Origin of the sequence: Actinoplanes sp. TFC3 (assembly GCF_001553785.1) — a bacterium.
Classification (GTDB): domain Bacteria; phylum Actinomycetota; class Actinomycetes; order Mycobacteriales; family Micromonosporaceae; genus Actinoplanes.
The window spans coordinates 428998-486401 of sequence record NZ_LOJP01000001.1 but is presented as its reverse complement, the minus strand read 5'-3'; the positions used below and the strand labels follow the sequence as shown (position 1 = coordinate 486401).

The following is a 57404-nucleotide window of genomic DNA, read 5'->3' as shown; positions in this document are numbered from 1 at the left end:
ACTACGTCAAGGCGGGCAACGGCTTCCTCGGTATCGGTGACGCGGCCAAGGCCCAGCTCGACTCGGCCTGGTTCACCGGGCTGATCGGCACCCGCCCGGCGGGTGCGATCCCCAACGCCGAACCGGTGGCCAAGGTGAGCGCCAGCGGCGAGAACCCGCCGAACGAGGTCGCCACCAAGCTGACCGACGGCGACGCGAACACCAAGTGGCTCGCCCGCACCCCGACCGCCTGGGTCACCTTCGAGCTGGCCGCCGAGAAGGCCGTCACCGGGTACGCGCTGACCTCGGCCAACGACTCCGCCGGGCGCGACCCCAGGGACTGGACGCTGCAGGGCTCACCCGACGGGCAGAACTGGACCGATGTGGACCGGCGCACCGGTGAGGTGTTCGCCGAGCGCTTCCAGACGCGCCGCTTCACCCTGGCCGCCGCCGCGACGTACAAGTTCTTCCGGCTCACCATCACCGCCAACAGCGGGGAGCCGCTCACCCAGCTCGCCGACCTGCGGCTGTTCACCGGTGCGGTCACCACCCCGCCGCCGCCAGCGGTCAACCGGGCCGTCGTCGACGTGCTGGACCGTCAGCACCCCGCGACCCGGGACCTGCCGCTGACCGTCACGCGCAGCGACCGCTGGTACAACTGGGATCCCAACCCGATCGGCGCGGTGCACACCGTCGCGCAGGTCGAGGAACGCCACTACGACCCGGGTCCCGGCGCGAACGGCGCGTTCCACCCGGTGTCCTGGTGCCGCGACTACGAGGGCGGCCGGTCCTTCTACACCGGCATGGGCCACACCGCCGCGGGTTACGCCGAGGACGCCTTCCGCAAGCACCTGGCGGGCGCGCTGAACTGGACCGCCGGCCTGGTCCGCGGTGACTGCCAGGCCACCATTGCCGCCAACTACAAGACCGAGCGGCTGACCGCGGCCAACCAGAGCGGCCGGCTCGACCAGATCGGCGAGCCGCACGGGCTCACCGTCGCGCCGGGCGGCACAATCTTCTACGTCGGCAAGGCGGCCTGCCCGAGCGGTCCGATCGTCGGCTGGAGCAACCCTGACGTGGGCCTGGGCTGCGGCACGATCCACTCCTATGACCCGGCCACCAAGCAGGTGAAGCTGCTGACCACGTTGCCGGTGATGGGCAACCGGGGCAGTGGCGACGAACTGGTCAAGAACGAGGAGGGCCTGCTCGGCATCGTCGCGGACCCCAGGTTCACCGAGAACGGCTGGCTCTACATCTACTGGATGCCGCACGACTCGATCGACCGCGAGAAGCGCATCGGGCAGCGCACGATCAGCCGGTTCACGTACTCCGGTGGCGCGATCGATGTCGCCTCCCGCAAGGACCTGCTGAAGTTCCCGGTGCAGATCCACAGCTGCTGTCACGCCGGGGGCGGCATGGCCTTCGACGCCAAGGGCAACCTGTACGTCGGCTCGGGTGACAACAACTCCTCCGAGGGTTCGTCGGGTTACTCCGGCAACAACTGGACCAAGGAGTACGCGGGCACCTCGTTCCAGGACGCGCGGCGTACCTCGGGTAACACCAACGACCTCGCCGGGAAGATCATCCGCATCCACCCGGAGGCCGGCGGCACGTACACGATCCCGCAGGGCAACCTGTTCCCGGAGGGCACCGCGAAGACCCGCCCCGAGATCTACGTGATGGGGGTGCGCAACATCGCGCGCCTGCAGATCGACGAGGAGAAGCAGTGGCTGACCGCCGGCTGGGTCGGCCCCGACGCCTCCTCGCCCAGCCCGGCGCTGGGCCCGGCCAAGTACGAGACCGCCACGATCCTCACCTCGGCTGGCAACCAGGGCTGGCCGTACTGCATGGGCAACCGCCAGCCGTACCGCGACCGCAGCAGCACCGACGCCACGGTCCTGACCGGCTGGTACGACTGCAACAACCTCAAGAACGAGTCGCCGCGCAACACCGGGCTGGTCGACATCCCGCCCGCGCGCGACAACATGATCTGGTACTCGCCCGACGGTGGCGGCCCGGTGTTCCCACCGCGCGCCGATGGCAGTGGCGTCCCGACCTACAACGCCGCTGACGCCACATACACCCAGCCCTACCTGCGCGGTGGCGGTCAGGCCGTGATGTCGGGCCCGACGTACCACTACGACCGGGTGCCGGCCGGCACCGCCGGGGCGTGGCCGCGTTACTGGGACGACAAGTGGTTCATCGGTGACGAGTCCAACGCCAACAACCGGGTGGCGGTCACCGTCGACCCGGCCGGGGTGCCGGCGCAGTCGCCACCGCCGTTCGCCGAGTCGCTGCGCGCGATCCTGCCCGCCGGCGGCGGGGACACCAAGCTGCAGTCCTGGATGGACGCCAAGTTCGGGGCTGACGGTGCGCTCTACCTGCTGGACTACGGCAGCGGCTTCTTCAGCCTCAGCCCGTCGCAGAAGCTGCTCAAGGTCAGCTACACCGGCGGCCCGGCGACCCCGGTGCCGGCTGCGAACGCGGTTGCGGTGCAGAACAAGCCGCTGACGTACGCCTTCACCGGTTCGCGCTCCGGCGGGGTCAGCCACAGCTGGGACTTCGGTGACGGGTCGACCTCCACCGAGGCGGATCCGCGGCACACGTACGCCCGCACCGGCACCTTCACCGTCAAGCACACCGTCACCTACGCCGACGGCGAGAAGGCCACCGTCACGACCACCCTGACCGTGGGCTGCACCGTCTCCGACGACCACGCCACCGTCTTCATCGGCGACACCGACACCGGGGTGCCCAACCTGAACGCCGGGGGCGGCTGCACGATCAACGACCTGATCGACGACGAGAGCACCTGGCCCGACCACGACAGCTTCGTCCGGCACGTCACCACGGTGGTCAGCACGCTGCCGCTGACCGAGCGGCAGAAGGGCACGCTGACCCGCGCCGCGGCGTCCTCGCCGATCGGCCGGGACGGCTACCAGGGGTACGAGCCGTTGTTCGACGGCACCGCGGCCTCGCTGCTCGGCTGGGAACAGGCGCCTTCGGGTTCGTTCAGCCTCCAGAGCGACGGTTCTCTGCGTTCCGCCGGTGGGCTGGGCATGCTCTGGCACACCCGCGAGTTCGCCGACTTCTCGGTGAAGCTGCAGTTCAAGGACATCGCGCCGGGCGACGCGCGGGCCAACAGCGGGGTGTTCATCCGCTTCCCCGATCCGCGTACCCCGCTGGAACAGCGTCCGCCGGGTAGTTGCGCCACGGTGGGCTCGGCGCGTACCTCGCAGGCATGGGTGGCCATCTACTGCGGTCATGAGATCCAGATCTATGACGGCGAGACCGGTGAGGTGCAGAAGACCGGCTCGGTCTACAACTTCGACCCGCAGCCGATCTCCGCGGCCGGGGCGACGCCGAAGAACGTCTGGAACAACTACGAGATCCGCGCGGCCGGGCAGCACTACACGATCATCCGCAACGGCAAGGTGATCAACGAGTTCGACAACACCCCCGGCAAGCAGTCCTCGCGAGCCGGGGACCCGCCGACCGACCTGCGGCAGTTCCTGCGCGGCCACATCGGGTTGCAGAACCACAGCGACACCGACCTGATCGAGTTCCGCAACATCCGGGTGCGCAATCTTTAGGAAGAGGCTATGACGGTACGTTCAAAAACCGGTGCTGTGCTGCTGGGCTTGCTGCTGGCAGTCGCCCCGGTGCTCACCCCGCCGGTTCAGGCGGCCCCGGTGCAGACCTTGACCTGGACCGGTAACGACGACACCACCAAGTACCGGTCGGCGCCCACCGAGGCGGTCACCGGCGAAACCACCGTTGTTTTCGAGAACAGCGCGGCCACCGGCAACACGACGGGCATGCCGCACACGCTGACCTTCGACACCACCACGGAGGGCTACAACCATGACGTCGCGCTGAACATCCTGGCCAGCCCGTTCGACACCGAGAACGGCCGGCACACGACAACGGTGACCCTGACCGCGGGCAAGTACCGCTACTTCTGCACGATTCCCGGGCACAGCACCATGGTCGGCGAGCTCGTGGTCACCGGCGGCGGGCCGGTCGAGGACACCACCGCGCCGACGGTCAGCGCCTCGGTGACCGGGGGCGAGGGTTCGGCGACGGTCACGGTGACCGCCACCGACAGCGGTTCCGGGGTCGGCACCGTCGAGTACCAGATCGACGGCGGGGCCTGGACGCGCTACACCGCCCCGGTGGTGGTCAGCACGGTCGGCGAGCACCTCGCGCGCTACCGGGCCACCGACAAGGCGGGCAACACCTCCGAGCCCGGCTCGGCGACGTTCACCGTCACCGAGCCCAGCGACGAGGATGTGACCGCGCCGACCGTCACCGCCCAGGTCAGCGGTCAGCAGGACGCCGGCGGCAACTACGTGGGCCCGGCGAGCGTCACGCTCACGGCCACCGATGACGACTCCGGTGTGGCCCGCATCGAGTACCAGGTCGACGGCGGTGCGTGGACCGCGTACACGCAGCCCGTGGTGGTCAACACGGTGGGCATGCACATGGTCCACTACCGGGCCACCGACAACGCCGGGAACACCTCGGCCGAGCAGATGGCCCACATCGTGGTGGTGGCCCCGCCGGCCGAGGACACCACCCCGCCCACGGTCACCGCCGCAGCCACCGGCGGCGACGGCTCGGCCACGGTCACGGTGACCGCCACCGACGCCGGTTCGGGTGTGGCCACCATCGAGTACGCGCTCGACAACGGCGCCTGGACCCGGTACACCGCCCCGATCGTGGTCACCGCTCCCGGCTCGCACACGCTGCGCTACCGGGCGACGGATAACAAGGGCAACACCGCCGCCGAACAGTCGCTGGCCTTCACCGTCGAGCCCGGCGGCACCGACGGCTGTCCCGGCTCCGACACCCGGGCCACGGTGGTCATCGGCTCCGACGACACCGGCGTGGCCAACACCGACACCGGCAACGGCTGCACCATCAGCGACCTGATCGCCGAGCACGCCACCTATGCGACCCACGCCGCCTTCGTGCGCCACGTGCAGACGGTCACCGACCGGTTGAGCGCGGCCGGCACCCTGACCGCGCGCCAGGCCGGGACCATCGTGCGGGCGGCGGCCCGCTCGGGCATCGGCTCATGAGAACCACATCCACCCTCCGGACAGGAGCAGCAAGCATGAGACGAACAGTCGTCCTCGCCGTCACCACCACCGCCGCCGTTGCCGCCGGCGTGCTGGGGGCCGCCCCGAGCGCCAGCGCCGACCTGGTCACCTACTGTGTCGGCACCGGCGGTGCGGTGACCGTACCCAATGATCTGTTTGTGCCCGCAGGTGAGTCCTGCGCCCTCACCGGAACCATCATCACCGGCAACGTGAGCGTGGCGGCGGGCGCGAACCTGGTGGTCACCGGCGGCCGCGTCGACGGGCAGGTCAGCATCGCCGCGGACGGCTACCTGGACGCCAAGCAGAGCACCGTGCGGGGCGAGATCACGCTGGCCTCCGGCGGCTACGGCGTCTACCTGCAATCCGCGGAGAGCGGACCGATCACGGTACGGGCCAGGGGCTCGGCCACCGTCGACAGCTTCCTGTTCGCCGAGGACGCCAGCGTCACCGGTTCGGTCAACGCCTCGGCCGGCGAGATCCGCCTGGGCACCGGCAGCGAGGTGACGGGTTCGCTCAACACGACGGGCACGTACTACACCGACCTGCACGACTCGTTCGTCGACGGCGCGCTGTCGGTGCTCAACAGCAGCACCGGCAGCGTGGTCTGCGGCAGCGCGGTTCGCGGCCGGGGCACCTTCTCGGGCAACCGCGGCGGCGTGCAACTCGGCCCGGACGGCGCCCTGGACAGCTGCGCCTCGGGCGGCTACTTCGGCGCCGACGTCAGCATCACCAACACCACCGGCACGGCCACGGTCGCCGGCACCATCATCGACGGCAAGCTCACGGTCCAGCGCAACACCCCGGTCGCCCAGGTAGCCGCCAGCAACCGCATCCGCGGCGGCATCGTCGGTGACCCGGCCCCCGCCACGGCAGCGGCAAAGCGCCTGGGCGCGGCCGCCGCCTCCCGCGAGGACAAAACCGAGCAGCGCGCCGAGAAGCGCCACGACGCCGCGGTTGACGAGGCCGTAGCCGCAGGCGCTGCCAACCTCTGATGCGCTAACCGGCGGCAGGGCGGGATCCCCCATCCTGCCGCCGGCCCCTGACGATCCCCTTCGATCAATGAGACGGGGGACATCATCAGTGCCACCACCGCGGTCCTGGCCGCCGCCCTGACTCTCGCCACGCTGATTACCTGGCGGCACTTGAGCGGGTGTGATTCTGCGGTGAGGGGGGACTTGCCTGTCATGAGTGAAGTTGAGGTGCTGACTTGCGACCGGTACGAGCTCGGTGAAGGCTCCCGCTGGGTAGGTGACCGCCTGGTGCTGGTTGACATCCCGAACGGCCGGCTGCTCAGCGCGCCCGCCGATGCCCTCAAACCGGGCATGAACGCGCTGACCGAGCTGGTCCGCCTGGACGAGCCGCTCGCGGCGGTGGCCCCGATCGCCGACCGCCCCGGCGAGTGGCTGGCCGCCGCAGGAACCGGCTTCGTACGCCTAGGAGCTGTCTCGGGGATGGCCGTGAAACCAGTTGCCGAGCCCGAGCCGGTAACCAGCAAGCCGTGGCGGATGAACGACGCGGTGGCCGACCCGGCCGGGCGGTTCTGGGCCGGCAGCATGGCCTGCGACCAGTCCGCCAAGGCCGGAGCGCTGTACCGGCTGGATCCCGACGGCAGCGTGCACACCATGGTCCGGGACCTCACCGTCGCCAACGGACCCGCCTTCAGCCCGGACGGGCGGACCATGTACCTGTCCGACACCCCGCTCGGGCACATCGACCAATTCGACGTCGAGGCCGGCAGCGGACAGCTCAGCAACCGCCGTCCGTTCGCTCGCCTCGACCCCGGTCAGGGCTCCCCCGACGGCCTCACCGTCGACAGCGATGGTCATGTCTGGGCGGCTCTGTTCGGCGGCGGTGCTGTTCAGCGCTTCCGCCCCGACGGCGCACCCGATCGGCGCATCGCCGTACCCGCTCGACAGCCCACCAGTGTGTGCCTGGTCGGCGGCACCCTGATCGTCACCAGCGGCCGCGGCGGCCTCGACACCCCCGGCCCAGCCGACGGCGCAGTGCTGATCACCGAGGCCGGCGCCACCGGACGGACGGCCCTACCGGTCCGCGGTCACTGACCGCACCGCGGCGACCGCGTCGTCGACAAACCCGCTCAGCGACCGGTCGCCGTCCTGCTCCAACCACTGTTCGACTGCCACGTTGAGCACCGCCCCCTACAGCCCGCACCCCCAATTCCCCTGGAAGCCGTCCGCAACGTCGTAGTCCGCCAGAACGGCAAGATCATCGGCATGGGCTTCGCGAAGGGCTCCTATGGCCGCCGCCTGATCGAGGAGTTCGTCACCGCCGTCGACGCGAACCACGACAACTACGCCCGGTACGACCGCCACGGCACCACCGCCGTCTCGACCGCCACTCCCTGGGGCGGCCGCTCCGGCCTGAGCCCCACCCGGGTGTTCTGGCTCGACGCCGCCGCGACCAGCACCTCGTTCAAGCTGGAAGGCGCGACCTCCACCCGTACCCCCATAGTTGTCACCGGCACTCAGATGGCTGACCTGGTCCTGGCCTCCGGGGCCCTGCGGAACTCCCGCTCCGGCCTGGCGTCCGTCGTGGTGGTGCTCGGCTCGAACACCGCGAAGGACAAGACCGGTTCCGGGTACGACCTGCTGGTACGGCTGCGGCAGTTCGGCTTCACCGGGCAGGTGTACGGGGCTACCGGGTCGTTCCGGGCCAACCCCAGCGCCGGCAGCCTGTTTGTCGGCGAATACCGGCGTTTCGGGGTCGAAGACGGCAAGTACACCCGGATCAAGGAAAGTTGACCTGCCCGTTGGGGCACGCCTGTCAGCGGCCCCGACCGGCCGGTGCGAACACCGTGGTCGAATAGGTGCCACCTGATGGGCGACACGGACGAGGACGGCATGACGGAGCACGAAGCCGAGGTGGCCCGGCTGCATCGGGAGCTGCTGCGGCTGGCCGGCCGGCTGCCTGCCGACGTCCTGGCGCGGGCCCGGCTGGTGCTGGCCGAGGGATTCACCGAACCGGTGGCCAAGGCGCTCGACGCGGTCGCGCAGCTACGGGCCGAGCCGGCTTACAGTTTCACGCACGATCCTGATGCTGCTTTGGTCGTACCGGTGACAGATCTGACGTCTGGCCCGCTGACCGATCCTCTTGATCGCGCCGCGGTGCGGTCGCTGTCGCGGATCCCGCAGGCCATTGCCCTCTGGCGCTCCTGGCGGGTGCCGCCGCAGTGGGCCGCGCAAGCCGTTCATCCGGTACGCGTATACGTCGCCGAAATGGAGACCGACCCCCACCTTCTTCCGGGCGTGAGCGCGACTGTCATGCGTGACCTGGATCGGGCCGGCCTGGCTGACCCGCAGGTGGAGACGTACTCTTCGGCCGTGGAGCCGCCGCCTTACCAGGTGCAGGCCCGAGCGGCCTCAGCCCTGGTGTGGGCGGCCGGCGAGTTCCCCGCTGTGCGCATCGCTCGGGTCTTCGACAGGGGTGGCCCGGGTGGACCCCGGTTCGACGACGACCATGAGCGGGTCGACGGCCCGGAGCGTGACCGCGCCGTGTCCTACCTCGCCGCCGGCTCCCCGATCATGGCCACCACGCAGCGCACCACCGACATCATCGAGCCCTCGCGCGGCGCGGTCGTGCCGATGGGCTACCGCACCGATGGACGCTGGGTGTGGACCGACACGGTGGCGTACTACCTGAGCACCCACGGCCTGGCCCCGGACGCCGAGCTGTTCGCGGACATCCGGGCCGCCGGGTTCGTCGCACCGCAGCCCACGATCGTCGGCGAGCATCGCGCGCTGGCGGCATTGTTCGAGCCGCGGCCCGCGGTGGGCGCGCGGACGGCCTGACGCAGGAGGATCGGACGATGACCAGCCCCGCCGAGGCACCCGAAGAGGACAGCTTCTTCCTGCTCATGGATCCGGAATGGCTGCCCGAGCACGAGGGTGACACCCCGCCGTTCGAGTCCGTGGTCGGGTTGTGGCCGCTGGCCGGGGACGGCTCGGTGGGCCGGTTCCGCAGCAACCCGCAGTACCGGCCGGTGAACGAGAACTCGCCGTCCGACCCGGTTGACGCCCTGCTGCGCCTGACCGTACGCGGCGACGCCGGCATGGAACAACTGCAGCTCGTGCTCCGTGACAGCCTGGTCGACCAGGCGATGAACGGCGACGGGCGGCCGCTGATCGGCAAGTCCCCCGACGGCGTCCCGTGCGTCGTCATCGCGACCAGCACCCCGCACCGCGAGCGCATCGCGTCACCGGATTGGCGCCGCGCCGATCTCGACGAGGTGGTCGCCGCCCTACCGGACCAAGTGGATGTTCTGCTCAATCCGGGCGGACCGGCCACCGTGCGGCTCACCGGTGACTTCATCCGCGCCACCGCGGCGATGAAGGACGACGAGCTGACCGCGGCCCGGACGTCGTTCCGTTCGGAGGGCGACATCTCGGTAGAGCCGTGGCAGCCGGAGCAGACGGAAGGATCCAACTGATGCAGCCGGACCAGGAGAACTACTTCCTGCTGATGGACCCGGACTGGCGCCCGCAGCCCGGCGACGAGGTGCCCCCGCTGGAGGCGGTGATCGGATTGTGGCCGATCGACGCGGACGGCACGGTCGGCGCGTTCCGCGGCAACCCGGACTACGAGCCGCGCGACGACAACTCGGTGACCGACCCCCTCGACGCAATGCTGCGGCTGGCGATGCAGGGCCAGGTACGCGCCGAGCAGTTGCAGGTGATGATGCGCGACGCCCTGCTCGCCGCCGCACTCAACGGCGACGGCCGCCCGCTGATCCTCAAGTCCCCCGACGACGTGCGCTGCGTGGTGATCGCGACCAGCGCCGCCCAGCAGCGCCGGGTGAGCTCGCCGGACTGGCAGCAGGTGGACCTGATGGCCCTGGTGGCGCTGATCCCGGACGGGGTTGACGTGCTGTTCAACCCGGGCGGCCCGGTGCCGTTCCGGCTCACCGGTGACTTCGTGCGCGAGACGGCCATCATGAGCGACGAGGAGGTGGCCGACGCGTACGCCTCGTTCCGTGAGGAGCAGGCCGGCCAAGGCCTCCAGGTGATCCCGTGGGTGGTGGGCGACGACGAGGCCGAGGTGACCGTAGAGACGGCACCGGCGCGGTGACGGTGTTCGTCCCGGCGCTGCCGGATCAGCGCACCTTCGGGGGCCACGTGCCGCCGCTGCTGGACCTGGTCGGGCGCGAGCTGAGTAACGAGGTGGATGCCGCGGTCGTTCAGGCGGTAAGCCAGCGTCCCGGAGCGGTGGCGCTGTGGCGGGCCTGGCGGCTGACCCCGGGTCAGGAACCGGCCCGCACCTACGTCCTCGAGACGGCCGACCCGCTGATCATGAGCGGACTCGGTGACATTCCCATCGAGGTGTACGCCCAGGGCACCGAACCACAGCAGCCGACCCGATCCGCTCGTAACGCCGGCGCCCTGCTCTGGATGACTGCCGAGGCCCCGGCGCTGCACGTGGCGAGGGTTTTCGATGTCGTCGATGCCACCGGCGCCCGCTTCGACCCCGGCCACGAGCAGCTCAGCGATGATCTTGAAGAGGTGGCCTGCTATCTGGAGGCGGGCGCCCCGGTGCTCGCCACCGGAGCCCGGCTGACCGACGTGGTGGAGCCGGCCCGCGGCGAGGTCGTACCGATGAGCTACCGGACCGATGGTCACTGGCTCTGGACCGAATCGGTCGCCTACTATCTGCGGGCCTACCGGCTGGCTCCGGAGCCCGGCCTGCTCGCCCACATCCGAGCCGCGTCCGGCCTACCGGCGCCGGATCCGGCAGCCGAGCACCGGGCCCTGGCCCTACTGTTCCAATCAGCAGCCCTGATCCCGGCCGCCTCCCCAGGCTGACCGCGCCGGCGCCCTGGTCGCGGCCGCAGCGGGCCTACAGAAACGAACACCCCCATGTGCGAGCTTTGTCTACTGTGAGCGATCACATGTGCTGAATCGCGTCCTGAAAAAAGCCAGCACACCCTTGCGCGTCCCCCACGGCATCGTTTGAGCTGCCTTTACCCCTGTCTGCACCGATCCAGCCACGCGCCGTTGCGTTCGTTTTTGATTGATCACGTCGATGACCTTGACAAAAAAAGTTCGAGAGTGCGTGAATGTGTTTCCGGATCGTTAAGGGTTGATAGCAAGATCATCTTCTATGCACCGGGCCTGCCCGGCATCAATGAAGGAGCACCCGCCATGAGCGCCACATCGGGCCGCTGGAAGCCGGCGATCATCGCCATGAGTTCGACGTTGTTACTCCTCAGCGCGTGCGCCAAGTCCGAGGACAGCGACACGCCCGCCGCGACCAGCGGCGGCAACGCGTCTGCGGGTGCCCAGGTTGTCGAGTCGGCCGCCCCCGGTGCGAAGTCCTGCACGCTGGAGCAGTTCGGCGGCACCAAGATCGACCTCAAGACCGCCAAGGTCGGCTTCTCCCAGTCGGAGAAGGAGGCGAACCCGTTCCGCATCGCCGAGACGCAGTCCATCAAGGATGAGGCCGCGAAGGTCGGCATCCCGTCGGGCAACCTGCAGACCGCGAACGCGAACTCGCAGTTCAACAAGCAGATCGCCGACGTCGAGCAGATGATCGACTCGGGCGTCCAGCTACTGGTCATCGCGCCGCTGAACTCCGACGGCTGGGATTCGGTCTTCGCCAAGGCGTCGGCCAAGAAGATCCCGATCATCACGATCGACCGCAAGATCAACGCCACCTCCTGCACCGACTACCTGACCTTCATCGGTTCGGACTTCGAGAAGCAGGGCCAGCGCGCCGCCGACAAGATGGCCGCTGCGATGGGCAACAAGGGCTCGGTAGCGATCTTGCTCGGCGCCCCCGGTAACAACGTGACCACACTGCGCACCAAGGGCTTCAAGGACCAGATCGCCAAGGTCGCCCCGGAAATCAAGATCACGTTCGAGCAGACCGGTCAGTTCTCCCGCGAGGAGGGCCAGAAGGTCACCGAGCAGCTGCTGCAGTCCAACGGCGACATCAACGGCATCTACGCCGAGAACGACGAGATGGCGCTGGGTGCCGAGGTCGCGCTGAAGGGCGCCGGCAAGCAAAAGGGCGACGTCAAGATCGTCTCGATCGACGGTACGAAGGGAGCGGTGCAGGGCATCGCCGACGGCTGGATCAACGCCGTGATCGAGAGCAACCCGCGCTTCGGCCCGCTCGCCTTCCAGACGGCCACCAAGTTCTTCGACGGTGAGCCGATCCCCGAGGACATCATCATCAGCGACCGCGAGTACGACGAGACGAACGCCAAGGCCGACCTGAACAGCGCCTACTGAGTTTCTTGCCTCGCCTTCGCTGGGCGGGGCACCGCGCCCCCCGGAGCTCGCATCGAGGGCACCGAAACGGACCACGGCAAGAGGAGCCCAGTCCGTTTCGGCACCCTCGGCGCGAGCGGCGCAGTACAGGGGGTACTCGGCACCAGGGGGCACGGGCGACTGAGCCGATCAGGTGCACTGCACGGCAGAAGGGCGGGCGGGGCGTCAAGGCCCCGCCCGCAGCAAGACCTGGACCTCGCGCAAGACGTGCTTCCACCGTCGACAGACCCCTCGAAAACCCCTGGCCGGGGGCGAGGCGTCGGGTTGGTTGTGCGGTTGGGTTGATTCGGTGTTCATTGGTGTTCGTCTATTGCTTGTGATGTTCACGACCGTCACTATGTGTTTTCACACTGGTGACTCCCTCCCCCGATCCCGGGTCGCCGGCTCCCATCCCCGCAGCTCCTGGCGAAGGAGAAGCACCGTGACCGAACACCACCGCAGACCCTGGCGACGGCTGCTCGCCGTGATCACCGCGGCCCTGACGGCCACCATCGGCGCCCTCGTGGCGCCCGCCGGCCCCGCCTCGGCGTTCGCCCCCAAGACACCCCCGCTCAGCACCCCCTGGACGAACCAGGTGTCGACCACCAACCCGCTGCCGGAGTACCCCCGCCCGCAGCTGACCCGCCCCGACTGGCAGAGCCTCAACGGCATCTGGCAGTTCGCGGGCACCTCGAACCTCAACACTCCCCCGGTCAACCAGAACCTGGGCGAGGAGATCCTGGTCCCGTACCCCATCGAAAGCGCCCTCAGCGGGATCATGCGGCGTCAGGACTACTCGTACTACCGCCGCACCTTCACCGTCCCGACCGGCTGGTCCGGCAAGAACGTGCAGCTCAACTTTGGCGCAGTCGACTGGCAGTCGAAGGTGTGGGTGAACGGCACGCTGCTGGGCACGCACGAGGGCGGGTACGACAAGTTCTCGTACGACATCACCAGCGCTCTTCGCTCAGGCTCCAACGAGATCATCGTCGGCGTCTGGGATCCCACCGAGGGCCAGGACATCCCGGTCGGCAAGCAGCGCATCAACCGCGGCGGCATCATGTACACGCCGTACTCGGGCATCTGGCAGACCGTGTGGCTGGAACCGACGAACCCGGCGCGCATCACCCGCCTCGACACCACCCCGAACGTCTCCGCGGGCGGCCTCGACCTCATCGTGCAGGCGGCCAACGCCAGCGGCCAGTCCGTCACCGCGCAGGTCCTCTCCGGCGGCACTGTGGCCGGCACGGCCACCGGCACCGTTGGATCGTCATTCCGGATCTCGGTCCCGAACGCGCACCTCTGGACCCCCAGCGATCCCTTCCTGTACGACCTCAAGGTCACCCTCGCCAGCGGTGACGCGGTGGGCGGCTACTTCGGCATGCGCTCGCTCGGCATGGCGATGCTCGGCGGAGTCCTGCGCCCCACCCTCAACGGCAGGTTCGTCTACCAGCTCGGCACGCTGGACCAGGGTTACTGGCCCGACGGCATCTCCACCGCGCCCACCGACGCCGCGCTGCGCTTCGATCTGGAGCAGCAGAAGGCGCTCGGCTTCAACATGGTCCGCAAGCACATCAAGGTGGAGAGCGACCGCTGGTTCTACTGGGCCGACCGTCTCGGGCTGATGGTGTGGCAGGACATGCCGGCGCTGGGCAGCGGCAAGGAGCCCTCGGCGATCGGGCGCACCCGCTACGAGAAGGAGCTCAAGGAACTCGTCGACGAGCACAAGGGCATCACCTCGATCGTGCAGTGGGTGCCGTTCAACGAGGGCTGGGGCGAGTACGACGCCGGCCGCATCGCCGACCTGGTGAAGAGCTGGGACTCGACCCGGCTGGTCAACCACAACTCGGGTTCCAACTGCTGCGACTCCGACCCCGACCCGGGCAACGGCGACGTCATCGACGATCACATGTACGTCGGCCCCGGCATCACCCGCGCCCCCAGCGCCACCCGGATCGCAGTGAACGGCGAGTACGGCGGGCTCGGGCTGCGCGTGGCCGGTCACGAGTGGCCCACCGCGGGCAAGTTCGCCTACGAGTGGCTGCCCGACAGCAACGCCCTGACCAGCCGGTACGTCCAGATCACGGGCAAGCTGGTCGACCTGATCAACGGCAACGGGCTCTCCGGCAGCGTCTACACCGAGCCGACCGACGTGGAGGAGGAGCTCAACGGCTTCTTCACCTACGACCGGCAGGTGCAGAAGATGGACTTCGCCCGGGTGCGCGAGGTCAACCTGCGCGTGCTCGGGGCGGCCAACGGCACCACGCTGTCGACGAACAAGCTGGCCAGCCTGCGGGTGACCACGCCCGGCTACACCGGCAACTACCTGCGGCACCGCGAGGGCGCTGCCCGTACCGATGCCATCAGCGCCAGCAGCGCCGCCACCGACCGGCAGGACGCCACCTTCTACGTCCGCCCCGGCCTGGCCAGCAGCAGTTGCTACTCCTTCGAGTCGCGCAACTTCCCGGGCCAGTATCTGCGGCACCGCGCGTACCGGGTCTACAAGGAAGCCAACGACGGCGGCAGCACCTACAACGCCGATGCCACGTTCTGCGCGCGGCCAGGCTTGTCCGGAGGCGGCACCTCGCTGGAGGCCTACAACATGGCCGGCTACTACATGCGGCACCGCAACAGCGAAGTCTGGATGGACGCCAACACCGGCGGCTCGTTCAACGACGACGCCACCTGGGCCGTCTCGCCGGCGCTGTGGAAGAGCGGCGCCGACCTGACCGTCGGGCAGAACCGCTCGTTCCGCGTCACCACTCCCGGCTTCGACACCCGCTACCTGCGGCACAGGGAAGGGCTCGCCCGTACCGACGTGATCGGCACCGGCAGCGCGGCGACCGACCGTGCTGACGCCACCTTCACCGTACGGGCCGGGTTCGCCGATTCGAGCTGCTTCTCCTTCGAGTCGGTCAACTACCCGGGTCAGTACCTGCGGCACGCCAGCTACCGGCTGCAGAAGGCGTCGAACGACGGCACCACCACCTTCCAGCAAGACGCCACCTTCTGCGCGCAGCCCGCGCTGAACGGGGGTAGCGGCAACGTCTCGCTCGAGTCGTTCAACTACCCCGGCTACTTCTGGCGGCATTACGGCGAAGCGGTCTACGTCGCCACCAACGGCGGCGGCAACACCTGGGACAACCCGGGCAGCTTCGCGGCCGACGCCACCTGGAACAACGCCACCCCGCTGGGGTAGCGCGAACGACGGGCCGGGCGCACAGCGCCCGGCCCGCATCCGGACGAGGATTGATGAGGGCAGAAGGGTTGGTGAGGATCGTGGTCGACCAGCACAGGCGGTTCAGCCGGCTCGCTGCCCCCACGCCGTCGCGTCAGGCCGAACCGGATCGCCGAGTCGAGCGGCGTCCATCCCGGCACTGGCAGCTGTCTGCGGCCAAACCGCGGGCCGCCCATGACCTGGTTCCTAAGCGTCAACCCGGCTCCGCACCCGCGGGCAAGACCGGGACCGTCTCACCGCAAGGTAGGACTGCTAACCGTGGGCCCGCTAGGGCGCACTGAAAGGTAACGGAACATGCCGCTTCTTGAGGTCGCTGATGTCAGCAAGACCTTCCCGGGGGTGAGAGCCCTGGACGGGGTGTCTTTCACCCTCGAACCCGGGCAGGTCCATGCGCTGGTCGGCGAGAACGGCGCAGGCAAGTCCACATTGATCAAACTGTTGACCGGTGTCTACCAGCCGGACGGTGGGGAGCTGCGGTACCGCGACGAAGCGGCCAAGTTCGCCACGCCGATGGATGCGCAGAACGCCGGCATCTCCACCATTTATCAGGAAGTCAACCTCGTCCCGCTGATGAGCGTGGCGCACAACCTGTTCCTGGGCCGGGAGCCGCGTAACGCGTTCGGCCTGCTCGATGAGAAGCGGATGGTCCGCGAGGCGTCCGAGGTGCTGGTGCGCTACGGGGTCACCACCGACGTGCGGCGCCCGCTGGGCACGCTCGCGCTCGGGGCGCAGCAGATGGTGGCGCTGGCCCGAGCGGTGATGGTCGACGCCAAGGTCGTCATCATGGACGAGCCGACGTCGTCGCTGGAGCCGCGCGAGGTCGAGACGCTGTTCGGGGTCATCCACGACCTGCACTCGCGGGGCATCGGCATCGTCTACGTCAGCCACCGGATGGACGAGCTCTACCGGATCTGCGACACGGTGACGATCCTGCGCGACGGCAAGCTGGTGCACACCGGCAAGCTGGCCGACCTGGAGCGCATCAAGCTGGTCTCGATGATGCTGGGCCGCGACATGTCGGCGGTGCGCAAGGAGGGCTTCACCGGTTTCGGGGGCGGCAGCACCGGGGCCGAGGACGCCGCGCCGATCCTCAAGGTGTCCGGGCTGACCAGCCGGCACAAGCTGCATGACATCGGGTTCGCGGTGCGTCCCGGCGAGGTGGTCGGGCTGGGCGGGCTGCTCGGGGCCGGCCGCAGCGAGACGATCAAAGCGATCGGCGGTGCCTACCCGATCGATGAGGGCACGATCGAGGTCGATGGGCAGGAGCTGAAGAAGCCCACCACGGTACGAGCAATGCGCGCCGGCATCGCTGTGCAGCCCGAGGACCGCAAGGCCGAGGGCATCGTGCCCGGCCTGTCGATCCGCGAGAACATCGCACTGGCCGTGCTGCCCCGCAACTCCACGCTGGGCCTGGTCTCGGACCGCAAGATCGACAAAATTGTCGAGCAGTACATGACCCGGTTGCGGATCAAGGCCTCGGGCCCGGATCAGCGGGTCGGGGACCTGTCCGGCGGTAACCAGCAGAAGGTGCTGCTGGCCCGGCTGCTCGCCACGCAGCCCAAGGTGCTGCTGCTCGACGAGCCGACCCGCGGCATCGACGTGGGCGCCAAGGCGGAGGTGCAGGCGCTCATCGACGAACTGGCGGCCGACGGGCTCGGCGTCGTGCTGGTCTCCTCCGACGCCGAGGAGCTGGTCGAGGGGTCGGACCGGGTGGTCGTGCTGCGCGACGGCGCGGTCGTCGGCGAACTCGTCGGCGGCGATGTCACCACCGAGGCACTGCTCGAAACGATCGCGGCGGCCGCGGTCAAGGAGGAACGCAATGACAACAGCTGAGGCCGCTGCGGCACCCACCATCAGCATGGCCAAGATCAAATCCTGGCTGCCGGCGTACGGCGTGTACGTCGCCATCGCCTTTCTGGTGATCTACAACATCCTGTTCACCCCGAACTTCCTGGCCTGGAGCAACCTGCGCATCCAGCTGGTGCAGGTGGCCCCGGTCGTCATCGTCGCGCTCGGCATGGCGCTGGTGATCGCTACCGAGGGCATCGACCTGTCGGTGGGCTCGGTGATGGCCCTGGCCGCCGCGCTGATCCCGCTCTACCTCGGGTACGGCGTGTTCGCCGCGATCCTGATCTCGCTCGTCGCCGGCGTGGTGGTCGGCCTGATCAACGGCACGATGGTGGCCCGGGTCGGGCTGCAACCCATCGTGGCCACGCTGGCGTTGTTCGTCGGCGGCCGCGGCCTGGCCCTGGTGATCTCGGGCGGGCAGCTCAAGGACATCCGCAACGACGACTTCATCGCGCTGGGGTCGGGCAACCTGGCCAAACTGCCCACCCCGGTGTGGATCGCGCTGGCGCTGGTGCTGGTGGTCGCATTCATCGTGCGGTTCACCGTGTTCGGCCGGCGGCTGCTGGCCATCGGCGACAACCGGCCCGCCGCCGAGCTGGCCGGCGTCCCGGTCAAGCGGGTGCTGATCGTGGTGTACATCGCCTGCTCGGTGCTCGCCTCGATCGCCGGCCTGCTCGCGGTGGCCCGCATCCAGTCCAGCGACGCGTCGGCGGTGGGGCTGCTCATCGAGCTGTCCGCGATCACCGCCGTGGTGGTCGGCGGCACGCCGCTGACCGGCGGCAAGATCCGGGTGCTCGGCACGGTGGCCGGCGCGCTGCTCATGCAGCTCGTGGTGGCCACGATGATCAAGCACAACCTGCAGCCCTCGACGACCGAGATGGTGCAGGCCGTGATCATCCTCGTCGCCGTCTACGTCGCCCGAGAAAGGAAGTCCCGGTGAGCCAGGAAACCATTGTGGCCCCAGCGGCCGTCATCGCCGAGGACGAACGCAAGGCCGAGCGCACCGACCGGATTGTCGGACTGGTGCAGCGCCAGGGCGCGCTTGCGGTGCTCATCGTCGTCGTGATCATCGCGGCGGCCGCGTTCCCCAACTTCCGCAGCTTCGACAACACGGCGACCATCCTGGTCACCGCGGCCCCACCGGCGCTGATCGCGCTGGGTATGACCTTCGTGATCATCACCGGCGGCATCGACCTGTCCGTCGGGTCGCTCTACGTACTCGGCGGCGTCGTGTCGGCGTACGCCTCGCAATGGGGTCTGCTGCCCGCGTTTCTCGCACCTCTCGCCGTTTGCGGGCTCATCGGCGTGATGAACGGGCTGTTGATCGCGTACACCCGGATGGCGCCCTTCATCGTCACCCTGGCGGCCCTGCTCGGCGCTCGTGGCCTGATGCGCGCGCTGAGCTCCGAGGGTTCGAAGACCTACCTGGTCGAGAACGACGCGTTCCGCAGCTTCGGCACCGGCTCGTTCCTGGGCCTGGGCTACCCGGTCTGGCTGGTCGTGATCATGTTCGCGCTCGGCATGGTGCTGTTGTCGCGCACCCGCTTCGGCCACTCGGTGTACGCCGTCGGTGGCTCGGAAGATGCGGCCAGCCTGATGGGTGTGGCCGTGCGCCGCACCAAGGTGTGGGTCTATGTCATGTCCGGCCTGCTCGCGGGTCTGGCCGGAGCGATCAACGCGGCCAAGCTGGGCTCCGGCGTGACGGTGCTGGGCACCGGCATGGAACTCGATGCAATCGCCGCGGTGGTCATCGGTGGCACCTTGCTGACCGGTGGCGCGGGCACCATCGCCGGCACGATCGCCGGTGTGCTGCTGCTCGGGGTGATCCAGAACATGATCAACCAGGTCGGCAACGTGCCGAGCAGCTACCAGCAGGTGATCAGCGGCGCGTTCCTGGCCGTGGTGGTCGTGGCCCAGACCTACCTGGTCAAGCTGCGACGGCAGACCTGACAAGATAGAAGCATGCCAGGACCTACCTTCGTGTACGACGGTGACTGCTCGTTCTGTTCCTCCTGCGCGGAGTTCATCGAGCGCCGGATCCCGTCGCGGGCGACCTTGATCCCCTGGCAGTTCGCGGATCTGGACGCTCTCGGCCTGACCCTCGATCAGGTCGAGAGCGCCGTCCAGTGGGTGGCCGAGGACGGCTCGGTCGCCGCCGGGCCGGACGCGATCGCGCTGCTGCTGCGCGACGCGGGCCGGTTCTGGGGGGTTCCGGGCCGGGCCTTGCAGCTCAAGCCGGTCGGCTGGCTGGCCTGGCCGGCATACCACTGGGTCGCCGACCACCGGCACCTGCTGCCCGGCGGCACCGCCGCTTGCTCGCTGCCGCAAGCGCAGCGTGAGCAGCTCTACGGCAAGTAGCTAATTGAGATGGGCCGCGCCGAGCACGTGCCCATTTTTGTCCTTCACCAGCACCACGCTGACGTTGCCGAGCTGGATCGAGCTTGCGCCGGTCACCCGCGCATTGCCCGACGGCGTGGGCCCCCACATCGCCGCCTGCTCGATGCTGCCCTCGCCGCCCTCGACCTGGCAGACGAACGGGCCCTCGCCGGCGAGCTTCTGCACGGCCAGGTCCACCGAGACGCCCCAGGTCTTGCCGGTCAGCACGGCTTCGCCGGTGAGCCCGCTGCCCTCGGCCGCCTCGAAGCTGGCCACCACGATCCGTTGGGACGGACTCGCTGCGGCCCGCGGGTTCGGCGCCGGGGCGTCGTCGCGGCTGCGGATCAACCCACCGGAGATCGCCACGATCAGCAGCACCGCCGCGGCCACCGCCAGCCGCCGGGTCAGCGAACGCCGCCGCTCGCGCGCGGTGACCAGGCGCATCTGACCGAGCAGGCCCTCGATCCGGGCGGCGCTGGGCCGGGCCCCAGGAGCCACAGCGGCCGGGCTCTCCGCGCGTGGCAGCGAGCGCAGCAGTTCCGGCACCGCGGCCAGCCGGTCCAGCTCGGCGCGGCAGTCATCGCAGGTCAGCAGGTGGGCGTCGAGGCGGTCGGTGTCGCCGTCGTCGAGCCCGCCGAGCAGGTATCCACCGAGCAGGCGGCGCAGCTCGTCGTGATCGATCGTCACCGCAGCACCCCCATCTCCTCGAACACCTGCCGCAAGGCCCGCACGGCGTAGAACGCCCGCGACTTGACCGTGCCCTCGGGCACCGACAGCTGCTTGGCGGCGTCGGCAACGCTGCGGCCGTCGTAGTACATGGCTTGCACCACCGCGCGGTGGTCGTCGGAGAGCCGTTCGAGGGCCTCGGCGACCAGCCAGCCTTCGACCATCTGATCGACATTGTCGGCTACCGGGGCTGCCTCGACGGCCCCGTCATCGGCAACCAGGCGGGGGCGGCGCTGCTCGGCGCGCCAGGAGTTGGTGACCACGTTGCGGGCGATGGTGAGCAGGTAGGAGCGGGTGCGCCCGGGATCCCGGTCGAGGTGGTCGATGTGGCGCCACGCCCGTAACAGGGTTTCCTGCACGAGGTCCTCGGCACGGTGCCGGTCGTGGACGTACCGGGTGATGAAGTTGAGCAGGATCCCGTAGTGCTCGGTGTAGAGGGCGGTCATCAGCTTCTCGTCGGGTTTGACCCGTCGCCTCATCCGCCGCGCCTCCTCGCTCGCCGTTCCGCCTGGTTGTACACCGCGCGAAGCCGGCCGGTTCAACGAAAAATGCCCGGACCCCCAAGCGGAAGACCGGGCATTTGTCTCGCGGCTGAACCTAAGAACGGGCGCCCGTGGTGGGCGGCGTGCTGGGTGAGGTGCTGGGGGACGGGATCGGCTGGCAGCCGACGGCCAGGTCGGCGCCGGGGCCACCGAAGCGGAACGTCTTGTCGGTCACCAGCGCGACGTCGTACCAGGCGGGGTGCGGCGTGTCGCTCTGCAGGACGACCTTGGCGTCCGGCCCGTTGGTCATCGCGAGGCTGCCGGCGCGGGTGGCGCCGCCGCTGGAGGGCAGCAGGCCGTTGCCCATGTCGGTGCAGGGCGTGGTGGTCGACGACGCGACCTCGCCGAACCACTGGACGAAGTTGGCGCGGGTGTAGTCGCCGTCCCAGAGGCTGTCCGGGAAGTAGCCGATGTACTCGGAGTTGTAGGCGATCCACCAGTTGTTGCCGGAGTGCACGACACCGAAGCGCTTCGGCACGTCGGCCGGCAGCGTGTCACCGGGCTTCACAGTGGTGCTGTACTGCCGGTAGCCGCAGGCGTTGTAGCAGGTAGGAATGCCGTTCTTCCAGTAGAAGACGAACAGGTGCGGGTCGTCGTCGCCGTTCACCGAGCGGTCGACGGTCCAGCCCACCTCAACGACGTTGGGGTTGTCGCCGCCGGACTGCACCGAGATCTCGGCCAGCGAGTGGTAGTCGCCGGGGCCGACGGTGGGCTTGGCGATGCCGAGGTTGGCCCACGAGCCGTCGGTCTCGCCGGTCTGGCTGCCCTTGGCGTAGTTGTAGAAGACGTCGTTGCGGGGGGCCTTGACGTTCGGCGGGGCCGGCGGCACAACCGTCGTGGTGCTCTTCTTCACGGTGCTGGTGCGCGAGGTACGGCCCTTGGGGGCGTACTCGGGCACCGGCCGGGATCGGCCGCTCTGGTCCGCGGGCGCCGCATCCGCACCGGCCGCCGCGACCGCTGCACTGCTGGCCCCGGCCTTGCCGCGCTTCATCCGGGTGGGCTTGGCACCCCACGGCAAAAGCTTCGGGGGTACGGCCAGAGCCTCGCCGGCCGGCGGGGGCGTCTCGGCATCGGTGGCATCAACCGGCGCGGTCGTGTCGGTGCCGGGGTCGTCGGCCGATGCGCTCGCCTCGGGGGCATCGGCAGCCTCGGTGGTCGTGGTGACCACCGTGGGGCTGGATGCGGCGGGCGTCTCGTCGGCGTTCGCGTTGAGGGTCCACACGACCCCCATCGAACCGACCACGGCGGCGGCCAGACCGGCGGCGAGCAAGCCGCGGCGGGATTCAGACACGTGTCCGTCCTTGTTGATCAGGGGGCAGTCGTCAAGGCAGTCATCAGGATGGAAAGGCAGAGACAGGGGACCTTTTCCAACCTGCTCGCACAGGCGTCGCCGACCATATAACGCGTTGAATGCGATTGACCTGGCACAAGCGCCGTTTCAACTGAACGGTGGAGATGCAGGGCCGATTCGGTGAGCCAATGAGCGCGGAATTAAACGTTCAGTGACCACTCGATTGCTCTGAGGCACGGTTTGGTCGTGCGGTAGGAAAGAAGCAACAACACGAGAGCTTCTTTCGAGTTATTCACGAACGCCGAGTTCTGCAGCGCTTTCCCCTCCGCTTACGAAGCCGCGAGAGCGGCTATTCCGGCATTCGTCGCAATGGTTCCAATATTAGCGAAGGCCCTGCAACGAGCCGCCTCCAATGATCGTCGTCCGTTGTCGAATTCGCTGACCCCGGAACCCGGATGCGATCCGCGTCCACCACCTCCCACATGATGGAAGAGGTTTGACCAGTAATTAAGATCGAGAGCAATATGGGCGTCATGCAGCGGCAGGGCATTCCTCTTACCGCCCGCCTGGCGATCGACCTGGCGCGGTGCGCCAGCGCGCGCTGTCCGCGCTGATCTGCGCAAACAGCGCCCCTCCGCAGGACCCGGCAGATCTGCCGGATTTTTCAGGTTGCTTCCGCGAGTCGCCCGACCCTGGCCCCACTCCGGCGGTAAACCTATAGAGTTGATAGGCAATGTATGCATCCCGAGGAGCTGCCATGACCGTCGTCGACGTCCGCCTCGACCACCTCGCCATCGCCCAGCGCTTCGCCGCCGACCCGGATGCGTGGGCCGTCGCGCCTCGCTTCAACGCCGAGGAACGCTGGTACCACCGCCTGCACGAAGCAAGCGACCACGAAGTGTGGCTCCTCACCTGGCTGCCGGGTCAGGGCACCGACCTGCACGACCACGGCGGCTCGGCCGGCGCGTTCCACGTGTTCTCCGGCACGCTGACCGAGGACACCGTCGCAGTCACCCCGGGCGCACCGCCGCGAATCAGCGGCCGCGAGCTGGGGGAGGGCGCGGGCCGGCGCTTCGGCACCCGGCACATCCACCGCATCACCAACCGCTCCAACCGCCCGGCGATCAGCATCCATGCCTATGGACCGGCGCTGACCACCATGACCCGGTACCGTATCGGCGGCACCGGGCTTGACGTGGTCACGGTCGAGCGGGCAGGAGCGCAGTGGTGAGCACCTCGGCATTGCAGGCACCGGCCGGATCACAGGGCATCACGGAGATCCTCGAGGCGGCCCGGGCCCGGCTCACGCGGGTGGGACCGCAGCAGACCAAGCAGGCGCTGGAGCGCGGCGCCGTCCTGGTGGACATCCGCCCGGCCGCCCAGCGCGCCGAGCACGGCGAGATCCCGGGCGCGCTGATCATCGAGCGCAACGTGCTCGAGTGGCGGCTCGACCCGCGCAGCGATGCCCGGCTCTCGTTCACCCACTACGACCTCGAAGTGATCGTCACCTGCCAGGAGGGCTACACGAGCAGCCTGGCCGCAGCCGCACTGCAGGACCTCGGGCTGCACCGCGCCACCGACCTCGCGGGTGGCTTCGCCGCCTGGCAGGCCGCCGGGCTGCCCACCACCTGAGCCAGGCTCACCGGTTAATCGCCGCCCGGTTCCCGCTTCTCCAGGGACCGGGCGATGCCCTCCACGAGCAGGTCCAGCCCGAACTCGAAGCGATCGGCGCTGTTGCCGGCGGTGAGCACGTCGGCGTTGGCCCGGATGTTCGGGAAGTGGCTGGCCGGCAGGTCGCCGAAGTAGTCAGCGAGCTGACTGGACAGCTCGCCGATCTTCCCGCGTTCCAGCGACACCTCATAGGCGTCCGCCGTGATGTAGAGGAACATCCGATCCAGCGCCCACGCCGCCACCTGCCGCTTGACACCCGCGCTGAGCAGGATGGCCAGCATCGCCTCGGTGATCAGCAGCGCATTCGGGCCGCTCGGCACGCTGGCGATGGCCGTACGGGCGAAGTCGTTGTGACGCAGCAGCACCTCATGCCCCTGCCGCATGACATCCTTGAGCTGCTCCCGCCATCGCTGCGGCTGCGGCGGCGGCACCGTGATCTGCCCGCAGATGCGGTCGAACATCAGCAGCAGCAGCTCTTCCTTGTTCGCGACGTGCGCATACAGGCTGGACGCTCCGGTGTGCAGCCTCCCGGCCACCCGCCGCATGCTGACCGCGTCCACGCCCTCCTCGATCACCAGGCGCAGCCCGGCTTCGACTATCTGATCCCGGCTCAGCGGAGCCCGAGGGGTCCGCGGGCGCTTGGCGGCGGGCCGTTGCCAAGGAGGCGGGGGAAGTTCGAGGTCGCTCATCGCCGAACATCGTACTTGACCCGAACGGTGTTCAAGCGTAGAACGGTGTTCGTTGATCGAACGCCGTTCGGGGGTTGTCGTGCAAGCAGTCATCGAAGAAACCCGGGATCCCACCGCATACCGATGGCGTTGGGTCGCGCTCGCCGTGATCCTGGCCGTCGAGGTCATGGACCTGCTGGACTCGCTGGTCACCACGATCGCCGGCCCGTCGATCCAGCAGGAACTGGGCGGGTCGCTGAGCTTGATCCAGTGGCTCGGTGCCGCGTACACCCTGGCCATGGCGATCGGCCTGCTCACCGGGGGCCGGCTCGGCGACATCTTTGGGCGGCGCCGGATGTTCGTCATCGGAGCGGCCGGCTTTACCGTCGCCTCGCTGTGGTGTGCGCTGGCCTGGTCGCCGGGGGTGCTGATCGCCGCCCGCGGCGTGCAGGGGCTGTTCGGCGCGCTGATGCTGCCGCAGGGCCTTGGCATGATCAAGCAGATGTTCTCGCCCCGGGACCAGGTCAAGGCATTCGGCGCCTTCGGCCCGGTGATGGGTCTCGGCGCGGTCGGCGGCCCGGTGCTGGCCGGCTGGCTCGTCGATGCTGACTACTTCGGCACCGGCTGGCGGATGATCTTCCTGATCAACCTGCCGCTCGGCATCTTCGCTGTGGCCGGCGCGCTGCGCTTCCTGCCCGAGTTCCGCAACGAGCGCACGCCCCGGCTCGACCTGGCCGGCGTGGGGCTCGCCGCGCTCGGTGGCTTCCTGCTGCTCTACCCGCTGGTGCAGGGGCGCGAGCTGGGCTGGCCGGCCTGGATCTTCGTGCTGCTCGCGGCCGGCCTGGCGGTGTTCGGGCTGTTCGCCGCGTACGAGGCCCGCCGCGACCGGCGCGGGCTCGACCCGCTGGTGACCCCGAGCCTGTTCCGTAAGCGCGCGTTCACCAGCGGCATGCTGGTCGGCCTGGTCTTCTTCGGGGCGCTGATGGGGACCGGGCTGATCTCCTCGCTGTACTTGCAGCTCGGGCTCGGCTATTCCCCGCTCAAGGCGGGCCTGAGCACGCTGCCCCAGGCGGCCGGCACCATGATCGGCTTCATCGCCGCCAGCGCCGGGCTCACCGAACGGTACGGCCGCAAGTTACTCATCACCGGCACCGTCATCATGGCCGCCGCCACAGCCGCAGTCGCCTGGATCGTGCAGTCAACGGGCACCGCGCTCACGCCGTACCACTTGATTGCCGGTCTTCTGCCCTTGGGTATCGGCATGGGTCTGGCGATGGCGCCGTTCTTCAACATCGTGCTGGCCGGCGTCGACGACGAGGAAACCGGGTCGGCCTCCGGCGCGATGACCTCGATGCAACAACTCGGCGGCGCGTTCGGCATCGCCCTGCTCGGCACGATCTTCTTCAACAATGTGCCGGGCGCCGGCTTCAGCGACGCGGCGGTGCGCTCGCTGCTCATCGCGCTGGTCATGCTGCTGGTCGCCGGCGGGCTGTCCTTCCTGCTCCCGCGGCACCCCCGGCCCGAGGCCGAGTAGGGCGTGTCCCGGTCCGACCTATGGTTGGGGGCATGATGAACCTCCCCGGCGGGCTGCTTGACCTGCTGAACAAGCCGAGCCCGTGCTTCCTGGCCACCGTCGACCCGGATGGCTCGCCGCAGCTCACCGAGACCTGGGTGGGCACCGACGGCAAGCACATCCTGATCAACACGGTGGACGGGTTCCGCAAGGTCAAGAACGTCGAGCGCGACCCCCGGGTGTCGGTGATCGTCACCGATCCGGCGCAGGCCTCGGACTACTACTCGGTGAAGGGGCGGGTCGTGGACGTCACGGCCGAGGGGGGCGCCGAACACATCGAGAAGCTGGCGCAGCGGTATCTCGGCGGGCCGTACCCGTGGTTCGGCGGCCGCGACCAGCAGCGCCTGATCATGACCATCGAGGTCGACAAGATCATCCACGCGCCCTGGGCCTGAGCATGCTGAGGGCGGTCCCGCCACGGGACCGCCCTCAACCCCTCCCCCGGTTTGGACCTGATTACAGGCTCACGCTGGTGTACTGCTTGCCGCTCTCGCTGACCACGCGCACCGACTGGACCTGGTCGATCGGCACCAGCGCGCTGCCGTCCAACGTGGTGCCGTCGGCCGCTCCGGCTTCCGAGACCACCCAACTGCCGGCCAGCGTGACCCGGCCGCTGGCATCCATCACCTCCAGGCGGCACCGCTCGCCCTGCGGGATCCCGGCGACCGCGGCTTTCACCCGCACCCAGCCCGGCGCCGGGGTCACCGCCACCGTGAGGCGCGCACCCGTGCCCGCGTCGACCGAGGTGGCGGTTTTCGTGCCCGGGGCGGTCGTGGGCTGCGACTGGGTCAGCGTCGGCAGCGCGGCGGGCGGGTTGTCGGCGGGGGGGCGGCCGATCACCCCCCCGCCGACGACGGCCGCCGCCACGACCGCCGCGGCTGCTACTCCCACCAGGGTGGTACGTCTTCTCCGGCTCCCGGCGGACTCTGTGCGGATCTGGCGCAGCGTGCGCTGCAGCAACAGGTCAGCGTCGTCGGGGGGGCCGTCCAGCAGCATTGCCTCGGGGACGGCTTCGAGGGCCATGGTCCACTCCTGCAGGGATTCCACCTCGCCGCGGCAGTCGTCGCAGCCGGCGATGTGCTCCTCGACGGCGCGGTTCTGCTCCGCGTCCAGCGACTTCGTCAGGTAGCCGGCGACGTCCACGTGATTGGTCTCGTTCATGAGGCAGACCGTTCCGTTCCGGCGGGGCTCAGCGATTTCAGTTCTCGCAGAGCCCGGAGGGCGTAGAAGGAGCGCGACTTGACCGTCCCGGGCGGGATGCCCAGCGTCTTCGCCGCCTCCGTGACCGTGCTGCCCTGCAGGTAGAGCTGTTCCAGGACTTCACGGTGCTCGGTGGAGAGCCGGCTCAGCGCGTCCACCACCACCATCGCGGTGACCACCTGCTCGGCGTGGTCCTCGGCGGACGCCACGTCGACGGGTCCCTCGCGTACCTCGGTGGCTCGCGCGTTGCGGGCTCTGATCTGGTCGGTCACGATGTTGCGGACCACTGTCAGCAGCCAGCCGCGCACCGAGCCCTTGCCGTTCACCAAAGCATCCGGGTGCCGCCAGGCGCGGACCAGGGCTTCTTGCACGACATCCTCGGCGGCGGCCCGATCCCTGGTCAGCTGGGTCGCGTAAGCGAGCATGGCCCGTCCATGTTCCTGGAAGAGCGTTCTGACCAGCGCCTCATCGGCCACCTCCCGGCGACGTTGGAGCCTCAACCCCGGCATGTCTTCTCCCCGGTGTGCGGCGGTGCGGTGCTCTTACTTCGCCGAGGCTGGCCGGACGGAGCGCTTGCCGGCCACCCTCGACCCCCGTTGTGTCTGTCTGACTCCCCTGACACGTACCGGGTCCGGATCCGGTTCAGAGAAATTCGCGGTGAACCGGATTGCGGCGGCTCGCGTGTGGGTGGCGTCATCGATTCGCAGGGGGAAATCATGAAGCGCATCGCCATCGCACCGGCCGCCCTCGCGGTGGCGGGACTCCTGAGCCTCGCCGCCTGTGCCCATCCCGCGACCACCCGAGCAGCCGAGTTCGTAGCCGCCCCGGCCGCCACGCCCAGCCCCGTGACCAGCTTCGATGTTCCGCCCGAACCGCCCACCCAGGAGCTGGCGGCGCAGGCCGGGGAGACGCCCGACCCGCCGTCGAGCCCGGTGCCCGAGCCCACGGTGGCGAAGACCCAGAAGTGGGTGAAGATCTACAGCGGTGCTTCGGCCAAGGACGTGACCCCGCCGGAGAACATCCGCAGCGGCAGCAAGACGGTGGAGCTCAACACCCGCGAGAACGACGACATAGGGACGTACGTGACCGACGGCGCGGGCCGCACGCTCTACCGCTTCGACGAGGACGACAACACGCCCCCGAAGGCCACCTGCAACGGTGACTGCGCCAAGACCTGGCCCCCGCTGCTGATCAGGAGCCCGGGGAAGATCTTCCCGAACGGCATCAACCCCAAGATCCTCGGGTACGTCGAACGCGCCGACGGGCACTGCCAGGTCACCATCAACGGCTGGCCGGTGTACTACTTCGCCAAGGACAAGAAGGCGGGCGACATCCTCGGTCAGGGCGTCAAGGGCACCTGGTTCGCGGTCACCCCCGAGGGCGGCAAGACCAAGGCACTCCCGCCCGCAGCTCCCTCGCAGGACGGCACCGGCGGCGCGGACGTCCCGCCGGAAGGCAACTAGCAGCTCCGGGCCGCGTTGAGGCAATCCGCGATCCTCTCGCTCAGGGCCTCCGGCATGAGATTGACGAAGAAAGCATGATCGGTACGCGGGCTGTGCCGCTGGTCATCGAAGGTGTCGATCCGATACCGGGCCCCGCGCGCGATGTCATAGCCGACCACGATCTCGAGCCGGGGAACGGCAAACGTCGACATCGGACAGCCGCCTCCGGGCTCGGGAAACACGAGGTGCTGGCGATGGTTCTTGCTGTCCAACCGGCGGCCGTCCCAGCAGCTCGGATAGTCAAAGATGCGCAGCACCCGCTTACCGGCGGCACAGATCGGATATCGCAGCGTCCGCTTGGTTTCCGAGCCCTGACAACTCCACACCGCGGCCGCCTGGGCACCGCCGTTGGTCACCGCGTAGGCATCGCCGACCTCGCCACGCAGCAGCCGGGGCATCGGCAGCACCGGCCCGCGCGGGTTGGCATACTCCGACATCGTCACGAAGGCCGGCACTTGAACGGCGCCCCCGTGCTGGTCGTCGCCATCGCGCATGACCCGCAGCACCGGCCAGTAATAGGTGGACTCGTCGCCGTTGCTGCACGTCGTGCCACCACCGGCCAGAGTCTCCACGGTGGAGCCGACGGCAACGGAGAGATTGCCGACGTAATCGTGCACATGATGAACAGGACCGGCCTTGCGCGACGTCACGACGATGTTCGCGGTGTTGCGATGGCCGATCTCATTACGACCGCAATCCCAGCGGTACGAAGCCACGGCCGCCGGCGGGGGGCCGGCCGCCACGTCAGCGATGTTCACAAAGTCGGGGCCCGGCGGCGGCGACGATACGCGAGCGGCACCGAAAGCCGCCCCGGCGAGCACAAGCTCGATCGCCAGGGTCAGCGCGACCGCTCGGCGCCGGCCCCACGCGTCCGCCATGGCTTCACTTTACGCAGGAGTCGCACAACCCAGAGCGCTGCAAAGAGGACAGTATGGGCCCCGGGCACGGGTCATGACGTGCCGAGATAGACCGTGATAGTGGCCCCCTGGCAGGCGTTCGCCGCGCTGGTGGCCATGGTGAGCGAGCTGCTCAGGTGCAGACCGAGCGAGCCGGAAGCGGGGACATCCCAGCCGGTGCTGCCGTTGGTCTGCGCGGTAAACGACAAAGCGCCCAGACCGCACGCGCTGTGCCCGGTGTCGACGGCGAAGCCACCGGTGCCCTGGGTGGTGTCGAGCGAGATCCGACCGACCTGTACCACGAACGCGTTCGGGTTGGTGATGGTCAGCGCCACGTCCGAGATGCTGCCCGGGTAGAGCTGGCTTGCGGGCGTACCCGGGGAAAGCGTCAGCGCGACGGCCGTGCCCGACCTCGCCGCGCCGGACCCCGAGCCGGCCGTCGACCAGTAGCCGTAAGCGGAACCGGACACGAGCAGGGCGGCCAGAAAGCCCGCGATCACGGCCCGCTTCACAACCTGCTCCTTCCTGCGTCCGGCGGTGGTGGCGGGCTGTCAAGCGCACCGCCACCGGAAGCATCACGACGCGGTGAAGCTCAGGTTGACCGTCACGTCCTTGCAAGCGTCCTGGCTGACGTTGCGGTTGATCATGTGGATCAGCGCGCCGGACGGGTTGTAGTCGTGGTCGCCGGCGGTCAGGTCGCTGTTGATGGCGGTCGGCTGGGTGATGGCGAAGTCGGCCGAGGTGCAGCCGGGCACCGGGGCGCCGCCGCCGGTGGTCACCGAGGCCACGTCAACGCGTACGGCCGAGACGTACTGGCTGGTGGTCTGCGAGTTGTTGACGCGGAAGGCGAGGGGCTGGTCGGCGCCACCGGGCGTCAGGCCACTCGGCGGGGTGCCGATCTGGGTCACCGTCACGGCGGTGCTCGTACCCGTGGCGCTGGTACCAGTGCCGGCACCGGAGGTCGTCCAGTACGCGAACGCAGTACCGGCGATGAACACGCCTGCTACGGTCGGAATCAGCACCAGGGCCGCCCGACGACGGCTCCTGCGACGCTGCGCGACACTGCTCTTCGCTGCCATGAACCACTCCCCCGAGTACGATCAACGGCCGTCCCGCCGTCGTTCACCTGCACGTTCGGACAGAGGCGCGATGACCTTTAGGAATTCGCAGCACCTGTAAAAAGTCAGGTGTTTCGGTCACGGGATTTACTTGAGCCGTGAACGGCTGATACTGGGTGGATGGCGGACTGGATCTCACGCGACGATCGGCTACCCGTCCCGGTCAGCGCCTACGGTCCCCTCCATCTTCTGGCCCGTCAGGTGCACCGCTTGGCCGAGACCGGCCGCGCCCACGAGGCCCTCGAAGCGGCGGACGCCTACCTGGCCATCGCCCGTACAGTCCACGATGAGAAGACTGTCCGCTTTCTCATCCAGGGCAAGATGTACGCCGAGTTGGCCCTCGGCCGCGTCACCGAGGCCTATCCCCTGGCGCTGTCCCTGCTGCACGCCCAGCGCGCGGCCGGCTCGGTGCTCGGCGAGGCCAAGGCGCTCTGCGATCTGGCGCACGTACACATGCTGCGCGGTCACTACGTCGACTGCATGCGCAACCTCGCCCGCGCCGGGGTGTTGCTGGCCGAGACGACAACGGAAACCGACCGCCACCACTCCGCCCTGTGCTCCTTCGCCGAAGCGGCCACCGCAGCCGAGCTGTACGAAACGGCGGCCTCGGCGTACGAGCACCTGCGGCATCGCACGTCATCGTTCGACTTGGTGCACGCGGTCACCCTGCTCTACTGGGGTCTTCGCCTGGCTCACGTGGGCCGGGCCGACGAGGCTCGTACCCGTCTGCGCCGCAGCGCCGAGATCACCCACGCCTGGCTCGAAAACCACTCCGACCCCACCGTCACCGCTGTGCACGCCCTGGCCCTGGCGAAACTCGGCGAGACCACCATCGCGGAGAAGCTGGCCCGCCCCCTGATCATGGAACTGCGCAACGGCGGCAGCCACCAGTACGCCCGCATGGCCCACCTGGCCTTGGGGATCAGCCTGCGCGCCCACGGCTTCCCCCACCAGGCCCGCCGCGAGTTCATCGCCGCCCGCGACCTGAGCGAACACGGCTCGCGCCCCGACGAACGCCCGATCATCCGCTTCGAGCTGGCGCTGACCGCCCTCGACATGGACAACGGCCAGCCCAACAAAGATCTCTTCGAGGCAATCGAGGGACAGGTACGCGAGTTGTGGCGCCTCCGCCTCCAGCGCCTCGGCATGCTGCGCCAGGCCCGCCAGCGCGAGGAAGCCGAGGCAGCCCGGGCCCGAGCCGAACACCTGGTCCTGCGCGACCCGCTGACCGGCCTGGGCAACCGGCGCCGCTTCGACGTACTCATGGAAGCGGTGTCCCCGGTGAAGAATGAGCCGCTGACCCTGCTGCTGATCGACTTGGACCACTTCAAGGCGGTGAACGACGCCCACTCCCACAGCGCCGGCGACCGGGTGCTCCGGGAGGTGGCGGCGATCCTGCGGGCCCACTGCCGCCAGGGCGACGAGGCGGTGCGCTACGCCGGGGATGAGTTCGTCGTCTTCCTGAACGGGGACGCGGCGGCGGGCGCGGAGGTCGGCGAACGCATCCGGGCGGCGGTGGCCCAAGCCGACATCCTCACCGACGTACGCATGACCGTCAGCGTCGGCGTAGCAACCTGGACCCCGGGCCTGACCGGCGACGACCTCTTCCGAGCCGCCGACAACCGCCTCTACGCCGCCAAATGGTCCGGCCGAAACACCACAGCAGCTTGATGTCGCCACCCTGGCCGCAGGCCTGCGCGGCAGCAGGTCGCCGATCGCAGGGCGTCACGACGAGCCGAGCCTCGCAGATCGAGCAGGGTCAGCCTTACGGGCAGAACAGGCCTTGGCCGGACGGCTTGGTCAGATGGCGAGCCGCAGGCCCAGGTAGGTGGTGTTGTCCGGGCCGGGGCGGTGGGCGCCTTCACTGGTCCAGCCGAGGCGGGCATAGAAGGCCAAGGCCCGCGTGTGGCGCTGCCAAACTTCCAGGACTCCGGCCGTACGGGCGGTTTGGCGCAGGTAGCTCAGGAACATCTCGTGCAGCCGCGTCCCGACGCCCCGTCCGCAGCTTTCCGGCTCGACGTGGAGTTGGAAGAGCCGGGCGCTGTTGGCGGCGTCCAGACCCATGGCTGCCGCCCCGACCACCCGGCCCGCCACGATGGCGCAGTACACCGTCAGGCCGGGGGAGCCTACCGCGTGCTGCCAGCCATCGCGGCGCTGCTGGGTGCCGATCGGGTCGGCCATGCTGTCCGCCAGGACGCCGCCTGCCTGGTAGTAGCTGGCGCGGGCTCGGGTGTGCACGTCGGCGAGGTGGTCGACGTCGGCGGGGGTGGATTCTCGGATCAGCATGCGGTTCCTTCCTGATCATCGAACCGGTGCGTCCCGACGTGAAGAAACCCCCACCCCTCCGGCCGGCCGCGTGGTGCTGCGGCCGGGGAAGAGTGGGGGCCCGTGGGGCGCGGAGGTTCGGTTACAGCATGGAAACGTGTACGTGGTCCGTGTGGTTACTGGGGCCGTGGTAGGTCTTCCAGCCGGTCGCCGGGAACCAGATCATCCGGTTCCAGATCACGTAGAGGATGCCGAGGCGGTCGGCATTTCGTACGACGAAGGCCATGAGGTTGTTGCCGTATTCGCGGGTGTCCTGGTTGTGCCAGGGTGAGAAGCCGCTCTTCTGCAGCGACCAGTCACACGCGCGGCCCTTGGGATGCTCGAACGGGCCACCGTCTCGGTGACAGCCGACGAAACGGTTGAAGCCGGCCTTTTTCACTTCCTGGTACATGTGCAGCGTGCGCGCGGTGATGCACCCGTTGGTCGTCGGGTCGTTGACACTGCAGGACTCGGGGGTGAACCCGCCGTCCGAATTCTTCGGGGCGGGGCTCGCAAGCTTGCTCTTGGCATCGACGAAACCGCCGGTCACGACGTCGCCGCCGACCAGCCGGAGCGCCTTCTCGGCCGACTCCTTCTGCTTCTCCATCGTCGCCAGGTTCTGCTTCTGCGCCTTGACCTCGGCATCGAGCGCCGCCTTGGCCGTCGCCACCTCGGTGATCGCCGCGTCGAGTTCGTGCAGCTTGTGGTCGTGCAGCGCGTTGATCTCCTCCAGGGAGATCGCCTTGTGCAGGAACGACTCCGGGGAGTTGGCGTTGAGCAGGAAGCCCATCGTCGTCACGCCACCGGTGCGGTATTGCTGCGCGGCCACCGCGCCGACCTCGGGCAGCAGCGCGTCCCGCTTGTTCTCGGCGGATTTGACCTGAAGCTGATAGCCGAGCTGGGCCTTGGTGGACTTGGCGACCGCTGACTTGGCCTCCAGGTAGCGCCGGCCCGTGCTGTCGAGCAGGTCATTGAGCTGAGGGTTGTCGTCGCCGTCGTCGGCCGTGGAGCTGCCACTGCCGGGCGCCGCGGTGGCGGGCGCGCCGGGGGCAGCCACGAGCGTCGTGGCGACGAGTGAAGCCAGTGCCAGTACCAACCAGCGCCGGGGTCGTGCCGTCATCGGTTTCCTTCCACGTTGCCGCCGACCGGGTTAGCTGACGGGTTCGGGACGGAAGCGATCCCTACCGCCGATTCCTCGGCGGATTCACCCCATTACCTAGTGGTTCCCCGGTTCGCCTCGCGGCGATTGAGCGGTGGCCCGCCGGCGCCTTGGGGGTGGCACCTTCCTGGCATGACCGGCGGAAAGCTTACCTGAACTCGGGCGGGTCACCAGCAGTCGCGAGATCGAGAAAACTGTTACGAGGCAACGACTTTACGTGACTACCGGAAAGCGTGACGCAGGTCATTGGCCGTAACGTCGCAGCCGGGTGATTCGTTTGCCGCGCTCCACAATGCAATTACTAAATGTATCTACCTCGCTGCGCAGGGTGTGACCGCTGTCAATAGTGGAAATTGATGGGTAGTGTTCGTCACGGTTCCATCACGGAACCGCCGCCTAATCGCCAGCACGGCGAGCCGGGGACCCATCCGGTAATGGGGTGAATCCGCGAACTGCGGTAGGGATCACTTCCGTCCCGAACCCGTCAGCTAACCCGGTCGGCGGCCGAGGGAAGGAATGCACGTGAGGCTCGACCCTGTCCGCAGGCGATTAGCGGCCACACTCGCGCTGCTGATCGCCACCACCGGGCTGGCGCTGACCAGCCCCGTCGCGGCGAGTGCCGCGCCCCGGCCGCTGGCCGCGCCGGGTGACTCCGGCGATGACGGCGAGGGCGGCTCGAAGTCCCTGGTCGAGCAGCTTGAGGCCGCCTCGAAGGGCTTCGTGGAGGCCAAGGAGAAACTCGACGAGTCGAAGAAGCGCCAGACCGCGCTCGCGGCGAAGCTCAAGGAGCTCGACGCCGAGCTGGGACCCAAGCAGGAGGCGCTGGACAAGATCGTCCGGCAGTCGTACCAGTCGGGGCGGCTCGGGCCGATGGGCGCGTTGCTGACCGCGGACTCCACCGACGGCATGCTGGACCGGGCCGAGACGCTGCAGACGATCGCGGTGAAGCAGGACCGCGCGGTGCGTGATCTCAAGGACGCGAAGACCCAGCAGGAGCAGGCCAAGCTGGCCATCGACGGCGAGATCACCAAGCAGCAGGCGCAGGTCACGGTGATGGCCAAGCGCAAGGCGCAGGCCGAGAACGCGCTGAAGGCCGCAAACGCGCCAGCCGATGACGCCGCCGACAACGCGGACGACGAGAAGGCACCGAGTTCCGGCGGCGGCTCGAAGAAGGCCACCGCGGCGCCGCGTAACTCCGACGGCTCGCTGTCCTCGGAGTCCTGCAGCGTGAACGACCCGACGACCACCGGCTGCATCACGCCGCGCACGCTCAACGCCATGAAGTCGGCGCAAGCGGCCGGCTTCAATCACTTCGTGGCCTGCTTCCGCCATCAGAACAGCGGCGAGCACCCCAAGGGCCGGGCCTGCGACTTCGCCGCCGACAAGGGCGGCTTTGGCGGGGTGGCGACCGGCAGCAGCAAGACGTACGGCACCAACCTGGCCAACTACTTCATCGACAACTCCAGCAAGCTGGGTGTGCTGTACGTGATCTGGTTCCGGCGCATCTGGCTACCCAGTAGCGGCTGGAAGGCGTACACCAGAGGCAACGGTGATCCGTCCAGCGACCATACGAACCATGTGCATCTATCCATGAGATGACGCAAAAGGGGCGGCCACTTTCGCGAGTAGCCGCCCCTTTTCGTACCGGGATCACTTCTTGGTGAAGGCCTCGTACTCCTTCAGGACCTCATCGGTCGGGCCGTCCGCGCGGATCTTGCCCGACTCCAGCCAGATCGAGCGCTCACAGGTGTCGCGGATCGACTGCTCGCTGTGGCTGACCAGGAACACCGTGCCGGCCTCGGCGCGCAGGTCACGGACCCGCTGCTCGCTGCGCTTGCGGAACTTGGCGTCACCGGTGGCCAGCGCCTCATCGATCAGCAGCACATCGTGCTTCTTGGCCGCCGAGATGGCGAAGCGCAGCCGGGCCGCCATGCCGGAGGAGTAGGTCCGCATCGGCAGCGAGCTGAAGTCGCCGCGCTCGTTGATGCCGGAGAAGTCGATGATCTCCTTGACCTTCGGCTTGACCTCGGCCGGGGACATGCCCATGGCCAAGCAGCCGAGCACCACGTTGCGCTCGCCTGGCAGGTCGTTCATCAGCGCAGCGTTGACGCCGAGCAGCGAGGGCTGACCGGCCGCGTAGATGGCGCCGCGCTCCACGGGCAGCAACCCGGCCACCGCGCGCAGCAGCGTCGACTTGCCGGAGCCGTTCGTGCCGATGAGCCCGATCGCCTCGCCCTTGTAGGCCACGAAGCTGACGCCCTTTACCGCATGCACCTCGCGCAGCGTGGTGGGCTTGGCCCGGGTGACGATCCGCTTGAAGCCGGCCAGCGGGCTCGTTGCCCCGCCGGACTGCTGCACCCGGTAGACGATGTGGGCGTCGTCCACGATCACTGTGGGTTCGCGCTGGTCAGCCACGACCGTAGCCCTTCTCTCCGCGCCAGAAGTAGACGTATCCGCCGAAGCCCACGAGCACCGTCCAGGCCGCGGCCTCGGTCCAGAGCACCCACGGGGTCGCCACCAGCTCGACGTTCTCCAGCAACGCGTGGCGCATCAGGTCAATGAACACCAGCAGCGGGTTGGCCTCGACGATGTGCAGCAGCACCGGGTGGTGCACGGCGGACTTGAACCGGCTCACCGGGTAGAGCACCGCCGAGCCGTACATCCAGAACCGCATGATGAACGGCACCAACTGCTTGAAGTCGGCCACCTTCGAGCCCAGCCGCGCCGTCGCGAGGGCGAGGCCGGCGTTGAAGACCGACTGCAGCAGGAAGATCGGGATGACCAGCAGCCACTGCAGGGTGAGCGGCTCGCCGAAGCCGAGCGCGATGGCCATCAGCACGATGAGCGAGGCGACCATGTTGCGGATCTCGACGAACGTTATGGCCAGCGGCAGGGCGGCGCGGGGGAAGTGCAACGCCCGGATCAGCCCGAGGTTGCCGCTGATCGCCTGGATGCCGGCCTGCACCACGGACTGGGTGAACCCGAAGATGAACACGCCGGTGCACAGATAGGCGACGAAGTTCTCGACGCCGTTGGAGGTGCCGAGGATCTTGCCGAAGATCACGTAGTACACGGCCGCGTTGATCAGCGGCGTGAGCACCTGCCACACCATGCCCAGCCGGGTCTTGCCGAGCGACGATGTCACCTTGGCATTGGCGTAGTAGGCGATGAAGTGCCGGTACGCCCACAGCTTGCCGGTGTACTCGGGCAACGAGGGCAGCCGGCCCGCAACGCCCAGGCCGTGCCGCTGGGCCAGCTCTTTCAGGGGTAGGCCGGTGTCGGAATCGGCGACCGCCGTCTGAGGCATAGGGTGGCGCTCCGATCTGATCGGTCCGTCGGGGGTCTGGGACCTCGGTGTCTTGCGCGGGAACACACCAGACAGTGTGCCGCGATGAGACGCCATCGTATCGACGTCGCACCGAATTTAACCGACCTAACGTCGAAACGCAACCGTTGCGTCGTGGCGTATAGTGAGTGCCGTGGCAGCTACAAAACGTGCACCCGCGGGTGCCGCCGTGCTCCGCGGCGACATCACCGCCGCAATCCGAAACGCCGTGATGCACGAGCTGGCCGAGGTGGGCTACGGCCGGCTCTCCATCGAAGCGGTGGCCCGCCGGGCCGGGGTCGGCAAGACCGCGGTTTACCGCCGGTGGAGCAACAAGCTCGAAATGGTCCTCGAGATTGTTTCCGGCGTGGCGGAGCGTAGCGTGCCCATGCCCGACACGGGTAGCTTCGCGACGGATTTGCAACTGACCATGTTCATCGTCAGCAAGGCGCTGCAGCACCGCATCGCCTCGCAGATCATCCCCGACCTGATGGCCGAGGCGGCCCGCAACCCCAAGATCGCCGAGACGCTGAACAAGGCGTTGCGCACCCACCAGACGGCCCTCAGCGAGAAGATAGTCGGCCAGGCCATCGAGCGCGGCGAGCTGCCCAAGGGCACCGATCCCGAGCTCGCCGTCGACCTCATGCTGGGCCCGCTCTACTGGCGGCTGGCGGTGCTGCGCACGCCGGTCGACGACGACTACCTCGAGAAGGTGGCGGCCTCGGTCATGACCTCGCTGGGAGCGACTCCACCGGCATCATGAGCGCCGGCTCGGTGATGGCCACCGCTATCAACTCGGCGGTCATCGGCCGGGCGAAGTGGAAGCCCTGCGCCCTGACATAACCGAGATCGCCCAGCCTGGCGGCCTGCGCGGGAGTCTCCACACCCTCGGCGACGGCCTCCACGCCCATCGCGGTGGCCAGGTGCAGCACCGCGCCGGCAATGGCGTCCGGCCCGGCTCCGGGCGCAAACGACCGGTCCAGCTTGATCTGATCCACGGCACAGTTGGCCAGCAAGCTGAGGGTAGAAGCACCAGTACCAAAATCATCGAGGGACAGCCGTACGCCCAAAGCCCGCAAAGCCTGCAGTGCCTGATGCGTGCCCTCGCCACCGAGCGCGATGGACTCGGTGATCTCGATGATCAACCGGCTCGGCGCCAGGCCCACCGCGTGCAGCGTGCCGGCCACCTCGTCGGCGAAGCCCGGGGTCTGCAACTGCCGCGCTGACACGTTCACAGCCACCGTGCCCGGAGCCTGGTCACCCAGCTCGGCGATCCACGCCGCCGCCTGCCGGCACGCCTCGCGCAGCACCCAGGCGCCCAACGGGACGATCATGCCGGTCAGCTCCGCGCCGGGGATGAACTCCCCCGGGCCGAGCAGGCCGCGCTTGGGGTGCATCCAGCGCACCAGCGCCTCGACCCCGGTGAGCGTGCCGTCGGGCAGGCTGACCACCGGCTGGTAGTGCAGCAGAAACTCCTGGCGTTCCAGCCCGGCCGCCAGCGCCTCGGTGATGCGGTGCCGTTCGACGCCGCGCACCTGCGAGCCGGGCCGGTACCGCTGGTAGCCGCCGTCGCCGCGTTCCTTGGCCTCGTACATGGCGATGTCGGCCTGGCGCAGCAGGTTGCCCGGGTCGTCGCCGCCCCGGCCGTCGACCACGCCAAAGCTGGCCTGCGCGCTGAGCAGGTGCCCGCCGATGTCCGCCGGTACGGCCAGCGCGTCGGCGATGCGGTTCAGCACTCGGTCGACCGCGGTGCTGGCCAGGCCCTCGAACAGGATGGCGAACTCGTCGCCGCCCAGGCGGGCCACCGTGTCGGTCGGCCGGACGGTGGCCTGCATCCGCTCGGCCACGCTGACCAGCAGCGCGTCGCCGACCCCGTGCCCCAGGGTGTCGTTGACGATCTTGAAGTCGTCAAGGTCGACCAGCACGATGCTGATCGGGCGCTCGGGGCGGGCGTGGCGCACGGCTGCCTCGACGCGCTCGCTGAACAGGGCGCGGTTGACGAGACCGGTCAGGACGTCGTGGTTGGCCTCGTAGCTGAGCCGCTCGTGCGCCTCGACGGTCTCGGTCACGTCGCGGGTGTTGCTGACCAGGCCGCGTACCGACTCCTCGTGCAGCAGGTTGGCCAAGGTGATCTCGAACATCCGGTACGAGCCGTCGGCGTGCGCCAGGCGGACCTGGTATGTGATGGTCGCCCCGGGCAGCTCGGCGATGCGGCCGAGGTTCTCCTTGACGATCGGCAGGTCCTCGGGGTGCACCCGGTGGATGAAGTTGGTGCCGGTGAGCTCCTCGGGATCGGTGCCGAGCATCCGCCGTACCGCTGGACTCAGGTACTCGATCGTCCCGTCGCGCTGCGTGACCGTCACGATGTCGCTGGAATTCTGCACGAGCGAGCGAAAGCGCTCCTCCTTGAGGCGCAGGGCCAGCATGTTCTCGTCCAGTTGGGTGACCAGCCGCTCGTTCTCCCGCATCGAGGCCACCTGGCGGGCGATGACCAGCGTGGTGAGCGTGACTGCGGCGGCAGTAACCGGCAGCACGTCCGAGCTGTGCTGCGCGACGACGGCGATCAGCAGCCCGTTGGTTGCGGCGGCCACGGCGTAGGCAAACGGGCTCCAGTGCCGGATCCGGCGGTCCGGCGGCTGAGCCGTGACGCCGGCCGCCGCCTGGCGCTGGGCGGCGATCATGACCAGCACCGACCCGACCGGCATGATCAACAGGCTGGTGTCCAGGTACGGCTTGGCGACCAGCAACGGTGCCAGGGCGGCACCGGCCGGGCCGATCAGGAACGCGTAGCGCAGCGCTCGCAACGAGCCGCCGTCCAGCGTGGCGGACGCGGTCACGGCCAGCTTCGCGGTAGCGGTCAGGGCCAGCAGCCCCGAGCCGGTCAGCAGCACGCCGGTGGCGTACGAGGCCCCGGCCGCGTTCTCGAACAGCAACTGGGCGGCGAAGTGCCAGAAGAAGATGCCCGCCCCGCACACCAGGATCGCGATGTCGATGACCGAGGCGATCAGCTTGCCCCGCGACGGCGCACCCCAGGGCAGCCGCAGCATCGGCCACACGATCAGCACGGTAGCGGCGAAGTGCAGCACCCCGGTGAGCGGGCCGACCCGCATGGTCATGCTCAGGTCGGCGTTGAGGGCGTCGGCGATCTGGCTGACCAGCGACAGCGAGAGCACGCCGAGCGCGGCTGTCAACCACCGCCAGAACCGCCGGGCGGGCCTGGGCACCCCGAGGTCCGCGCTGGTCTGCCATGCGGTGATGGCGGCCACGGCGGTACACAGGGGCGCGACCAGCCAGCCGGCCACGGCCGGGCCGGCCGGGCCGATGAAGAACGTCAGCACGAACCACGTGGTTGCGACGGCCGCCGCCGATCCGCAGATCAGCAGCAACCGCCGGTCCCACGGCGTGGTGCGGGGCGCGTGCTCCATGGGAATCCTCTCGTGCCGGGTTCGAGGGCACGATCGGTCCCGGGGCGAGCGGGATGAGCTTTACCGCTACGGCGCCACGTTCAGCAGGTCGACTGCACTGTGTTGGCAACTGTGGTTGGTGCTGACATACGGGCCGGCCCAATGGCTGCCGTACGCGTCGAAGCTCGTCCGGTCGTTGGCGTACGCCGAATCGGCCTGGCGCCTGAGGTAGGCGTCGTACGGCCGTCCCACCGCCGCGTTGAGCACGCCCAGGCCGCGGACGAACGGGCCCTTGAACGAAACGCCGTCCCCGCTGCACTGATCGGGCTCGTTGGGCTCACGCAGGATGCCGCCGGGGTTCAAATATGAACTTGTCGTGGCCGCGTCCCCGATCCGGCGGGCCACGGTGAGCGCGTTGGCGTCGCCGGTCAGCTTGTTGAGTTGCACCAGCGCGTTGATCAGCACGCCCTGGTTGTAGGTCCAGGTGACGTTGCCGTTGTTCCGGCACGTACTCATGGTGATGCCGTCGTTCACCAGGTTCGAGCTGTTGAGCATGCCGGTGCTCTGGAACCAGTTCCAGCCCGCCTGCGCCCGCCCCCGGTACACGGTGTCCCCGGCGATACGCTGCGACAAAGCCGCGTTGAGCTGGATGTACAGGCTGTTCTCGATCGCGTTTTTGCTCGCGCGATCGGTCTTCCACCACACGCCCCCGCCGCAGGTGCCGTCCCAGTACGAGAACATGTAGTCGGCATCGGCTCGTGCGGTGTTGAGATACCGGCTGTCCCCGGTACGGTCGTACGCCGCGACCCAGGTCAGCCCCCACCACCCGGTGTCATCCAGGTACTCGTTGCGGAACTGCCCCTGCTTGGCGTTCACCTGGGCGTTGTACGTGTTCGCGATCGCGTAGTCGTAGCTGTGCATGCCACTGATGCGGCTGTTGTCGATGAGGCTGGTGAGCGCGTTCGCCGAGGTCCACCAAGCGTTCGCGGCGTCGAAGAGCCCGGACGCGCGGTCGTAGCGCATCATCAGGGCGGTGGCTGCGGCTGTGCGGCGGTCCCAGGCGTTCCAGTTGCTGCGGACCCAGGACGTACAGGCGATTTCGGCTCTGTCGCCGGCCTTCCCGCAGGCCCGCAGCACGCCGACGCCCTGGTTGTTCCAGTCGTCGACGTTGTACATGCCGGTTCGCCAGGTGCTGGAACCGGCCGGGATGGCGGTGACCCCGAGCCGGCTGTTGGCTCCCCAGCCGCGGCCACCGTCGAACGAGCGGTCGAGCCATACCTCGTCCCCGGCCTGGCCGTTCTCGACGGTGGCCCAGGCCATCGCGTCGGTGTCGTTGACATGGACCTTGAACGACCGGCCGTACAGGCTCGTAGTGACGGATACCCGGTCGCCGGGAGACAGGGCCGGGTCCCGGCCGTCGCAGTAGCGGTTGCAGATGGTGGCCGCAAGCGCCGGCACGGCCGTCTGCAACTGCAGTCCGGCGGTGGCGACGACGGTCAGGGCGGCGATCCACTTCAGCGGGCGCATAACTATTAATAATGTTCATAGATTGTTAACTGTCAATGGCAGGTTCCCTCAAGTGCAGCTCAAGGGCGCCGAAGGGTACTGACAACTTCCCCGCCGTAACCTGCTTGGAGCACCATGCGCCCCCGGATCGACACAACCATCTTCGGCACAGCGTCGCTGCTGACACTCGCTTTCGGCCGCGCCGGCGAAACCGTGCCCACCGTGACCCCCACGCCGGCCGGGCCGCCCGAGGGATACGCCGGCTTCTGGCAGAACGCGGACGGGTCGGTGCGGCTGTGCTTGGCCGGGGACTGGTCGTACGAGGGACGGGTCGAGGGTCGCCGGCGTGCTGCGAAGGGCACGTACCACCCGCAGGGCGAGGGGCTGATGCTGCGCGACCGGTCGGGGCTCCGTACCCCGATAGCGGTAGCCGAATTCGGTCTTGAGATGGCCGGCCACCAGCTCTTCCGAGCCTAAGCAATCAGGGGTCGCCGCCGAATCGACAAGCATGCGGATCCTCAAGTTCCTGTCGCCGCTGCTGGCCCTCCCCCTCGCGGTGGGTGGCTGCAGCGCGCTCGGACTTGGCTCCTCGGGCCAGCCCGGCGGATCGGCCAGCGCGACGCCCAACTCGGGACCGGGCTGGATCGTGTACGCCACCGGCAGCGCAACCCCATCACCGGTAGTGAGGTATTCAGGCTCCCGGCCCCCGGCCCTGCCCTCGGTCTCGTTCCTGCCGGCCGACCCCGGATGCTCCACGGCCTACGAGGTCGACCCGGTGCTGATCCCGGTGACGGTCACGCCCGGCAAGGGCCGCCTGACCGTGACCTGGCCCCGCCAGTACGACTCCGACTACCGGATCGCCGCGGTCAAGCAGCCCCTGATCTCCGGCGCCCAACCCAACTACAAGTGGCAGTACGTCCCCACCCCGCCCGGCTGCACGGCCACAGCCACGATCACGGGCCTGAAGTCGGGCACGCCGTACATCGTCTGGCTGGACGCCCCGAACACCGGCTACGAGCGCGACGGCACCCGGCACCCGTACAGCGGGCGCTCGGGCGTGGTGTATCCGCTCTGAGAAGCAAACGGGCGAAGGCCGGCATCTTGCCGGCCTTCGCCCGTCCGGGCCTTACGGTGATCAGCTCAGAGCGTGCTGGCCCGGCGCACCGGGGCGCGGCCGGCCGGTTGGGTCGGGGCCGGGCCAGTGGGCGCGGCCGCCGGGATCGGCAGGACGACCGGCTTCACCTGGGTGACGGTTACCTGCTTGCCGTGGTGCAGCAGGTCGAGGCGGGCCGAGCCGCCGCCGTTGCGCAGCGAGTAGGTGACCTCGTCGCGGGTGACCTCGACGCGCAGGCGCAGGCCGCGCCAGAGCAGCGAGAACTCCAGGCCGTCGATGCGGCTGGGCAGGCGCGGGGCGAACGACAGCTCGCCGTTGTAGTCGCGCATGCCGCCGAGCCCGGCCACCAGGGCGATCCAGGAACCGGCGAGCGAGGCTACGTGCACGCCGTCGCGGGCGTTCTGGTGCAGGTCGTGCAGGTCCATCAGGGCCGCTTCGCCGAGGTAGTCGTGCGACAGCTCGAGGAAGCCGACCTCGGCGGCCAGCACCGCCTGGATGCACGCCGACAGCGACGAGTCGCGGACCGTGCGGGCGTCGTAGTAGGCGAAGTTGCGGGCCTTCTCCTCCGGGGTGAACGCGTCGCCCCGCAGGTACATGGCCATGACCAGGTCGGCCTGCTTGACGACCTGCTTGCGGTACAGGTCGAAGTACGGGTAGTTCAGCAGCAGCGGGTACGCCTCGGGCGGGGTGTTGTCGAAGTCCCATTCCTGCAGCCGGGTGAAGCCCTCGGACTGCTGGTGCACCTGCAGCTCGCGGTCGTAGGGGATGTGCACCGCCGCGGCCGCGTCCCGCCAGGATGCGAGTTCCTCGTCGTCGACGCCGAACTTGCGGGCCAGGTCGGGGTGGCGCTTGGCCGCGTCCGCCGCCGCGAACAGGTTCTGCTGGGCCATGAGGTTGGTGTAGACGTTGTCGTCCACCACCGCCGTGTACTCGTCCGGGCCGGTCACGCCGTCGATGTGGAAGCGCCCGTGCCGGTCGTGGTGACCCAGCGAACGCCACAGCCGGGCGGTCTCGACCAGCAGCTCGAGGCCGAACTCGCGCTCGAAGTCGAGGTCGCCGGTGGCCGAGACGTAGCGGCGCACCGCGTCGGCGATGTCGGCGCCGATGTGGAAGCCCGCGGTGCCGGCCGGCCAGTAGGCCGAGCACTCCTGACCCCGGATGGTGCGCCACGGGAACGCCGCACCCTGCAGGCCGAGCGTCTGGGCGCGCTCCTTGGCCAGATCCAGCGTGGAATGCCGCCAGCGCAGCACGTCGGCCGCGGCCGAGGGCTGGGTGTAGGTCAGGGCGGGCAGCACGAAGGTCTCGGAGTCCCAGAACGTGTGGCCGTCGTAGCCGGGGCCGGACAGGCCCTTGGAGCCGATCGGGGGCTGCTCGGCGCGGGCACCGGCCTGCAGCGTGTGGAACAGCCCGAAGCGGACCGCCTGCTGCACCTCGGGGTCACCCTCGACCTTGACGTCGGAGTGGTCCCAGAACTCGTCGAGGTATTCGCGCTGGGCCTCGAGCAGGCCCTCCCAGCCGTCCAGCCGGGCGCTGGCCAGCGCCGCGCCGACCTGGTCGCGCACGGCAGGCAGCGAGCGGTTGCTGGACCAGCCGTACGCGGCCAGCTTGACCACCCGAAGCTTCTGGCCCGGTTCGAGCTTGCAGGCAACGGTGGTGCGCAGCCAGTCCGGGTGGCCCTCGGTGGTGACCGCGTGCTTGCCGGGCGCCTCGACCAAGTGCTCCATCGCCGCGGCCATGCGCAGGTCGCTGGCCTTGGTGCGGTGCACGAGCAGGCCGCCGGTGCGCTGCTCGAGCATCTCCTCGGCCTGCAGCGGGTGATCGAGCACGGCCGCGACGCGCGGGTCCTTGCTGGTCGGCGGGAGCTGCTCGTTGGCCACCAGCTCGGACTGCAGGATCAGCCGGGCGGTGTCGTTGAGCGGCTCGACCTCGTAGAGGAACGCGACGACGGCGCGCTGGGTGAACGAGACCAGGCGCACGGTGCGCACGCGGATGCCCTGACCCGACGGGGACACCCACTCGACGGTCCGCTCCAGCGTGCCGGCGCGCAGGTCGAGGGTGCGCTCGTGGGAGCGCAGGTCGCCGTAGCGGACGTCGAACGGCTCGTCGTCCACGAGCAGCCGCATCAGCTTGGCGTTGGTCACGTTGACCATGGTCTGGCCCGACTCGGGGAAGCCGTAGCCGGCCTCGGCGTAGGGCAGCGGCCGCAGCTCGAAGAACGAGTTGAGGTACGTGCCCGGCAGTCCGTGCGGCTCTCCCTCGTCGAGGTTGCCGCGGATGCCGATGTGGCCGTTGGACAGGGCGAAGACCGACTCGGACTGGGCCAGCAAATCCAGGTCCAGCCGGGTTTCCCGGATGTGCCAGGGGTCGACGGGGTAGGCCCGTTCACGGATCACGGTGGTGCCTCTCGCAGTGAGAAGAGAAAAAGTCTTTGTTATTTGCCGAGGAGCTCGGCGAGGTCCTGGACCACGATGTCGGCGCCGTGTTCGCGCAACGCATCGGCCTGGCCTGCGCGGTCAACGCCGATGACGATGCCGAACTTCCCGGCCCGGCCCGCTTCCACCCCCGCGAGGGCATCCTCGAAGACGGCGCAATTTTCCGGCTCGACGCCGAGCAGCTTCGCACCATAGAGGAAGGTATCGGGTGCGGGCTTGCCCGGCAGGTTCTCGGCCCGCGCCACCACACCGTCGACCCGCTGCTCCAGCAGGTCGGCGATCTTGGCCGCTTCCAGCACGTCCTTGCAGTTGGCGCTTGCCGACACCACTGCGCGGCGCAACCCCGCTTTGGTAACGGCGTGCAGGTAGTCGACCGATCCAGGATAGACCTGAACCGCTCCCTCCTGAATTTTCTGCAGCACCAACACGTTTTTGCGGTTGCCCACCCCGTTGACGGTCTCGGCGTCGGTCGGGTCCTCCGGGCTGCCTTCGGGCAGGGTGATGCCCCGTGAGGCGAGGAAGGTGCGCACACCGTCGGCGCGTTGACGCCCGTCGACGTACTTGTGGTAGTCGGCCCCGGAGTCGAACGGCACAAAGGGCTGTCCGTGCTGGCGGGACCACTCCTGGAGGAACGCGTCGAAGGTCTGCTTCCACGCCGCGTTGTGCACCAGGGCGGTCTGGGTGAGCACGCCGTCGAGATCGAAAAGGCATGCAGTTACGTGAGGAGGTAGTCCGAACACCGGCCTAATGTAGTCGCCCGTGGCGCGCTGCACCCGGGAAAGACCGGGACCGGCTTGGCCCGGCGTTTCACCAGGTGTTCAGCTGTGTTTCGGCAGGTCGCTGACTTACCGGGGCATGGTCATCGGCCGGGCAGGTCGATTTTGAGTCCGATAGTCGTCCCAATTGGGCCTGTCGCCATCGTCACTTCGTCGCACAACTGGTACGCCAGCCAGATGCCCCGGCCGCCGTCACCGAACGCCGCGGGCACCTCGGGCGGGCCCTGGTACTGCTCCGGGATGCCCGGTCCGGAATCGGTCACCGTGCAGCGCAGCGCGCTGCCGCTGGCGTCGAGCACCAGGCGCCCGGTCCCTCCGGCGTGCACGACCACATTGGTGATCACTTCGTTTACCGCGAGCACAAAGCCGTCGAAGCGCTCGCCCAGCGCGCCGCGGTCGAGCCGGTCGAGCAGCTCGTGGCGCAGCACGGTGATGTCGGCGGGCCCGAACACGCGGTCAAGGAGGGCCACGGAGCGTCGCGAAGAAGAGTGCGCGGAGCCGCCGTCCGGCAACTCCCTGCCCGGAGCCGGACGCAACGCTGACTGGTCGACCATGTCCTCCACCGCCGAGCAGCCTACGCTGTGTGCCGCCTCCGTGGCAGTCGTCGCAACCCTAAATATTGAAAGATGCAGTAAAACGGCTCAGAACAGGTGCGAGAGCGTCCGGAAGATCTCGGCGTAGAAATTGCCGTCGATCTGCCGGTACAGGCTGAACTTCATGCCCGGACTGCCGAAGAACGGGCGCAGCGTCCAGGCCAGCTGGGTGCCGACGAAGCCGAACAGCAGGATCCAGATGTAGAGCAACGTCATGCTCGGGGGCGCCGACGGCCGGGCCGGCTGAGCGAGAGGACGCGGGTTCAGCATGCCGGGCGGAAGGCTCTTGACCGGGACCGGCGCAGCACCATCGGCCCCGACCGCAACGAGTTCTTTCTTCTCAGCGTCCGGGACCGGGGCCGCGGCGGGGGTGGCCGGGGAGAGCAGGCCGTGGTCGTTGAGCACCCGCATGCCACCGGTCAGGAACCGCAGGCCGACCAGCGCCGACAGCGCCAGGATGAGCACATTGAGCAGCTTGAAGAACGAGTAGTCGGGCGCTGTGATGCGGAAGAACAGGGCGATCGGGGCGAACGCGAGGGCGAGCATGGCGGTCACGGTCAGGGCCACCATGACCAGTGACAACGATTGCCGTACGGACAACCGCGCCCCGAACACCAGGTTGAACAGGTACAGGGTCGGCAGGCAGATCGCCAGCGTGACCAGGAACAGCAGCGGCAACTTGACCGCCGAGGTCAGCGCCATCAGCACGCTGTGGAAGGAACCCAGCACCGCGCCGTAACAAGCGAGGGCCAGCACCGCGCTCGACAGCATCTGCACTGTCAGTTTCGGCAGGTCGCGGTCCTCGACCACCTGCTGCCAGATGCCTTGTCGATCCCGCAGGATCCGTTCGATCACCAGCAGTCCGGATGCGTTCGCCACTGTCGCCACCCTTCGGGGGTTTGACGCCGATACGCCGTCGCACCGACGTGGGGCGACCATACGACACCGTGTCAACGAAACGGCATCGTCTCGTCGGCTGAGTTCACGGGTTCAACGCCGGACCAGCCACAATGTCAGCGCCAGCCGACGTCGATGCGGTCCCCACGCTCGTCAAAAAAGTGAAGGGCATCCATGCGTACATTGATCGCCAGCGGCTGCCCGGCCGAGATCGCCGGGTAGGGCGCCAGCCGGACCGCGAGTTCGGCGGGCCGGCGATGGTGCCGGCCGGGATCGTTGAGCACCGAGGCCTTCTCGGTCTCGCGGTGCTCCAGGGGATCCTCGGCGCGCCCGGTGAGCCGCTGCAACGCGTCACCGAAGCGGCGCAGCGCCCCACCGCCGGTCGGCGCGCTGCCGGTCACGCCCTTACCGAGCTCGTCGACGGCGATCGCGGTAGCCCCGATGTCCAGGAACGCGAGCGACTCGTGGCCGTGGTGCTCGAGGTAGCGGATCCGGCCCTGCAGCACGTCGCCGGGACTGTCCGGGGCCACCGGGGTCAGCGCCTCGGCCCGCATGCCGACCACGATCCGCTCGCCGTGGTAGTGCGCCAGCGGCCGGGCACGGATGTCGTTCCAGGGCAGGTAGAGCGCCTGCTCACCGAGGTTGAGGGCGATGTAGCGGTCCAGGTGGACGTACACCGAGGCTTCGAGCAGGTTCATCCGCGGCGAGCCGAGGAACGCCGCGACGTACAGGGTCGCCGGACGGCCGTACACCTCGGTCGGGGTGCCGATGTCCTGCAGCACGCCCTTGCGCATGATCGCCACCCGGTCGGCCATGGTCAGCGCCTCGGCTTGGTCGTGCGTGACGTACATCGTGGTGACGCCCAGCTCCCGGGTGAGCCCGGTGATCTCGGCGCGCAGCTCAGCCCGCAGCCCGCTGTCGAGGTTGGAGAGCGGCTCGTCCATCAGGAACAGCCCCGGCCGGCGCACTATGGCCCGGCCCATCGCCACCCGTTGCCGCTGACCACCGGACAGCTGGCCGGGCTTGCGGCCGAGCACGTCGCCGATGCCCAGCGCGCTGGCCACATCGCTGATCCGTTCGTCGCGCGGGCCCGCCTCGACCCCGGAGAGCTTGAGCGGGAAGCCGATGTTGCCGCCGACGGTCATGTGCGGATAGAGCGCGAAGTCCTGGAAGACCATGGCGATCCGGCGGTCGCGCGGCGGCACGTCCATGACCGGTTCGCCGTTGAGCAGGATGGCCCCGGCGCTGGGATCCTCCAGCCCGGCGATCATCCGCAGCACTGTCGACTTCCCGCAACCGGACGGGCCGAGCAGCACGAGGAACTCCCCGTCCTGCACGTCGAGGCTGACCCGGTCGACCGCCACGGTGCCATCCGGCCAGACCTTTGTGACGTCCTTGAGCGCGACGGTGGACACCGTCAACCTCCCGCTATTGAGCTGCGACGATGGCCTAGCGTGACTACACGCATCAATAGAAGCCATCGGGCGAACGGCCAATAGCCGAAAATTTACGAAGCTGACTCTTTCAGCAGCACCCGGCGAACCACGCGCTCCGCAGCTTTTCCGTCATCGAGATAGCAGAACCGTTGCCGGAAGCGGTCCCGCTGAGCGGCCGCGATGTCGCTGGCATAGGAGCCGGAGTCGAAGACCTCGACCAGGTCCTCGAACGTCACGGCCAGCTCGCCCGGGGGCACCTCGGTGAGGTCGAAGTAGACGCCGCGCAATTCGCGATAAGCCTGCCAATCGGGCGCGAAAATCACCAAAGGCCGATCCAGCACCGCGAAATCAAACATGGCGGACGAATAGTCGGTCATCATGACGTCCGCCGCGAGATACAGATCCTCGACGATGGGGTACGCCGACACGTCGACAATCCGCCCCCGCCGGGCCTGCGCCTCATGGTCTGCTGTCACATAGAAGTAGTGCGCCCGGACCAGCAGCACGGTGTCGGGGCCGAGCCGGTCGGCGAACGCCTCGACATCGAGGACCTGCTTGCCCAGCGGCAACCACTCGCGGTGCGTCGGGGCGTAGAGCACGACGCGTTCGTGGGGCTGGATGCCGAGCTTTGTCCGTACCGCTGAAGTCTCTGCCGTTGTCGCAGTGGCCAGCCGGTCGTTGCGTGGATAGCCCAGCTCGAGGGTCTCGTGACGGCAGGGGTAGGCGCGCTCCCAGGCGATCGTGGTGTGCGCGTTGGCGGTGATGCTGAAGTCCCAGCGGTCGGCCCGGCGCATCTGGGCGTGGAAATTCTGGTCCATGGCGGCGGCCGGGTGGTCGGCCTGGTCCATGCCCATCATCTTCAGCGGCGTGCCGTGGTGGGTCATCACGTGCGTGGTGTGGGTGCGCTTGACCACCCAGTTCGGCCAGTTCACGTTGTTGACCAGGTAACGGGCGCGGGCGAGGGAGCGGTAGTACGGCAGCGAACCGGCGATCACGTAATCGGTGCCCGGCGGCACCGAGGCGGCCCGGGCCTTGCTCACGACCCAGACGTTGCGGACCTGCGGGGCCAGTTCCCCGGCCTTGGCGGCAATCGCGGCCGGGTTGCACGTGACACCGCGATACCAGTAGGCCGCATACAACGCGAGGTGCTCGTCGACCGGCCCGCGCAACTGCAGCTTGTAGTAGCCGCGGTACAGCGCTTGACGTACCCGTTTGGCGAAGCCCTTGGTGCGGCCGAGCGGCACCCGGCGTACCCGGTTAACGGCTTTTGCCGCCTGAATTGTCTGCTGCAGCAAGCGGAACTGCGTGAACGACCCCCGCTCGATCGCCTGGAACCGCAGGTTCTGCCCGTGGCTCGGCGCCCGCACAGCACCGGCCGGCTGGTAGCGGCGATAGTCCTCGTGCATCCGCTCGAAGAAGCGCCGGCGCGACGCCTTCTTCACCCGCTGGGCGTTGCGCAGGACCAGCAGGTAGTGCCACATCATCCGTTGGAACAGCACCGGGCGCAGCTTGTCGGCGCGCTCGGAATACTCCTCGACCAGGGCCATCGCATGCCCCCAGTGGTCGAAGATCTCGAAGTGCCGGTCGTCGAGGGTGCGGGTGATCGCTCCGGTACGGCGCTGGCGATAGTGCACGCAGACGCGCGGCAGGGCGGTGATCCGCTCGGCCGCGGCGAGGACGGGGAAGGTGAACGAGACGTCCTCGTACCAGCCTTGCTCGAAGCGGAAGCCCAGCTTGACCAGCAGGTCGCGGCGGATGACCTTGTTCCACGCGACGTGCAGGATGGTGAACACGCGGGGCCATTGCTCGGCGGTGAAGGTCTGCGGCGCGGCAGCCAGCACCTGGATCACGCCGGACAGGTTGACCTTGGAGTCCCAGTTGACCCGGTCGAAGCCGACGATCAGCACGTCCGGCGTGGTGGCGGTGATCCGGTCGGCCACCGCGGTCAGCGCGCCCTGGGCCAGCCAGTCGTCGCTGTCGACAAACCACACGTACTCGCCGGTCGCGTGGTCGAGCCCGGCGTTGCGAGCGCGGCCCAGGCCGACGTTCTCGGCCAGCGGGACAACCCGGACGCGGGAGTCACGGGCGGCGTACTCGGCGAGGATGGCGCCGCTGTTGTCCGGCGAGCAGTCGTCCACCGCCACGATCTCGAAGTCGGTGAACGCCTGGTCGAGCAGCGAGTCCAGGCATTGCCGCAGGTAGCCCTGCACCTTGTAGACGGGCAGCACGACGCTGAGCAGGGTCATCGGCTCTCTCCGGTTCGCCAGTCCTTGATGGCCCCCGTGAGAAAGTGCACGCCGATCCCGATGGCGAGCAGCAGCTCCCCACCGGTGGCGATCCCGGCCAGCGCGAAAAACACCAGCAGGACGACCCGGCCGTCCCAGCCCAGCAGAGCGCGCTTCGCCGGTTTGCCCGGTGCGCCCTTCTCCATCCGGGCGGTCAGGTCGTAGTGGTGCAGCGCGAGCACGAACAGCAGCGCGAACACCACGGGCGGCGGTACGTCGCAGATCATCGCGACCGCCACCGCCACCAGGTACTCCGCGGCCCGCAGCCCGGCCGGCACCAGCCAGTCGAGCGGCCCGCCATGATCCGAGCGCGCCGCGGCCCCGGCGAGCAGCACGATCAGGGCCGCCACCACGAGCCAGATCCCAGCACCGCCGGCCCGGACCCATTCCAGGTCACCGGCCCGCCAGGGTGTGCCCCGGTGCACCCAGCCGGCCGCAACGGCGCCGATCAACGCCAGTGGGGCCACCGCTGCCAGGACGGCCCAGATCAGCGGTTGCCGAAGTCCGGCCGCGCTGACCACGCCCCGGACCAGCCGGCCGTCGTCACGGTGCTGCGAGGTGTCGACGGTGGTGAGAACGCCAACGCGCATGGAGATCGAACGCAACGACCGCAGACCCAGGGTGTACGCGAACGCGAGCAAGCCCCAGACAACCACGGCAGCCAGCGCGATACGGCCGTTGGCGACCGCCGCGAGGACCGCGATCAGGGCCCAGCGTTCGCCGATCGGGAACACCACGATGCGCTTGAGCCAGTACGCCACCGAGCCGGTGTCGGCCTGCACCTTGTTGGAGGCGCGGCTGAGCCGGGCGCCCACCCCCCCACCGGCGTCGGAGTTGCCGGCCGTGCCGACGGCTTGGCGAGCTGCTGCTTCGTCGTGCAGGGCGCCGTACCAGGTGTCGGTCATGTGGCGCACGGTCTGCAGCACGATGGCGGTGATCGCCAGCGGCCAGGCGAACGACAACCCGAGGCGCTCGGCCCCGGCGGCGAGCCCGGCGTAGACCACGTACTCCTTCGCCCGGTCGGCCATGGTGTCGAGCCAGCCGCCGAACGCGCCGAACTTGCGGGTGTAGCGGGCGAGCTGGCCGTCCACGCAGTCGAGCACAAACCCGAGGTAGAGCAGCACCGCCCCGATGATCAAAGCCGGTCGGGAGGCCTGCCAGAAGGCGAGCGCGGCGGCCACCGCGAACAGTACCGACAGCGCGGTGACCTGACTGGGCGTGAGCTTGGCGCGAGCGCACAGCTTGGTGACCAGCGGTGACCAGCTACTGACGGCGTACGTGGTGAAGAAGTCGTCCTTCTCCTTGACCGCGAGCCGCAGCAGCGCCTTGTCCTCATCCACCGCCGCGACCTTCTGGCGGGCGGCGCTCAGTTGCGCGTGGGTGTGCACCCGTTCGGCGTGCAGCAGGCGCACCCGGGTGGCGATCGGGACCAGCCCGGCACCGAGCAGGCCGGGCAGCAGAACGTCGAGCGCGTTTGTCGCCGTGACCAGCACATCGGTGCCGCCCCGGGGCCGCCGGGCGTTTGCCACCGCAGCCGTGACGAGCCCCAGATCGGTCTGGGCGAGACAGAGCGCGCCGAGGAATCGGGTAGGGCCATCGGGGGCCGCCACGAGCCGCCCCCGATCCTCCCGGAGGTCGCCGCCGTCACCACTCTGCGTGGCGGCGACCAGCGCGGTGCTGCGACCGGCCGGCTCGGTGGCCAGCGTCCACAGCAGACTCGGGTGCGCCACAAGATCATCCGCGCAGAGCAGCAGCGGCTCGTCGGCCTCCTCGGCCAGCGCGGCCAGCCGGAGCAACTGGGCGGACATATCCGGACCGTTCACGCTGACCACCCGGGTTGCCCCGGCTGCCAGCAGCGCCGACCGCACCTCGCTGGCGGTTTCCGACGTGAGAACGTTTGCGGTACTCCCGCACAGCACGGCGAGCGTCACCGCGACATCCCTCCCCTTCACACCGCCTCCGGAGCAGCCAGGCTTTTAACTGCGGAGAGTAGGCGGTGGAATTTGCCCCGATGTTAACAGCGCGGCCGCATCGGGTACGGGGTCCCCTTACGGGAATGTGAACCGCCTTCTCCATCTCAGGACCGAGGGCGGCTCACAGAGATCCATCTAGCGTGGAAAGCGGCCGGAGCAACCGGGTTCCGGCCCCACCGAAGGAGTGAACGCAATGACGACCCGCCGCCTTGCCAGGCCCCGTGACGACCGTTGGATCGCGGGTGTGTGCGCCGGTCTGGGCCGCCGCTTCGGCATCTCATCGGGCATGGTCCGGCTGATCTTCGTCGTGTCCTGCCTGCTGCCCGGTCCCCAGTTCCTGATCTACCTCGTGCTCTGGGCGCTGCTGCCCAACGAGTGACCGCGCCCGGCGGCATACGATGCGGTGATGCTGGTCGCCGCGTTTGTCGTTGTGGTCTTCTGGCTCCCGCCTGCGCTTCGCTCCGACAGCCGGGCGGCCGGGCTGCTTCTGGCCGGTGTCGCCGCCGCAGCAATGGCGCTGCGGCGGCGTCATCCTTCTCAGGCCACGCTGGTCGCGGGGGCCGTCACCCTCCTTGGCACGGTTTTTCAGCTGACCGAGGACCCGATGCTGGCCACCGCTTGGTGCCTCTATCCGCTCGCGGTGCACCAGGCCAGCCGCGTGCGCCATCCGGCCGTCTGGCTGCCCATCCTGGTTGCCGGCGTGGCGGTGGTAAGCGCCGTACCGTCGCATGGGCTCGGGCAGCGTGCGCTGGTGTCAGTTATCGCACTGACCGCTGCGGGGCTGCTGGGCACGGTTGTGGGCCGGCAGATCGAGGCGGAACGCGCGCAGGTCCAGCTCGCGGTCGCCCGGGACGTGCACGACGTGGTCGGGCGGGCGCTCGGCACGATCACGGCCGAGGCCGGAGTCGTCGCCGCCCTGCCGGACGCCGAGGAGAAAGAGCTGCGGGAAACGCTGGCGGGGATCGAGACGCACGCCCGGGGAGCCTTGGGGCAGATTCAGACTTTGGTACGTACATTGCGCGCGCCCCGCCCGGCTACCCCGCTGTCGGCGCGCGTCGCGTTGCCGGCGGGCACCGGCACTACCGCTTATTGGATCGTGCAGGAGGCGTTGACCAACGTCGTACGGCACGCTCCCGGGGCGGCCTGCCAGGTCGACGTGCACGACGAAAATGGCAGCACCGTGATCGTGGTCCGCGATCATGGACCCGGTGCCACCAGGCTGGGCGACGGCGGGTTCGGGTTGCGGGGCATGCGGGAACGCGTCGAACTGGCCGGCGGCACTGTGTCGTGGGGCAACCATCCCGACGGCGGTTTCGAGGTACGGGCCCGGCTGCCATGATCACCGTCTTCCTCGCCGATGACGACGCGCGGTTCCGGGCTGCCTACCGCAAGCTGCTCGACCGCACCGAGGGCTTCCGTGTCGCCGGTGAGGCCGGCGATGGGCTGGCCGCAGTTCGGCTGGTCGGCGCCCTCAACCCCGCGGTGGCCCTGCTCGACGTCCAGATGCCCGGCGCCAGCGGCCTTGAGGCGGCCCGCGAGATCCTGGCCACGACGGCCACCCGCGTGATCATGCTGACGACCTTCGACCTGGACGAGTACGTGCAGGAGGCGCTCGGGCTGGGCGCTTCCGGATTCCTGCTCAAGAACGCGGCGCCGGTGGAGGTGCTGCACGCGGTCCGCACGGTGCACGCCGGGCACGCGATGCTGGCGCCGGAAGTGACCGCCCGGCTGCTGCACCAATTTGCGCCGCCTCGGCGCCCCACGGGCCGGCACGCTTTCGCTGATGCGGTGCTGTCCGCGCGGGAGGTCGAAGTCGCGCGGCTGGTCGCCCGGGGACGGTCCAATCAGCAGATCGCCGAGGAGCTGTTCCTCAGCATCGAGACGGTGCGAACGTACCTGCGGCGGATGTTCGCCAAACTCGATGTGCGCGACCGGACCCAGCTGGCCGTGCTGACCTACGAGGCCGGGCTGCTGTACAAGCCGCGCTAGGTGTCTACTTCCGGGGGACGCGAAAACCCTCGGAAGGCCGCATTCTGCTGACGTGCTGGCCCTGCAGAACATCGGGAAACGGTACGGACACGGGCGGTGGATCCTGTCCGGCGTCACGTTCTCCATCGAGCCCGGAGACCACGTATACGTCGCCGGCCCGAACGGTTCGGGAAAGTCCACGCTGCTGCGCCTGATCGCCGGGGTGTCCCGGCCGTCGCGGGGCCGCATCACCGGCCGCCCGGCGATCGTCGGCTACGTGCCGGACCGGTTCCCGGCCGACGGGGCGATGTCGTCGCTGGCTTACCTGACGCATGTGGGGCGGATACGAGGGCTTGCTACCGGGGTGGCTCGGCTGCGGGCTGGGCATTGGCTGGAGCGGCTGGAACTGGCGGGCGGTGTTCGTACCCCCATCAGGGCCTTGTCCAAAGGAAACGCCCAGAAAGTCGCGCTGTCGCAGGCCCTCATGGTACGACCGGAGTTGCTGGTGCTCGACGAACCGTGGTCGGGGCTCGACGCCGCAGCCCACCGCGTGTTCGAAGAAATCCTCGGCGAAGTCGACACGGTGATCTTCACCGACCACCGCGCCTCGACCGCCCGGCGCAACGCCACCCGCAGCCTCACGCTGGGCGACGGCCTCCCGGCACCCTCGGTAGCGCACATCGTGGTGACCAACCGCTACGGCACGGCGCGTCCGGTGCCGCCCCACGTCGGCCAGACGAAAACCGCGCATCTGAAAGTGCCGGGCGACGAGTGCGACGAGGTGCTGCACCGGCTGCTCAGCAACAACTGGTCAATCGAGGAAGTCCGGCGCTCATGACCGCCGCGCTTCGGTACTACCTGTCGCTCACCATTCACGGGCAGCGATACCTGGCCCCGCTGCTGCTGTACCTCACCGCATTGACGGTATTCACGGTCAATGACACCGGCCCGCTGATCGGCAGTTACGTGGTGTCAGCGGGCAGCCTGCTCCTGACCATGTGCTGGCTCACGGTAACGGTGATCAATGGAGAAGACCCCACCCGGCGGGCGGTAACGGTGGTCACCGCTGGCGGGCCGGGGCGGGTGCTGGCGGCGCTGATCGGGTTGGCGCTGCTGGCGGGGATTGCGCTGATCGCGGTTGGGACGGTGTTTCCCATCGTGTCCGGGAGCCATTCGGTCAGCTTCCGGGCTGTGGCGGTTGGGGCGCTGGCTCAGGGGGTTACGACGTTTGTGG

Annotated in this window: 49 protein-coding genes, 3 pseudogenes and 2 riboswitches (1 of these 54 running past the window's edge); of the genes and pseudogenes, 30 read left to right on the top strand and 22 right to left on the bottom strand. The window is 68.8% G+C overall.

Translation table 11 applies throughout. The annotated features are described in order from the left end of the window. The 15 genes and pseudogenes from TFC3_RS02220 to TFC3_RS02150 all read left to right on the top strand — a co-directional run. A protein-coding gene (locus TFC3_RS02220) for a ThuA domain-containing protein (RefSeq protein WP_067494874.1) crosses the window boundary here: on the top strand, window positions 1–3572 show its 3' portion. The gene continues 325 nt to the left of window position 1, outside the view; 3572 of the gene's 3897 nt are visible here — the last part of the coding sequence; its start codon lies beyond the left edge, outside the window; it ends in the stop codon at window positions 3570–3572. A gap of 9 nt (window positions 3573–3581) precedes the next feature. After that, window positions 3582–5063, top strand: coding sequence for a plastocyanin/azurin family copper-binding protein (locus TFC3_RS02215; RefSeq protein WP_067494871.1), 1482 nt, complete (start codon window positions 3582–3584; stop codon window positions 5061–5063). A gap of 35 nt (window positions 5064–5098) precedes the next feature. Next, a complete protein-coding gene (locus TFC3_RS02210; RefSeq protein WP_067494868.1) occupies window positions 5099–6076 on the top strand; it encodes a hypothetical protein in 978 nt (325 codons plus the stop codon). Between the two features lie 192 nt (window positions 6077–6268). Then, window positions 6269–7147 (top strand): SMP-30/gluconolactonase/LRE family protein, encoded by an 879-nt coding sequence (locus tag TFC3_RS02205; RefSeq protein ID WP_067494865.1) that lies wholly within the window; start codon window positions 6269–6271, stop codon window positions 7145–7147. A 171-nt stretch (window positions 7148–7318) separates the two neighbouring features. Beyond that, on the top strand, window positions 7319–7846 hold the full coding sequence (locus TFC3_RS02200) for a hypothetical protein (protein WP_067494861.1): 528 nt from the start codon (window positions 7319–7321) through the stop codon (window positions 7844–7846). Between the two features lie 75 nt (window positions 7847–7921). Then, window positions 7922–8893, top strand: coding sequence for a hypothetical protein (locus TFC3_RS02195; protein WP_082771818.1), 972 nt, complete (start codon window positions 7922–7924; stop codon window positions 8891–8893). Between the two features lie 17 nt (window positions 8894–8910). Continuing rightward, a pseudogene (locus tag TFC3_RS02190) lies at window positions 8911–9417 on the top strand (type VII secretion system-associated protein); the annotation flags it as partial. Window positions 9418–9530: 113 nt separating this feature from the next. Further along, window positions 9531–10025, top strand: a pseudogene (locus tag TFC3_RS02185) (type VII secretion system-associated protein); the annotation flags it as partial. Window positions 10026–10165: 140 nt separating this feature from the next. Next, a complete protein-coding gene (locus TFC3_RS02180) occupies window positions 10166–10900 on the top strand; it encodes a hypothetical protein (RefSeq protein WP_067494854.1) in 735 nt (244 codons plus the stop codon). Window positions 10901–11239: 339 nt separating this feature from the next. After that, window positions 11240–12331: an ABC transporter substrate-binding protein gene (locus TFC3_RS02175; RefSeq protein ID WP_067494849.1), complete on the top strand. Its 1092-nt coding sequence runs from the start codon at window positions 11240–11242 to the stop codon at window positions 12329–12331. Window positions 12332–12791: 460 nt separating this feature from the next. Then, complete coding sequence (locus TFC3_RS02170) at window positions 12792–15548, top strand: AbfB domain-containing protein (protein WP_201787111.1); 2757 nt, start codon at window positions 12792–12794, stop codon at window positions 15546–15548. A 333-nt stretch (window positions 15549–15881) separates the two neighbouring features. Then, on the top strand, window positions 15882–17420 hold the full coding sequence (locus TFC3_RS02165) for a sugar ABC transporter ATP-binding protein (RefSeq protein WP_067494844.1): 1539 nt from the start codon (window positions 15882–15884) through the stop codon (window positions 17418–17420). Continuing rightward, window positions 17407–18375 (top strand): ABC transporter permease, encoded by a 969-nt coding sequence (locus tag TFC3_RS02160; RefSeq protein WP_067494841.1) that lies wholly within the window; start codon window positions 17407–17409, stop codon window positions 18373–18375. The genes TFC3_RS02165 and TFC3_RS02160 overlap by 14 nt, the downstream gene beginning before the upstream one ends. Next, entirely contained in the window at window positions 18372–19385 is a 1014-nt protein-coding gene (locus tag TFC3_RS02155; RefSeq protein WP_236717946.1) for an ABC transporter permease, read from the top strand. The genes TFC3_RS02160 and TFC3_RS02155 overlap by 4 nt, the downstream gene beginning before the upstream one ends. Window positions 19386–19397: 12 nt before the next feature. After that, window positions 19398–19793, top strand: a complete 396-nt coding sequence (locus tag TFC3_RS02150) for a thiol-disulfide oxidoreductase DCC family protein (protein ID WP_067494838.1) — start codon at window positions 19398–19400, stop codon at window positions 19791–19793. Here the strand turns inward: TFC3_RS02150 and TFC3_RS02145 are convergent, their stop codons facing one another. The 3 genes from TFC3_RS02145 to TFC3_RS02135 all read right to left on the bottom strand — a co-directional run bounded on the left by TFC3_RS02145 (window position 19794) and on the right by TFC3_RS02135 (window position 22370). After that, complete coding sequence (locus TFC3_RS02145; protein ID WP_067494835.1) at window positions 19794–20498, bottom strand: zf-HC2 domain-containing protein; 705 nt, start codon at window positions 20496–20498, stop codon at window positions 19794–19796. Then, entirely contained in the window at window positions 20495–21016 is a 522-nt protein-coding gene (locus TFC3_RS02140) for a sigma-70 family RNA polymerase sigma factor (RefSeq protein ID WP_067494832.1), read from the bottom strand. The genes TFC3_RS02145 and TFC3_RS02140 overlap by 4 nt, the downstream gene beginning before the upstream one ends. 118 nt (window positions 21017–21134) lie before the next feature. Further along, window positions 21135–22370, bottom strand: coding sequence for a neprosin family prolyl endopeptidase (locus TFC3_RS02135; RefSeq protein ID WP_067494829.1), 1236 nt, complete (start codon window positions 22368–22370; stop codon window positions 21135–21137). Between the two features lie 757 nt (window positions 22371–23127). Between TFC3_RS02135 and TFC3_RS02130 the strand changes: the two genes are divergently transcribed. Together TFC3_RS02130 and TFC3_RS02125 are read left to right on the top strand one after the other, a co-directional pair. Continuing rightward, complete coding sequence (locus tag TFC3_RS02130; protein WP_067494827.1) at window positions 23128–23601, top strand: cysteine dioxygenase family protein; 474 nt, start codon at window positions 23128–23130, stop codon at window positions 23599–23601. Next, complete coding sequence (locus tag TFC3_RS02125; protein WP_067505772.1) at window positions 23598–24002, top strand: rhodanese-like domain-containing protein; 405 nt, start codon at window positions 23598–23600, stop codon at window positions 24000–24002. Before TFC3_RS02130 ends, TFC3_RS02125 begins: the two co-directional genes overlap by 4 nt. Window positions 24003–24016: 14 nt before the next feature. Here TFC3_RS02125 and TFC3_RS02120 read toward each other — a convergent pair whose 3' ends face one another. Next, a complete protein-coding gene (locus TFC3_RS02120; protein WP_067494824.1) occupies window positions 24017–24730 on the bottom strand; it encodes a TetR/AcrR family transcriptional regulator in 714 nt (237 codons plus the stop codon). 52 nt (window positions 24731–24782) lie between these two features. Here TFC3_RS02120 and TFC3_RS02115 point away from each other — a divergent pair, with 52 nt between their 5' ends. Further along, window positions 24783–26243 (top strand): MFS transporter, encoded by a 1461-nt coding sequence (locus TFC3_RS02115; RefSeq protein WP_236717945.1) that lies wholly within the window; start codon window positions 24783–24785, stop codon window positions 26241–26243. Between the two features lie 32 nt (window positions 26244–26275). Next, complete coding sequence (locus TFC3_RS02110) at window positions 26276–26677, top strand: PPOX class F420-dependent oxidoreductase (RefSeq protein WP_201787110.1); 402 nt, start codon at window positions 26276–26278, stop codon at window positions 26675–26677. Between the two features lie 61 nt (window positions 26678–26738). On the opposite strand, the gene TFC3_RS02105 is transcribed toward TFC3_RS02110, so the two are convergent. Both TFC3_RS02105 and TFC3_RS02100 read right to left on the bottom strand, forming a co-directional pair. Next, the gene (locus tag TFC3_RS02105; RefSeq protein ID WP_067494816.1) at window positions 26739–27443 is read right to left on the bottom strand and encodes an anti-sigma factor; all 705 of its coding nucleotides are present in this window, start codon (window positions 27441–27443) and stop codon (window positions 26739–26741) included. Next, window positions 27440–27991: a sigma-70 family RNA polymerase sigma factor gene (locus TFC3_RS02100; protein ID WP_067494813.1), complete on the bottom strand. Its 552-nt coding sequence runs from the start codon at window positions 27989–27991 to the stop codon at window positions 27440–27442. The genes TFC3_RS02105 and TFC3_RS02100 overlap by 4 nt, the downstream gene beginning before the upstream one ends. Window positions 27992–28198: 207 nt before the next feature. On the opposite strand from TFC3_RS02100, the gene TFC3_RS02095 reads away from it, so the two are divergent. Beyond that, entirely contained in the window at window positions 28199–28945 is a 747-nt protein-coding gene (locus TFC3_RS02095; protein WP_067505769.1) for a hypothetical protein, read from the top strand. On the opposite strand, the gene TFC3_RS02090 is transcribed toward TFC3_RS02095, so the two are convergent. The 3 genes from TFC3_RS02090 to TFC3_RS02080 all read right to left on the bottom strand — a co-directional run bounded on the left by TFC3_RS02090 (window position 28942) and on the right by TFC3_RS02080 (window position 30878). Further along, window positions 28942–29805, bottom strand: coding sequence for a DUF1996 domain-containing protein (locus tag TFC3_RS02090; protein ID WP_236717943.1), 864 nt, complete (start codon window positions 29803–29805; stop codon window positions 28942–28944). The genes TFC3_RS02095 and TFC3_RS02090 overlap by 4 nt on opposite strands. Before the next feature lie 128 nt (window positions 29806–29933). Further along, window positions 29934–30392 carry a hypothetical protein gene (locus tag TFC3_RS02085; RefSeq protein ID WP_067494807.1) on the bottom strand — a complete coding sequence of 153 codons (459 nt, stop codon included), beginning with the start codon at window positions 30390–30392 and terminating at the stop codon, window positions 29934–29936. A gap of 63 nt (window positions 30393–30455) precedes the next feature. Continuing rightward, window positions 30456–30878 (bottom strand): hypothetical protein, encoded by a 423-nt coding sequence (locus TFC3_RS02080; RefSeq protein WP_161952515.1) that lies wholly within the window; start codon window positions 30876–30878, stop codon window positions 30456–30458. Window positions 30879–31118: 240 nt separating this feature from the next. Here TFC3_RS02080 and TFC3_RS02075 point away from each other — a divergent pair, with 240 nt between their 5' ends. Beyond that, window positions 31119–32669, top strand: a complete 1551-nt coding sequence (locus TFC3_RS02075) for a diguanylate cyclase (protein ID WP_236717942.1) — start codon at window positions 31119–31121, stop codon at window positions 32667–32669. A gap of 129 nt (window positions 32670–32798) precedes the next feature. Here TFC3_RS02075 and TFC3_RS02070 read toward each other — a convergent pair whose 3' ends face one another. Both TFC3_RS02070 and TFC3_RS02065 read right to left on the bottom strand, forming a co-directional pair. Beyond that, entirely contained in the window at window positions 32799–33284 is a 486-nt protein-coding gene (locus TFC3_RS02070; RefSeq protein ID WP_082771817.1) for a GNAT family N-acetyltransferase, read from the bottom strand. A gap of 121 nt (window positions 33285–33405) precedes the next feature. Continuing rightward, entirely contained in the window at window positions 33406–34422 is a 1017-nt protein-coding gene (locus TFC3_RS02065; protein ID WP_067494801.1) for a hypothetical protein, read from the bottom strand. A gap of 4 nt (window positions 34423–34426) precedes the next feature. Further along, a riboswitch (cyclic di-AMP (ydaO/yuaA leader) is annotated at window positions 34427–34565 on the bottom strand. A gap of 279 nt (window positions 34566–34844) precedes the next feature. Further along, window positions 34845–34979: riboswitch (cyclic di-AMP (ydaO/yuaA leader) on the top strand. On the opposite strand from TFC3_RS02065, the gene TFC3_RS02060 reads away from it, so the two are divergent. Next, window positions 34978–36060: a hypothetical protein gene (locus tag TFC3_RS02060; protein ID WP_067494798.1), complete on the top strand. Its 1083-nt coding sequence runs from the start codon at window positions 34978–34980 to the stop codon at window positions 36058–36060. Its footprint overlaps the riboswitch before it by 2 nt. A gap of 51 nt (window positions 36061–36111) precedes the next feature. Here TFC3_RS02060 and TFC3_RS02055 read toward each other — a convergent pair whose 3' ends face one another. Together TFC3_RS02055 and TFC3_RS02050 are read right to left on the bottom strand one after the other, a co-directional pair. After that, window positions 36112–36876 carry an ABC transporter ATP-binding protein gene (locus TFC3_RS02055; protein WP_067494795.1) on the bottom strand — a complete coding sequence of 255 codons (765 nt, stop codon included), beginning with the start codon at window positions 36874–36876 and terminating at the stop codon, window positions 36112–36114. After that, a complete protein-coding gene (locus TFC3_RS02050; protein WP_067494792.1) occupies window positions 36869–37768 on the bottom strand; it encodes an ABC transporter permease in 900 nt (299 codons plus the stop codon). Before TFC3_RS02050 ends, TFC3_RS02055 begins: the two co-directional genes overlap by 8 nt. Before the next feature lie 172 nt (window positions 37769–37940). Between TFC3_RS02050 and TFC3_RS02045 the strand changes: the two genes are divergently transcribed. Then, window positions 37941–38549, top strand: a complete 609-nt coding sequence (locus TFC3_RS02045) for a TetR/AcrR family transcriptional regulator (RefSeq protein WP_067494789.1) — start codon at window positions 37941–37943, stop codon at window positions 38547–38549. Here TFC3_RS02045 and TFC3_RS35240 read toward each other — a convergent pair. Beyond that, window positions 38512–41211 carry a bifunctional diguanylate cyclase/phosphodiesterase gene (locus TFC3_RS35240; RefSeq protein ID WP_082771815.1) on the bottom strand — a complete coding sequence of 900 codons (2700 nt, stop codon included), beginning with the start codon at window positions 41209–41211 and terminating at the stop codon, window positions 38512–38514. The genes TFC3_RS02045 and TFC3_RS35240 overlap by 38 nt on opposite strands. A gap of 66 nt (window positions 41212–41277) precedes the next feature. Further along, window positions 41278–42717 (bottom strand): glycoside hydrolase family 76 protein, encoded by a 1440-nt coding sequence (locus TFC3_RS02035; protein ID WP_082771814.1) that lies wholly within the window; start codon window positions 42715–42717, stop codon window positions 41278–41280. Window positions 42718–42831: 114 nt separating this feature from the next. On the opposite strand from TFC3_RS02035, the gene TFC3_RS02030 reads away from it, so the two are divergent. After that, window positions 42832–43173 carry a hypothetical protein gene (locus tag TFC3_RS02030; protein WP_067494786.1) on the top strand — a complete coding sequence of 114 codons (342 nt, stop codon included), beginning with the start codon at window positions 42832–42834 and terminating at the stop codon, window positions 43171–43173. A 31-nt stretch (window positions 43174–43204) separates the two neighbouring features. After that, window positions 43205–43771 (top strand): hypothetical protein, encoded by a 567-nt coding sequence (locus TFC3_RS02025; protein WP_067494784.1) that lies wholly within the window; start codon window positions 43205–43207, stop codon window positions 43769–43771. Between the two features lie 65 nt (window positions 43772–43836). On the opposite strand, the gene TFC3_RS02020 is transcribed toward TFC3_RS02025, so the two are convergent. The 7 genes from TFC3_RS02020 to TFC3_RS01990 all read right to left on the bottom strand — a co-directional run bounded on the left by TFC3_RS02020 (window position 43837) and on the right by TFC3_RS01990 (window position 54160). After that, window positions 43837–46203 (bottom strand): glycoside hydrolase family 65 protein, encoded by a 2367-nt coding sequence (locus TFC3_RS02020; protein ID WP_067494781.1) that lies wholly within the window; start codon window positions 46201–46203, stop codon window positions 43837–43839. A 38-nt stretch (window positions 46204–46241) separates the two neighbouring features. Next, complete coding sequence (locus TFC3_RS02015; RefSeq protein ID WP_067505757.1) at window positions 46242–46982, bottom strand: HAD family phosphatase; 741 nt, start codon at window positions 46980–46982, stop codon at window positions 46242–46244. 119 nt (window positions 46983–47101) lie between these two features. Further along, a complete protein-coding gene (locus tag TFC3_RS02010; protein WP_236717941.1) occupies window positions 47102–47572 on the bottom strand; it encodes an ATP-binding protein in 471 nt (156 codons plus the stop codon). Between the two features lie 87 nt (window positions 47573–47659). Further along, on the bottom strand, window positions 47660–48490 hold the full coding sequence (locus TFC3_RS02005; protein ID WP_067494775.1) for a hypothetical protein: 831 nt from the start codon (window positions 48488–48490) through the stop codon (window positions 47660–47662). 134 nt (window positions 48491–48624) lie between these two features. Next, window positions 48625–49923 (bottom strand): ABC transporter ATP-binding protein, encoded by a 1299-nt coding sequence (locus tag TFC3_RS02000; protein WP_067494773.1) that lies wholly within the window; start codon window positions 49921–49923, stop codon window positions 48625–48627. Window positions 49924–50015: 92 nt separating this feature from the next. Continuing rightward, on the bottom strand, window positions 50016–52190 hold the full coding sequence (locus tag TFC3_RS01995; protein ID WP_067494770.1) for a bifunctional glycosyltransferase family 2 protein/CDP-glycerol:glycerophosphate glycerophosphotransferase: 2175 nt from the start codon (window positions 52188–52190) through the stop codon (window positions 50016–50018). Then, window positions 52187–54160 (bottom strand): DUF5941 domain-containing protein, encoded by a 1974-nt coding sequence (locus tag TFC3_RS01990; RefSeq protein WP_067494767.1) that lies wholly within the window; start codon window positions 54158–54160, stop codon window positions 52187–52189. The genes TFC3_RS01995 and TFC3_RS01990 overlap by 4 nt, the downstream gene beginning before the upstream one ends. 235 nt (window positions 54161–54395) lie before the next feature. On the opposite strand from TFC3_RS01990, the gene TFC3_RS01985 reads away from it, so the two are divergent. From TFC3_RS01985 to TFC3_RS37710, 5 genes and pseudogenes are all read left to right on the top strand, one after another. Next, the gene (locus tag TFC3_RS01985; RefSeq protein WP_067494765.1) at window positions 54396–54581 is read left to right on the top strand and encodes a PspC domain-containing protein; all 186 of its coding nucleotides are present in this window, start codon (window positions 54396–54398) and stop codon (window positions 54579–54581) included. 27 nt (window positions 54582–54608) lie between these two features. Next, window positions 54609–55541, top strand: a complete 933-nt coding sequence (locus TFC3_RS01980; protein WP_067494761.1) for a sensor histidine kinase — start codon at window positions 54609–54611, stop codon at window positions 55539–55541. After that, window positions 55538–56191: a response regulator transcription factor gene (locus TFC3_RS01975; protein ID WP_067494758.1), complete on the top strand. Its 654-nt coding sequence runs from the start codon at window positions 55538–55540 to the stop codon at window positions 56189–56191. The genes TFC3_RS01980 and TFC3_RS01975 overlap by 4 nt, the downstream gene beginning before the upstream one ends. A gap of 52 nt (window positions 56192–56243) precedes the next feature. Continuing rightward, window positions 56244–57008, top strand: coding sequence for an ATP-binding cassette domain-containing protein (locus TFC3_RS01970; RefSeq protein ID WP_201787109.1), 765 nt, complete (start codon window positions 56244–56246; stop codon window positions 57006–57008). Further along, window positions 57005–57404 (top strand): annotated as a pseudogene (locus TFC3_RS37710) (hypothetical protein); the annotation flags it as partial. The gene TFC3_RS01970 and the pseudogene TFC3_RS37710, both read left to right, overlap by 4 nt.

What these genes read in the sequence shown, in the direction of transcription:
- TFC3_RS02060 (WP_067494798.1), top strand. Translation starts at nt 34,978, where the DNA reads ATGCACGTGAGGCTCGACCCTGTCCGCAGGCGATTAGCGGCCACACTC.
- TFC3_RS02035 (WP_082771814.1), bottom strand. Translation starts at nt 42,717, where the DNA reads ATGCGCCCGCTGAAGTGGATCGCCGCCCTGACCGTCGTCGCCACCGCC.
- TFC3_RS02095 (WP_067505769.1), top strand. Translation starts at nt 28,199, where the DNA reads ATGAAGCGCATCGCCATCGCACCGGCCGCCCTCGCGGTGGCGGGACTC.
- TFC3_RS02030 (WP_067494786.1), top strand. Translation starts at nt 42,832, where the DNA reads ATGCGCCCCCGGATCGACACAACCATCTTCGGCACAGCGTCGCTGCTG.
- TFC3_RS02195 (WP_082771818.1), top strand. Translation starts at nt 7,922, where the DNA reads ATGGGCGACACGGACGAGGACGGCATGACGGAGCACGAAGCCGAGGTG.
- TFC3_RS02165 (WP_067494844.1), top strand. Translation starts at nt 15,882, where the DNA reads ATGCCGCTTCTTGAGGTCGCTGATGTCAGCAAGACCTTCCCGGGGGTG.
- TFC3_RS02160 (WP_067494841.1), top strand. Translation starts at nt 17,407, where the DNA reads ATGACAACAGCTGAGGCCGCTGCGGCACCCACCATCAGCATGGCCAAG.
- TFC3_RS01980 (WP_067494761.1), top strand. Translation starts at nt 54,609, where the DNA reads ATGCTGGTCGCCGCGTTTGTCGTTGTGGTCTTCTGGCTCCCGCCTGCG.
- TFC3_RS02070 (WP_082771817.1), bottom strand. Translation starts at nt 33,284, where the DNA reads ATGCTGATCCGAGAATCCACCCCCGCCGACGTCGACCACCTCGCCGAC.
- TFC3_RS02205 (WP_067494865.1), top strand. Translation starts at nt 6,269, where the DNA reads ATGAGTGAAGTTGAGGTGCTGACTTGCGACCGGTACGAGCTCGGTGAA.
- TFC3_RS02065 (WP_067494801.1), bottom strand. Translation starts at nt 34,422, where the DNA reads ATGACGGCACGACCCCGGCGCTGGTTGGTACTGGCACTGGCTTCACTC.
- TFC3_RS02100 (WP_067494813.1), bottom strand. Translation starts at nt 27,991, where the DNA reads ATGCCGGGGTTGAGGCTCCAACGTCGCCGGGAGGTGGCCGATGAGGCG.
- TFC3_RS35240 (WP_082771815.1), bottom strand. Translation starts at nt 41,211, where the DNA reads ATGGAGCACGCGCCCCGCACCACGCCGTGGGACCGGCGGTTGCTGCTG.
- TFC3_RS02210 (WP_067494868.1), top strand. Translation starts at nt 5,099, where the DNA reads ATGAGACGAACAGTCGTCCTCGCCGTCACCACCACCGCCGCCGTTGCC.
- TFC3_RS02105 (WP_067494816.1), bottom strand. Translation starts at nt 27,443, where the DNA reads ATGAACGAGACCAATCACGTGGACGTCGCCGGCTACCTGACGAAGTCG.
- TFC3_RS02010 (WP_236717941.1), bottom strand. Translation starts at nt 47,572, where the DNA reads ATGGTCGACCAGTCAGCGTTGCGTCCGGCTCCGGGCAGGGAGTTGCCG.
- TFC3_RS02200 (WP_067494861.1), top strand. Translation starts at nt 7,319, where the DNA reads ATGGGCTTCGCGAAGGGCTCCTATGGCCGCCGCCTGATCGAGGAGTTC.
- TFC3_RS02130 (WP_067494827.1), top strand. Translation starts at nt 23,128, where the DNA reads ATGACCGTCGTCGACGTCCGCCTCGACCACCTCGCCATCGCCCAGCGC.
- TFC3_RS02120 (WP_067494824.1), bottom strand. Translation starts at nt 24,730, where the DNA reads ATGAGCGACCTCGAACTTCCCCCGCCTCCTTGGCAACGGCCCGCCGCC.
- TFC3_RS01975 (WP_067494758.1), top strand. Translation starts at nt 55,538, where the DNA reads ATGATCACCGTCTTCCTCGCCGATGACGACGCGCGGTTCCGGGCTGCC.
- TFC3_RS02140 (WP_067494832.1), bottom strand. Translation starts at nt 21,016, where the DNA reads ATGAGGCGACGGGTCAAACCCGACGAGAAGCTGATGACCGCCCTCTAC.
- TFC3_RS02025 (WP_067494784.1), top strand. Translation starts at nt 43,205, where the DNA reads ATGCGGATCCTCAAGTTCCTGTCGCCGCTGCTGGCCCTCCCCCTCGCG.
- TFC3_RS01995 (WP_067494770.1), bottom strand. Translation starts at nt 52,190, where the DNA reads ATGACCCTGCTCAGCGTCGTGCTGCCCGTCTACAAGGTGCAGGGCTAC.
- TFC3_RS02110 (WP_201787110.1), top strand. Translation starts at nt 26,276, where the DNA reads ATGATGAACCTCCCCGGCGGGCTGCTTGACCTGCTGAACAAGCCGAGC.
- TFC3_RS02215 (WP_067494871.1), top strand. Translation starts at nt 3,582, where the DNA reads ATGACGGTACGTTCAAAAACCGGTGCTGTGCTGCTGGGCTTGCTGCTG.
- TFC3_RS02075 (WP_236717942.1), top strand. Translation starts at nt 31,119, where the DNA reads ATGGCGGACTGGATCTCACGCGACGATCGGCTACCCGTCCCGGTCAGC.
- TFC3_RS02175 (WP_067494849.1), top strand. Translation starts at nt 11,240, where the DNA reads ATGAGCGCCACATCGGGCCGCTGGAAGCCGGCGATCATCGCCATGAGT.
- TFC3_RS01985 (WP_067494765.1), top strand. Translation starts at nt 54,396, where the DNA reads ATGACGACCCGCCGCCTTGCCAGGCCCCGTGACGACCGTTGGATCGCG.
- TFC3_RS02150 (WP_067494838.1), top strand. Translation starts at nt 19,398, where the DNA reads ATGCCAGGACCTACCTTCGTGTACGACGGTGACTGCTCGTTCTGTTCC.
- TFC3_RS02050 (WP_067494792.1), bottom strand. Translation starts at nt 37,768, where the DNA reads ATGCCTCAGACGGCGGTCGCCGATTCCGACACCGGCCTACCCCTGAAA.